General features: G+C 37.9%; 59 protein-coding genes and 1 pseudogene (2 of these 60 cut by a window edge). 37 read left to right on the top strand and 23 right to left on the bottom strand.

The genetic code is table 11. The features are described from left to right. From queE to H2677_RS04945, 7 genes and pseudogenes are all read left to right on the top strand, one after another. Positions 1–638, top strand: partial view of a 7-carboxy-7-deazaguanine synthase QueE gene (queE, locus tag H2677_RS04975; protein ID WP_212639271.1) — the 3' portion only. 73 nt of this gene lie to the left of the window's left edge; only the last 638 of its 711 coding nucleotides appear in the window; its start codon lies off the left edge, out of view; the stop codon is at positions 636–638. A 70-nt stretch (positions 639–708) separates the two neighbouring features. After that, on the top strand, positions 709–1,377 hold the full coding sequence (gene queC, locus H2677_RS04970) for a 7-cyano-7-deazaguanine synthase QueC (RefSeq protein ID WP_212639577.1): 669 nt from the start codon (positions 709–711) through the stop codon (positions 1,375–1,377). Positions 1,378–1,407: 30 nt separating this feature from the next. Beyond that, positions 1,408–1,824 (top strand): hypothetical protein, encoded by a 417-nt coding sequence (locus H2677_RS04965; protein ID WP_151790278.1) that lies wholly within the window; start codon positions 1,408–1,410, stop codon positions 1,822–1,824. A gap of 90 nt (positions 1,825–1,914) precedes the next feature. Then, on the top strand, positions 1,915–2,601 hold the full coding sequence (locus H2677_RS04960) for a Dph6-related ATP pyrophosphatase (protein ID WP_130575332.1): 687 nt from the start codon (positions 1,915–1,917) through the stop codon (positions 2,599–2,601). Between the two features lie 20 nt (positions 2,602–2,621). Next, positions 2,622–3,083 (top strand): peroxiredoxin, encoded by a 462-nt coding sequence (locus H2677_RS04955; RefSeq protein ID WP_004913517.1) that lies wholly within the window; start codon positions 2,622–2,624, stop codon positions 3,081–3,083. A 116-nt stretch (positions 3,084–3,199) separates the two neighbouring features. After that, complete coding sequence (locus H2677_RS04950) at positions 3,200–3,763, top strand: CAP domain-containing protein (protein ID WP_004953037.1); 564 nt, start codon at positions 3,200–3,202, stop codon at positions 3,761–3,763. Positions 3,764–3,775: 12 nt separating this feature from the next. Beyond that, a pseudogene (locus H2677_RS04945) lies at positions 3,776–4,138 on the top strand (glyoxalase superfamily protein). On the opposite strand, the gene H2677_RS04940 reads toward H2677_RS04945, so the two are convergent. Genes H2677_RS04940 through gstA form a run of 3 tightly spaced genes read right to left on the bottom strand, consistent with a single transcriptional unit; the run spans position 4,139 to position 5,374 of the window. Continuing rightward, positions 4,139–4,519 carry a nuclear transport factor 2 family protein gene (locus H2677_RS04940; protein WP_212639270.1) on the bottom strand — a complete coding sequence of 127 codons (381 nt, stop codon included), beginning with the start codon at positions 4,517–4,519 and terminating at the stop codon, positions 4,139–4,141. It abuts the pseudogene before it with no gap. Between the two features lies 1 nt (position 4,520). Beyond that, positions 4,521–4,733 (bottom strand): tautomerase family protein, encoded by a 213-nt coding sequence (locus H2677_RS04935; protein WP_004913529.1) that lies wholly within the window; start codon positions 4,731–4,733, stop codon positions 4,521–4,523. A gap of 38 nt (positions 4,734–4,771) precedes the next feature. After that, entirely contained in the window at positions 4,772–5,374 is a 603-nt protein-coding gene (gene gstA, locus H2677_RS04930; protein ID WP_212639269.1) for a glutathione transferase GstA, read from the bottom strand. Between the two features lie 98 nt (positions 5,375–5,472). On the opposite strand from gstA, the gene H2677_RS04925 reads away from it, so the two are divergent. After that, a complete protein-coding gene (locus tag H2677_RS04925; RefSeq protein ID WP_212639268.1) occupies positions 5,473–6,384 on the top strand; it encodes a LysR family transcriptional regulator in 912 nt (303 codons plus the stop codon). Here the strand turns inward: H2677_RS04925 and H2677_RS04920 are convergent. After that, positions 6,381–6,956: a nicotinate-nicotinamide nucleotide adenylyltransferase gene (locus tag H2677_RS04920; RefSeq protein ID WP_212639267.1), complete on the bottom strand. Its 576-nt coding sequence runs from the start codon at positions 6,954–6,956 to the stop codon at positions 6,381–6,383. The two genes, H2677_RS04925 and H2677_RS04920, sit on opposite strands and share 4 nt — an antisense overlap. Positions 6,957–7,065: 109 nt before the next feature. On the opposite strand from H2677_RS04920, the gene H2677_RS04915 reads away from it, so the two are divergent. Both H2677_RS04915 and H2677_RS04910 read left to right on the top strand, forming a co-directional pair. Continuing rightward, a complete protein-coding gene (locus H2677_RS04915; protein ID WP_004757674.1) occupies positions 7,066–7,866 on the top strand; it encodes an enoyl-CoA hydratase-related protein in 801 nt (266 codons plus the stop codon). A gap of 101 nt (positions 7,867–7,967) precedes the next feature. Beyond that, complete coding sequence (locus H2677_RS04910) at positions 7,968–8,729, top strand: nitroreductase family protein (RefSeq protein ID WP_129262280.1); 762 nt, start codon at positions 7,968–7,970, stop codon at positions 8,727–8,729. Here the strand turns inward: H2677_RS04910 and H2677_RS04905 are convergent, their stop codons facing one another. Both H2677_RS04905 and H2677_RS16125 read right to left on the bottom strand, forming a co-directional pair. Beyond that, positions 8,730–9,044, bottom strand: a complete 315-nt coding sequence (locus H2677_RS04905) for an NGG1p interacting factor NIF3 (RefSeq protein ID WP_212639576.1) — start codon at positions 9,042–9,044, stop codon at positions 8,730–8,732. Between the two features lie 60 nt (positions 9,045–9,104). Further along, positions 9,105–9,236: a KGW motif small protein gene (locus H2677_RS16125; RefSeq protein ID WP_268812311.1), complete on the bottom strand. Its 132-nt coding sequence runs from the start codon at positions 9,234–9,236 to the stop codon at positions 9,105–9,107. A gap of 395 nt (positions 9,237–9,631) precedes the next feature. Between H2677_RS16125 and H2677_RS15995 the strand changes: the two genes are divergently transcribed. After that, complete coding sequence (locus H2677_RS15995; RefSeq protein ID WP_228301662.1) at positions 9,632–10,015, top strand: 2OG-Fe(II) oxygenase; 384 nt, start codon at positions 9,632–9,634, stop codon at positions 10,013–10,015. 99 nt (positions 10,016–10,114) lie between these two features. On the opposite strand, the gene H2677_RS04895 is transcribed toward H2677_RS15995, so the two are convergent. The 3 genes from H2677_RS04895 to H2677_RS04885 all read right to left on the bottom strand — a co-directional run bounded on the left by H2677_RS04895 (position 10,115) and on the right by H2677_RS04885 (position 16,142). After that, positions 10,115–11,332, bottom strand: coding sequence for a multidrug effflux MFS transporter (locus H2677_RS04895; protein WP_212639266.1), 1,218 nt, complete (start codon positions 11,330–11,332; stop codon positions 10,115–10,117). Between the two features lie 78 nt (positions 11,333–11,410). Continuing rightward, complete coding sequence (purL, locus tag H2677_RS04890) at positions 11,411–15,241, bottom strand: phosphoribosylformylglycinamidine synthase (RefSeq protein ID WP_125298399.1); 3,831 nt, start codon at positions 15,239–15,241, stop codon at positions 11,411–11,413. A gap of 184 nt (positions 15,242–15,425) precedes the next feature. After that, the gene (locus H2677_RS04885; RefSeq protein ID WP_004952993.1) at positions 15,426–16,142 is read right to left on the bottom strand and encodes a hypothetical protein; all 717 of its coding nucleotides are present in this window, start codon (positions 16,140–16,142) and stop codon (positions 15,426–15,428) included. A 155-nt stretch (positions 16,143–16,297) separates the two neighbouring features. Between H2677_RS04885 and H2677_RS04880 the strand changes: the two genes are divergently transcribed. The 11 genes from H2677_RS04880 (at position 16,298) to pal (ending at position 25,913) form a co-directional block, all read left to right on the top strand. After that, a complete protein-coding gene (locus H2677_RS04880; protein ID WP_212639265.1) occupies positions 16,298–17,638 on the top strand; it encodes a deoxyguanosinetriphosphate triphosphohydrolase in 1,341 nt (446 codons plus the stop codon). Next, positions 17,638–18,339 (top strand): hypothetical protein, encoded by a 702-nt coding sequence (locus H2677_RS04875; protein ID WP_212639264.1) that lies wholly within the window; start codon positions 17,638–17,640, stop codon positions 18,337–18,339. The genes H2677_RS04880 and H2677_RS04875 overlap by 1 nt, the downstream gene beginning before the upstream one ends. A gap of 8 nt (positions 18,340–18,347) precedes the next feature. Then, complete coding sequence (gene ruvA, locus H2677_RS04870; protein ID WP_212639263.1) at positions 18,348–18,953, top strand: Holliday junction branch migration protein RuvA; 606 nt, start codon at positions 18,348–18,350, stop codon at positions 18,951–18,953. 4 nt (positions 18,954–18,957) lie between these two features. Next, positions 18,958–19,953, top strand: a complete 996-nt coding sequence (ruvB, locus tag H2677_RS04865) for a Holliday junction branch migration DNA helicase RuvB (protein WP_004952988.1) — start codon at positions 18,958–18,960, stop codon at positions 19,951–19,953. 95 nt (positions 19,954–20,048) lie between these two features. Next, positions 20,049–20,945, top strand: coding sequence for a hypothetical protein (locus tag H2677_RS04860; protein ID WP_212639262.1), 897 nt, complete (start codon positions 20,049–20,051; stop codon positions 20,943–20,945). A 149-nt stretch (positions 20,946–21,094) separates the two neighbouring features. Beyond that, positions 21,095–21,502 carry a tol-pal system-associated acyl-CoA thioesterase gene (gene ybgC, locus H2677_RS04855; RefSeq protein WP_004913566.1) on the top strand — a complete coding sequence of 136 codons (408 nt, stop codon included), beginning with the start codon at positions 21,095–21,097 and terminating at the stop codon, positions 21,500–21,502. A 24-nt stretch (positions 21,503–21,526) separates the two neighbouring features. After that, on the top strand, positions 21,527–22,225 hold the full coding sequence (gene tolQ / locus H2677_RS04850; protein WP_004913568.1) for a protein TolQ: 699 nt from the start codon (positions 21,527–21,529) through the stop codon (positions 22,223–22,225). Continuing rightward, positions 22,225–22,677, top strand: a complete 453-nt coding sequence (gene tolR, locus H2677_RS04845) for a protein TolR (RefSeq protein WP_004913571.1) — start codon at positions 22,225–22,227, stop codon at positions 22,675–22,677. Before tolQ ends, tolR begins: the two co-directional genes overlap by 1 nt. Before the next feature lie 3 nt (positions 22,678–22,680). Next, complete coding sequence (gene tolA, locus H2677_RS04840) at positions 22,681–23,940, top strand: cell envelope integrity protein TolA (RefSeq protein WP_212639261.1); 1,260 nt, start codon at positions 22,681–22,683, stop codon at positions 23,938–23,940. A 100-nt stretch (positions 23,941–24,040) separates the two neighbouring features. Further along, on the top strand, positions 24,041–25,324 hold the full coding sequence (gene tolB, locus H2677_RS04835) for a Tol-Pal system beta propeller repeat protein TolB (protein ID WP_035338630.1): 1,284 nt from the start codon (positions 24,041–24,043) through the stop codon (positions 25,322–25,324). Between the two features lie 22 nt (positions 25,325–25,346). Then, positions 25,347–25,913: a peptidoglycan-associated lipoprotein Pal gene (gene pal, locus H2677_RS04830; protein ID WP_004952979.1), complete on the top strand. Its 567-nt coding sequence runs from the start codon at positions 25,347–25,349 to the stop codon at positions 25,911–25,913. Between the two features lie 44 nt (positions 25,914–25,957). Here pal and H2677_RS04825 read toward each other — a convergent pair whose 3' ends face one another. Then, positions 25,958–26,152, bottom strand: a complete 195-nt coding sequence (locus H2677_RS04825; protein WP_004913584.1) for an NF038105 family protein — start codon at positions 26,150–26,152, stop codon at positions 25,958–25,960. A gap of 176 nt (positions 26,153–26,328) precedes the next feature. Between H2677_RS04825 and H2677_RS04820 the strand changes: the two genes are divergently transcribed. The 5 genes from H2677_RS04820 to H2677_RS04800 all read left to right on the top strand — a co-directional run bounded on the left by H2677_RS04820 (position 26,329) and on the right by H2677_RS04800 (position 29,598). Further along, the gene (locus tag H2677_RS04820) at positions 26,329–27,300 is read left to right on the top strand and encodes a class 1 fructose-bisphosphatase (RefSeq protein WP_005403007.1); all 972 of its coding nucleotides are present in this window, start codon (positions 26,329–26,331) and stop codon (positions 27,298–27,300) included. Positions 27,301–27,357: 57 nt separating this feature from the next. After that, positions 27,358–28,134 carry a TrmH family RNA methyltransferase gene (locus H2677_RS04815; protein ID WP_212639260.1) on the top strand — a complete coding sequence of 259 codons (777 nt, stop codon included), beginning with the start codon at positions 27,358–27,360 and terminating at the stop codon, positions 28,132–28,134. A gap of 157 nt (positions 28,135–28,291) precedes the next feature. Further along, complete coding sequence (locus H2677_RS04810) at positions 28,292–28,903, top strand: RNA polymerase sigma factor (RefSeq protein ID WP_039047271.1); 612 nt, start codon at positions 28,292–28,294, stop codon at positions 28,901–28,903. Then, the gene (locus H2677_RS04805) at positions 28,896–29,219 is read left to right on the top strand and encodes a hypothetical protein (RefSeq protein ID WP_004913595.1); all 324 of its coding nucleotides are present in this window, start codon (positions 28,896–28,898) and stop codon (positions 29,217–29,219) included. Before H2677_RS04810 ends, H2677_RS04805 begins: the two co-directional genes overlap by 8 nt. Further along, positions 29,209–29,598, top strand: a complete 390-nt coding sequence (locus H2677_RS04800) for a DUF3106 domain-containing protein (protein ID WP_130575347.1) — start codon at positions 29,209–29,211, stop codon at positions 29,596–29,598. Before H2677_RS04805 ends, H2677_RS04800 begins: the two co-directional genes overlap by 11 nt. A 53-nt stretch (positions 29,599–29,651) precedes the next feature. Here H2677_RS04800 and H2677_RS04795 read toward each other — a convergent pair whose 3' ends face one another. The 4 genes from H2677_RS04795 to cxpE form a co-directional block, all read right to left on the bottom strand. After that, a complete protein-coding gene (locus tag H2677_RS04795) occupies positions 29,652–32,108 on the bottom strand; it encodes a CSLREA domain-containing protein (RefSeq protein WP_212639259.1) in 2,457 nt (818 codons plus the stop codon). 18 nt (positions 32,109–32,126) lie between these two features. Beyond that, positions 32,127–34,007, bottom strand: a complete 1,881-nt coding sequence (gene rbtA, locus H2677_RS04790) for a rhombotarget A (protein WP_212639258.1) — start codon at positions 34,005–34,007, stop codon at positions 32,127–32,129. Between the two features lie 112 nt (positions 34,008–34,119). Beyond that, positions 34,120–34,818: a DnaA ATPase domain-containing protein gene (locus H2677_RS04785; protein ID WP_004913609.1), complete on the bottom strand. Its 699-nt coding sequence runs from the start codon at positions 34,816–34,818 to the stop codon at positions 34,120–34,122. A 20-nt stretch (positions 34,819–34,838) separates the two neighbouring features. Further along, positions 34,839–36,032: a chloramphenicol efflux transporter CxpE gene (cxpE, locus tag H2677_RS04780; protein ID WP_125298411.1), complete on the bottom strand. Its 1,194-nt coding sequence runs from the start codon at positions 36,030–36,032 to the stop codon at positions 34,839–34,841. Positions 36,033–36,165: 133 nt separating this feature from the next. On the opposite strand from cxpE, the gene purM reads away from it, so the two are divergent. Beyond that, positions 36,166–37,236: a phosphoribosylformylglycinamidine cyclo-ligase gene (gene purM, locus H2677_RS04775; RefSeq protein WP_004959833.1), complete on the top strand. Its 1,071-nt coding sequence runs from the start codon at positions 36,166–36,168 to the stop codon at positions 37,234–37,236. Then, complete coding sequence (gene purN / locus H2677_RS04770) at positions 37,233–37,862, top strand: phosphoribosylglycinamide formyltransferase (RefSeq protein WP_171053811.1); 630 nt, start codon at positions 37,233–37,235, stop codon at positions 37,860–37,862. The genes purM and purN overlap by 4 nt, the downstream gene beginning before the upstream one ends. 50 nt (positions 37,863–37,912) lie before the next feature. Here the strand turns inward: purN and H2677_RS04765 are convergent, their stop codons facing one another. Both H2677_RS04765 and sppA read right to left on the bottom strand, forming a co-directional pair. Further along, on the bottom strand, positions 37,913–38,704 hold the full coding sequence (locus H2677_RS04765) for an alpha/beta fold hydrolase (protein WP_212639257.1): 792 nt from the start codon (positions 38,702–38,704) through the stop codon (positions 37,913–37,915). A gap of 174 nt (positions 38,705–38,878) precedes the next feature. Next, complete coding sequence (sppA, locus tag H2677_RS04760) at positions 38,879–39,901, bottom strand: signal peptide peptidase SppA (protein WP_004913625.1); 1,023 nt, start codon at positions 39,899–39,901, stop codon at positions 38,879–38,881. Positions 39,902–40,039: 138 nt separating this feature from the next. On the opposite strand from sppA, the gene H2677_RS04755 reads away from it, so the two are divergent. After that, entirely contained in the window at positions 40,040–40,984 is a 945-nt protein-coding gene (locus H2677_RS04755) for a lysophospholipid acyltransferase family protein (protein WP_004952941.1), read from the top strand. A 7-nt stretch (positions 40,985–40,991) separates the two neighbouring features. On the opposite strand, the gene H2677_RS04750 is transcribed toward H2677_RS04755, so the two are convergent. From H2677_RS04750 to H2677_RS04740, 3 genes are all read right to left on the bottom strand, one after another. Next, entirely contained in the window at positions 40,992–43,406 is a 2,415-nt protein-coding gene (locus H2677_RS04750) for a DNA internalization-related competence protein ComEC/Rec2 (RefSeq protein WP_212639256.1), read from the bottom strand. A gap of 85 nt (positions 43,407–43,491) precedes the next feature. Beyond that, positions 43,492–44,178, bottom strand: a complete 687-nt coding sequence (gene lolD, locus H2677_RS04745) for a lipoprotein-releasing ABC transporter ATP-binding protein LolD (RefSeq protein ID WP_004913635.1) — start codon at positions 44,176–44,178, stop codon at positions 43,492–43,494. Then, on the bottom strand, positions 44,171–45,406 hold the full coding sequence (locus tag H2677_RS04740; protein ID WP_004959849.1) for a lipoprotein-releasing ABC transporter permease subunit: 1,236 nt from the start codon (positions 45,404–45,406) through the stop codon (positions 44,171–44,173). The genes lolD and H2677_RS04740 overlap by 8 nt, the downstream gene beginning before the upstream one ends. Positions 45,407–45,431: 25 nt before the next feature. On the opposite strand from H2677_RS04740, the gene H2677_RS04735 reads away from it, so the two are divergent. Further along, the gene (locus H2677_RS04735; protein WP_004952935.1) at positions 45,432–46,004 is read left to right on the top strand and encodes a PilZ domain-containing protein; all 573 of its coding nucleotides are present in this window, start codon (positions 45,432–45,434) and stop codon (positions 46,002–46,004) included. 10 nt (positions 46,005–46,014) lie between these two features. Here H2677_RS04735 and H2677_RS04730 read toward each other — a convergent pair whose 3' ends face one another. Both H2677_RS04730 and H2677_RS04725 read right to left on the bottom strand, forming a co-directional pair. After that, positions 46,015–46,902, bottom strand: a complete 888-nt coding sequence (locus H2677_RS04730) for a DMT family transporter (RefSeq protein ID WP_212639255.1) — start codon at positions 46,900–46,902, stop codon at positions 46,015–46,017. Positions 46,903–46,909: 7 nt separating this feature from the next. Further along, the gene (locus H2677_RS04725) at positions 46,910–47,380 is read right to left on the bottom strand and encodes a YaiI/YqxD family protein (RefSeq protein ID WP_004913645.1); all 471 of its coding nucleotides are present in this window, start codon (positions 47,378–47,380) and stop codon (positions 46,910–46,912) included. Positions 47,381–47,607: 227 nt separating this feature from the next. On the opposite strand from H2677_RS04725, the gene H2677_RS04720 reads away from it, so the two are divergent. Both H2677_RS04720 and H2677_RS04715 read left to right on the top strand, forming a co-directional pair. Then, positions 47,608–48,546: a hypothetical protein gene (locus tag H2677_RS04720; RefSeq protein ID WP_212639254.1), complete on the top strand. Its 939-nt coding sequence runs from the start codon at positions 47,608–47,610 to the stop codon at positions 48,544–48,546. A gap of 37 nt (positions 48,547–48,583) precedes the next feature. Beyond that, on the top strand, positions 48,584–48,727 hold the full coding sequence (locus tag H2677_RS04715) for a hypothetical protein (RefSeq protein ID WP_004913649.1): 144 nt from the start codon (positions 48,584–48,586) through the stop codon (positions 48,725–48,727). A gap of 58 nt (positions 48,728–48,785) precedes the next feature. On the opposite strand, the gene serC is transcribed toward H2677_RS04715, so the two are convergent. Further along, entirely contained in the window at positions 48,786–49,865 is a 1,080-nt protein-coding gene (gene serC / locus H2677_RS04710) for a 3-phosphoserine/phosphohydroxythreonine transaminase (RefSeq protein WP_004959857.1), read from the bottom strand. Between the two features lie 345 nt (positions 49,866–50,210). Here serC and H2677_RS04705 point away from each other — a divergent pair, with 345 nt between their 5' ends. Genes H2677_RS04705 through H2677_RS04690 form a run of 4 tightly spaced genes read left to right on the top strand, consistent with a single transcriptional unit; the run spans position 50,211 to position 55,072 of the window. Beyond that, positions 50,211–51,707, top strand: a complete 1,497-nt coding sequence (locus H2677_RS04705) for a TolC family protein (protein ID WP_212639253.1) — start codon at positions 50,211–50,213, stop codon at positions 51,705–51,707. Positions 51,708–51,719: 12 nt separating this feature from the next. Next, on the top strand, positions 51,720–52,829 hold the full coding sequence (locus tag H2677_RS04700; RefSeq protein WP_212639252.1) for an HlyD family secretion protein: 1,110 nt from the start codon (positions 51,720–51,722) through the stop codon (positions 52,827–52,829). A 3-nt stretch (positions 52,830–52,832) separates the two neighbouring features. Next, on the top strand, positions 52,833–53,963 hold the full coding sequence (locus tag H2677_RS04695; RefSeq protein WP_212639251.1) for an ABC transporter permease: 1,131 nt from the start codon (positions 52,833–52,835) through the stop codon (positions 53,961–53,963). Further along, entirely contained in the window at positions 53,960–55,072 is a 1,113-nt protein-coding gene (locus tag H2677_RS04690; protein ID WP_212639250.1) for an ABC transporter permease, read from the top strand. The genes H2677_RS04695 and H2677_RS04690 overlap by 4 nt, the downstream gene beginning before the upstream one ends. Before the next feature lie 24 nt (positions 55,073–55,096). Here H2677_RS04690 and gyrA read toward each other — a convergent pair whose 3' ends face one another. Beyond that, on the bottom strand, positions 55,097–57,671 hold the 3' portion of the coding sequence (gene gyrA / locus H2677_RS04685) for a DNA gyrase subunit A (protein ID WP_004952913.1). Its footprint extends 158 nt past the window's final position; the window shows 2,575 of its 2,733 coding nt (coding positions 159–2,733); the start codon falls outside the window, past its right edge; its stop codon occupies positions 55,097–55,099.

The raw sequence follows: 57,671 nt of genomic DNA, 5'->3' as shown, positions 1-57,671 counted from the left end.
ATTCTTTGCAAGGCGAAGCGAATACATTTGGCTTACCCACTGTCTTCATTCGTTTAACTGGTTGCCCTCTTCGTTGCAGCTATTGTGATACCACGTACTCTTTTGAAGGTGGTGAGCGTCAATCACTTGAACATATCATTGAAACAGCAAGCCAGTTTAAAACACCTTATATATGTGTCACTGGTGGCGAACCACTTGCACAACCGAATTGTCTTGTATTACTTCAACGCTTGTGTGATCTAGGTTTTCACGTTTCGCTTGAAACAAGCGGAGCTTTAGATGTTTCTAAAGTTGATCCACGTGTTTCGAAAGTATTAGATCTAAAGACACCAACGTCTAATGAAGATCATCGTAATTTACTTACCAATCTCGACTATCTAACACAGCATGATCAGATTAAATTTGTGATCTGTAATCGTGCCGACTATGAATGGTCTAAACAACAACTGGAAAATTTCCAGTTGCAAGATAAAGTCAGTACAGTATGGTTCTCTCCTGCTTTCGCGGTAGAAAAAGGTGCTGTTGCTCTACCTGCTCTTGCACGTGATTTAGCTCAGTGGATTTTAGATGACCATCTCCCTGTTCGCTTCCAATTACAGTTACATAAGCTGTTATGGAATGATGAATCTGGTCGCTAATGATCTTGTGACTGTCTCAAATGAGGCAAATCATCTACGAATAATTTTAGGTTGAATAATGGAAAATAATATGCGTTCTCGTGCCATCGTATTATTGTCTGGCGGTTTAGACTCGACAACATGTCTCGCTTGGGCACAAGCAAACTATGACTGTATCGCTTTAAGTTTTATGTATGGTCAGCGCTCTACAACTGAGCTTGATGCAGCTAAGGCACTTGCACAACGAGCAGGCGTTGAACATCGTGTAATTAATATCGATTTGGGTAATTTAGGCGGTTCCGCGCTTACAGATCATAACATTGATGTACCTGAACAATTACAAGAAGGTATTCCTGTAACTTATGTTCCAGCACGTAACACAATTTTTCTATCCTATGCTCTTGCAGCAGCTGAAGTATTTGACGCTGCAGCCATTGTGATTGGTGTAAATGCTGTTGATTATTCAGGATATCCAGATTGTCGCCCAGAATTTATTGACGCTTTTGCCAATCTCGCAAGACTTGCAACAAAAGCTGGTGTTGAAGGAAAACCTCTTAAAATTGAAACACCTCTGTTACATTTATCCAAAGCGAATATTATACGCTTAGGCATCGAACATGGCGTAGACTATAGCCAAACGGTATCCTGCTATCAGGCAGACGCTCAAGGACGTGCATGTGGCAAATGCGACAGTTGTCGTTTACGTCAGCAAGGTTTTATCGAAGCAGGTGTCGCGGATCCTACGCGCTATGCGGAATAAACGATATAAGGTAAAAATTAGGTACATTATATGAAGTTTTCTAAATCAAATATTATTCTTTCAACAATGATGTCAGCTGCGGCTCTTTTTGCTACAGCAACTTATGCAGCTGATAATCCATTACAAGCAGCATATAAAAGTACCAATGTAAAATCTGCATTAGTCAACGTATGTAAAGATCAAACAGCTAAAGGTGGAAAACTAACTTCTGCTGAAGTAAGTAAATTCTGTAGTTGCCAAATTGATGCACAAGGTAAAGTAACTGAAGCACAAAAATGGGAAATTCAAAGCGCAATTAATGCCAAGAAAAGCCCTAGTTCTTTAGCGTTTGTCCAACAGCAAAATAAAGATTTACAAGCTTGCTTAGGTGCCCCTTTGGTATCTAAGTTAGAAAAATTAACTGAAGAAGCAATGAAAGCTGCTCAGCAACAAGCTCCTAAAAAGTAAGCTTGTATGGTTCAGATCAAAGCCTGCATTTATGCAGGCTTTTTTTAGTTCTGTTAATATTTGAATCACCTAAAGAAATTGACTAAATTCATGCACGATCAATGGAAAACCAATGCTGAAAATCGACGATCAATTGTTTCATTCAGTGGAGGCAAAGATAGCTCTCTCGCCTTGTACCATGCTATGCATAAAGGGACGGTGTTAGGCTTAATTGTGATGTTAGAGGAACAAGGACAACGATCACGTTCGCACGCAATGCCCCTAGATATCATTCGTGCTCAAGCTGATGCGATAGGTTTACCTGTTTATATGACTTCATCGAGTTGGTCTGATTATGAAAGTAAGTTTATTGATTTACTTCATCAGGCTAAAGCTCATGGAGCTGAAGTACTCGTTACTGGCGATCTCGACATGCCACAGCATGGTTGCTGGCACGATAAAGTCACTCAACAGGTTGGGCTCAAGTTAGGCATGCCACTTTGGTTAAGACCACACAAACAAGTCGTTGAGGAATTTATTTCACTTGGTTTTCACAGTGTTATTGTTACCGTCAATCTCAAATTGGGGATGCGCGTTGAAGACTTAGGTAAAACACTTACTTTGGAATATATCCAAGAACTGGAAGATCGCGGTATTGATCCATGTGGCGAAAGTGGTGAATTTCACACCACAGTGATCAATGGTCCCATTTTTAACAAAGCAATTCCTATACGCCATGGTGAAATTGTTTATCATGAAGAATATGCATTTTTACCACTTGAACTAGATCAACCATAACCTTTATTGAAGGATGAGACATGTCTGAGAATATTCAATTACCTGATCAAAGCTTCCCGACAACTGAAGGTGAACTTAACCTGACACAAATCGAAAGTGAATGGTTAGTTTTATATTTTTACCCTAAAGATTCCACACCTGGCTGTACAACTCAGGCGATCGGTTTTTCATGTTTAAAAGATCAGTTTGCAGCTTTAAACTGTCAAATTATCGGTGTCTCACGTGATTCTGTTAAATCTCACCAGAACTTCACTGAAAAGCAATCACTTAATTTCAATCTGATTAGTGATCGACAAGAAATCTTATGTAAACATTTTGATGTCATTAAAGAAAAAAATATGTATGGCAAACAAGTCATGGGCATCGAACGTTCAACCTTTATTTTTCACAATAAGCAATTGGTGAAAAGCTATCGTAAAGTTAAAGCTGCAGGACATGCTGAACAAGTATTGGAAGATTTAAAAGTTTTACAATCTGCTTAATTTGCTTGCCTTCAAAAAAGCGAGTTTATACTCGCTTTTTTTACAGTTAAATTGTAGCCCTAAACTAAAATAACGTATCATTAAACGATTAAAATAACGAACCTAAATCTTAAAAAATGAAATCGATCCAAGTTTTAATTTTATTTCCGTTGTTTATTTCTGGATGCAGTATCAGCACTCCAACACGTTCACAAGAATATTCTACTTCAACCTCTCAAGTTCAGAAATTATCAAACGAAATACGCTGTGAAGACTTACAAAACCCAGCTTATCAACAAACCATCTTGCAGTCGATTAACGAAATTCGGCAACAAGCGCGTCAATGTGGACAACGACATTTTTCAGCAACATCACCCTTAGTATGGAATGAACATTTGGCTAGAAGTGCTTATGCTCATGCCATAGATATGGCTCAATATAATTTTTTAGGGCATCGTAGTCAGGGCGGTTTAGACCTCAAAGCTCGCTTGAAACTTTATCAGTTTAAAGGACGCGGCGGCGGTGAGAATGTTGCACGTGGGCAGAAAAACTTGAATGAAGTATTAACTACTTGGCTAAACAGCCCCATGCATTGTGCCAATATAATGAATCCAAAATTTACAGACTATGCAGTCGCATGTACCTTTGACTCCACTGAAAAACAAAAGCCATACTGGGCACAACAATTTGGAATTCGTTAACAGGAAATACCTATGCAAAATGGCTCGATCATTCCTATTTTTCGTATCTTTGACATTAAATTAGCACAATCATTTTATCTTGATTATTTGGGCTTCCAAATCGATTGACAGCATACTTTCGGGGACAACTTCTCTATTTATCTACAAATTTCCAAAGACGATTGTATTCTCCATTTGTCCGAACACTTCGGTGATGCGAGTCCGCATAGTGCGATTCGTATTTACTGGGAGAATCTCAGCTTGTTAAAAAATGAACTTGAGGTTAAGGATTATAAGTTTGCTAAACCCCAAGTTGAAAAAACAGATTGGGAAACATTAGAACTGAGTATCACTGATCCCTTTTCCAATCGAATTATCTTTTGGGAAGATGCTTAATTAGTCCGCTAAAAGTTGATAATGAAAGACTTTAGAAATAATTTTCCACTCACCCTGCTTGTGTACTAATGTCAGTGCATCATAAAAATATTTAGGCTCAATCACACATTCAACATATACCATCGCTAACTGATCATGAATCAAATTGATTGAAACAATCTTATCTTGTCTTAATTGGTTTTGAGATGCGGGTGAAATACGCTTTTCCACAATAGTGAAATAACTATCCATATCTAACTTAAGCATAGGCTCGTCCGTTGCGTTGATGTAAGTTGCATCGGAATGAAATACGTCCTGTAATTTACCCACATCACAAAAGTACAAACCATCAAAGTATTTTTCGAGTTGCTGTTGAATCTTAATTATCGGATTATTTTGCATCTTATGTACCTATTCTTTGTCTATTGCGTATGGTCGAAACTGATTCGCCTGCCACACCCCAGTTATCTGTATCAACTTCATCAATGACCACAAATGTAGTAGCTGGGTCTTTATGAAGCACCCGAACCACTAAATCTGTAGCCTCTTGAATCAACTGTTGTTTCTGTGCAGTAGAGACATTTTCTTTAGTAATTTGAATTAAAATATAAGGCATGCGGATCTCCTTTTATAATTTTATAGATGGCAAGAATACTAAGATGCTTCGGCAGCTATTGCGTCTTGAACCGTTTGACGATGAGCAATTCGCTGCATAAAAGCTGTTAAATGAATAAAATGCTCAAGATCAAGTCCAATAAAGTCAGCCCAGCGTGTCACCACAAATAGATAAATATCAGCAATGGTAAAATTACTTCCCATTAAATAGTTTTGCCCATCTAACTGTTGATCAATCCACGCATAGTGTTTATTTAAAATCGTACTAAAGATAGTTTTAGAATCTTCGCCATAGGATTCATGGAAAAATGGTGAATATGCTTTATGAATTTCTGCAGCAATAAAATTCATCCAAGAAAGTGTTTGATAACGCTCTACGGTGTTTATTTCAGGTAATAAATCCTTACGTTCGAATTGATCAACAAGAAACTGACTAATCACAGCACCTTCCGTTAAAAAAGAACCATCTTCCAGCTGTAATACAGGTACTTGTCCCTTCTTATTGAGTCTATAAAAGTCCTCACCTAGTTCAGTTAAATGCTGTTGCAAATCGACTTTGATTAAATCAAATGGAAGCCCAAGCTCTCTTAAAACGATATGTGGGGCTAGCGAACATGCATTTGGTGAATAGAACAATTTCATAAAAATAACTCCATACAAGGTATGCGAATCATCTTATTGTTTACTTATATGTGCTTAAATAGCTTACAACTCAAATCATTTTTTACATGGTGTAATGAATGAATCACCCTCTAAAACGGATGATGTTTAGTAGCGTCGAATTGTTTTGCTTAGTAGCAGAATATGAAAGCTTTTCCAAAGCAGCCTTACATGCAGGTGTGAGTCCAGCAGCGGTCAGTCGCTCCATTGCTCGATTAGAGAAGCATTTAGCGACTCCATTGTTTGTAAGAACGACTCGACAAGTCCGTTTAACTGCGCAAGGAAAAATCTATTTTGATGAATGTAAACAAGCGCTGAATCAAATTTTAGAAGCAGAACAGCAACTCAAAAATCAAACACAGCAACCCTCTGGTTTAATTCGTATCAGTGTTCCAACACCATATGGACACTATCGCATCCTCCCGTTATTGGCAAAGTTTTCACTGCAATATCCAAGCATCAAAGTAGATGTTCAACTCACCAATAAAAATGTGGACTTTATAGCAGAAGGATATGATCTGGCGATTCGTGGACGACAATTTGCTGATTCAAATTTGATTGCACGGCAACTAGAACAGGCTGAACTGATTGTAGTGGCGTCGCCTGAGTATTTAAAACAATTCGGAACACCGCAAAGCCTTGAAGATTTACAGCATCATCAATGTATTCAGTTTGTTCTTCCCAGTACAGGGAAAAATGTTCCGTGGCTATTTACCTCTAATCAACAAATAATTGAATATCAAAGTGCAGGAAATATTCGTTGCTTAGATGATATTTTAGGTACGGTAACACTGGCAAAACATAGCGCTGGTTTATTACAAACCTATCGTTTCATTGTAGAAAAAGAGCTTAAGAATGGAGATTTGATTGAGGTGCTTAGCGAATTTTCAGGCACTTCACGCCCATTTTCTTTACTTTATCCATCAAAAAAATACGAATCTTTCCATATTCGTGTTTTCATCGATTTTCTGCTTAAAGAACTAAAATCTTAAAAACATTCATCCAAATTACTTTTATCACCCGCAAGATATTTACGCTGCAATTCCGCATAGACTTTTGTATTTTTAAATTCAGTCAGAAATTCAATCGTGCCTTCAGGGAAAAATTTAGTTTGAATCTCACCTCGATAATAGGCTTCTCGCATAGGCGTAGCTGAAATAGAATCCTTTAAACTATCCAACTCAACCATTTCCCATTCTGGAAATAAAGCTAAATAATAAGAAGATTCATCTTTGAAGTGACCAATCAAACCTACTTTTGCATTTGGCTGAACCACTATATTAACCAATGTTTTGACTTGTTTGACCCATTTTTCATCGTTATATACATCAACCACATGCACGAAATGAATCCGCTTCTGATCATCTTCTGAAAAGTTAGACAGAATCATTTGCTCACGTTCATGAGCTAAAAATGGATTTTTGATATTCCGTTCTGATTGTGCTGAACCTAATGCCAATATCACGTTCTGACTTTGCTGTAACGCAATTTCAATGGTTTGTAGATGTGCCAAATGAAAAGGCTGAAAGCGTCCAATAAAAACAAGATAGTCAAATGTGTACATAGGCGTAATTTCACTTTTTGTGAACTCATCAGTTGCACCATGTAACGCAAATATGCGACATAATGAGAGCACTTTAAAAATCAATCTGGATTAAAGCAAGGATAGTACGATGACACTTAGCTGTATTCAACAACCTCATCAACATTTGCAAGCAAATTTAGAAGATGGCGTACTCACCTTAGCCATTAACCGTTCAGAAGCCAAAAATGCACTTTACGGTGAACTTTATCTTTGGATTGCAAAAGCATTAGATGAAGCTGATACAAATAAAGATGTACGTGTTGTGATTTTCCGTGGTGCAGAACAAGATTTTACTGCGGGTAATGATATGAAAGACTTCATGGGCTTTATGCAAAAGCCATATGAAGGCAAAGCGGGTGATCAACCTCCATTTGTATTATTAAAAGCTGCGGCTCGCTTTTCTAAGCCACTTATTATCGCAGTGAAAGGTGTTGCAATTGGTATTGGTGTAACAATCTTATTACATGCTGACATCGTATTTGCAGACAATACTGCCCTATTCCAAATTCCATTCGTAAGTTTAGGTCTTTCTCCTGAAGGTGCTGCGAGCCGTTTATTAGTCAAACAAGCAGGCTATCAAAAAGCGGCTGAATTATTATTCACAGCAAAGAAATTTGATGCAGCAACAGCAGTAAAAGCAAATCTTGTAAATGACGTTGTTGAAGATGCCTATGCAACCGCTCAACAAACCGCTCAACATTTAGCAGCATTACCATTAGCATCTCTAAAACAAAGTAAAGCGCTAATGAAAAAAGACTTAGCTGAAATTATTGCTTGTGTCGATGAAGAAGCTGAAATCTTTATGCAGCGTGTACGCTCACCTGAAATGATGGAAGCTGTACAAGCATTTATGCAAAAACGTAAGCCTGACTTCTCACAGTTCAATTAATACATTTCACTGTTTTTATACAAACCACTTAGTCAAGACTGGGTGGTTTTTTTATTTAACGTCCCAATATTAACAACAAACTTATAGGAACATTTATTCTCATGTCTGAACAAAATCAAACCGAAAAAAAACGCTACTACGAACCTGCCCCTCAAGATATTGATGTTGCCAATTTCCGTAAAGTCATTGAAAGCCGTCGTTCAGTACGTAAGTTCACTGATAAACCGATTCCAAGTGAGATTTTAGATGAATGTTTAGACTTGGCACTGCTTGCACCCAACTCATCAAACTTACAGCCTTGGACATTCTATGTGGTGCAAAATCCAAGCAAGAAAAAGCAACTGGTTAAAGCGTGTTTAGGACAACTTGCTGCTAAAACTGCATCCGAATTAATCGTATGTGTCGCTAGAACAGATCGTGTTGATGAGATGGCAAAACTAAATATCAGCGAGTTTCCATTTCCCGAAGCACCACCAGCAGTTCAAAAGTATTACCGCTTTATTCCCTACAACTATAAAACAGGTTATTTCAATGCATTAGGTAACTTCAAAAAAGTTGCATTTAAAGTAGCCCGTACACTTGATAAACAACTTCCTGTGACTGCATTTAACCCTGCCGATGCCAAATTATGGGCAACTAAAACCACAGCTTTAGCCTGTGAAAACCTTGTATTAGCTTTACGCGCTTATGGTTTTGATAGTTGTATGATGGAAGGTTTTGATGAACCTTTGGTTCGTAAAATTTTAAAGCTAAATGATCAACAATATCCTGTGATGGTGATTGGTGCAGGTGAACGGGCTACAGATGGTGTGTTCTTCCCACAATATCGTTTTGATCGTGATTTATTTATTCAAAAAGTATAATTATTCAATATCTAATATTTGAATAAACTCAAAGGCAGGCTCTTCATAAGGATGGCTTGCCTTTAATGCTTTTGCCACGGCACTGGCTTTTTCTTCAGGCACAATGGTTTCTACACGCCATTCTTCAAGCTGCTCTAGTTCGTCTAATTGTCCTAAAAATGGATTTGCACCTTTAACAGGCTTAAACTGCCCTATTCCTTTCACTTGCCAAGCACAGTGCTCATAATTGCCAATACCGCCCGCACCAGCGTCAAAGATAGCCTGTTTGGTGGATTCAAGATGTGATTCAGGCACATAATAAATAAGTTTTAGCATATTCTTAATGATGTTGAACTCTTGCTGATCATCAATCATAAGCTTAAAAACAATGAAATATCAAAGCGAAATATTCATCACTAGGTAACTAACAACAATGAATACAACTTGGATAGCAACCGTTAAACCAAACCAAAACCAACCTTTATCTTTGCTATAGATTGTTCTCATGTGATTTGCATTTTTCATCATGTTGTTCTCCAATTCTTATGATCATTATTGAGAATGCAAAAATTGAACCATATTAAATAATAGTAATTAAACTGATTAAGATGATAAAATAACCAATTACAACTAAAAATGATATAGGTCATCAAAATGGGATAACTTCAACTCAAACTCTTTTTCTACAACAAGAAAAACGACAAACACATCAGAACTCACCTTTAATTTTTACTGTAGATGATGTCTTTTCAAATCAAGAATGTCTCTCATTCATCGAACTTAGTCATCAATATCATTATGAAACAGCAGATATATTCCTAAACTCAGCTCGTCAAGTTCTTACCAATGTCAGAAATAATAAACGAGTCATTTATGATGATATTCAGCTTGCCGAAACACTATTTTCCAAACTCAAACATCTCTTGCCTGAGCAATTGAATGGTTGGACATTAAGTGGCTTAAATGAACGTTTTCGTTTTTATCGTTATGAAAATGGCGAAACATTTAGACCACATTGGGATGGGATTTATGAGGTGAATGATTGGCATAGTAGTCAACTTACATTATTGATCTATCTGAGCGAAGATTTTACGGGTGGAGAAACAGTGTTTTACCGTGATAGTGGCATGCTGAAACCCTGTAAGGAAACTCAAATCGCGAGTATTCAACCCAAACTTGGGCAAATATTAGTATTTGAGCATCAGCAATTACATGAGGGAGCACCTGTGCTTTCAGGTCAGAAATACGTACTACGTACCGATGTAATGTATAAACATCCGATGCTCTTAAAACATCAGGATCCTTAAATCCAATAAGCTGATATAGATAAAAGCCATTTCATAATGGCTTTTATTTCAACGAATCAAAATACCTATATTTATTGTTTTCTACAAACCAGCTTATTTTTATTGCATGCCAACACCTTTTTTATTTGTTAAATATCGCTTCTCATATATTGTCATCGCAAAAGATAAACCACATAAAATCACAAAACCACTGGTCATTGGAACTAATGTCCCGTTATATAACTGTCCAATAATCGAAGCCAGAATTAAAGACAGTACAGAAGATGATGCACCAATAATCGCTGAAGCCATTCCTGCGACATGCCCCATCGGTTCCATAGCGATTGCATTTAAATTACCAAATAAAGTTCCAAACAATAAAAATAGAATGCATGCATACAGCATAAACATCCAAAAAGAAATCTGAACGCCAACAAGCTGAATAATCAGGAATATCAAAGAAATTAAACATAAACCCAAAAAACCATAAATACAGATTGGACGCATACCAAACTTCATTACGATTTTAGAGTTAGTAAATGAAGCAATCCCCATCACACCTGCTAACACAGCAAAATAAGCACTAAACTCTGCACCTGTTTTACCAAACTGCTGCATAAAAATTTGTTGTGAAGTTCCTAAATAACCAATAAACCCACCAAAACAAAAGCCAGCACACAACAGATAACTCATCGTGGTTTTATTACTCACCACTTCCTTAAAGCCATCTTTAAATGCTTCTACACGCATAGGTAAACGATTTTCTGGGGCTAAGGTTTCTTCTAAACGTAAAGCAACCCATAATCCAACGATGGTGGCGTAAACCATATATAAGACAAAAATATCTCGCCATCCAAAGAAATGAATAATCAATTGTCCTAAACTTGGTGCAACAGCTGGAGCAACCATAAATACCATCATGATCAAAGACATGATACGTGCCATTTGGGCACCGCTATATTTATCTCGCACAATGGAAATAGAAGCTACATAAGGGCCAGACACCCCTATTCCTTGAATAAATCGCCCAACTAAAAACCATTCAAAACTTTGTGTGGAATAAGACAACAAGCTTCCTAGAAAGTAAATGACAATCCCTGTAAATAAAATCCGTTTACGTCCAATCGCATCCGATAATGGCCCTGCAATCAACTGACCTAAGGTCATACCAGAGAAAATTGTAATGATGACCCATTGTGCTTGATTATCATTCTGTAAAATAAAAACTTTTCTGATCTCACCTAAAGCAGGTAATACTGCATCAATTGAGAAAGAAACGATCGACATTAGTAATGCCATAAGTAAAGCAAATTCGTGGAAATTGATTTTTGATTTCATTTGTTATTCTCCATCAATATTCATTTTTATACTTGAATGAAATAAGCCACCTTACGGTGGCTTATTTTTTATTTCATATTAACCAATGAACTTACGTGCGTTGCGGAACATACGCAACCAAGCACCATCTTCAGCCCAATCTTCAGGCTTCCAAGAATGTTGTAAAGCACGGAAGTTACGCTCTGGGTGTGGCATCATTACTGTTGCGCGACCATCTTTAGAAGTTTGTCCGGTAATCGCTTCAGGTGAACCATTCGGGTTCAATGGATAGTGCTGAGTTGGATTACCCAAGCTATCTACATAACGCAAGATGACTTGGTTCTCTGCATTTAAAGCGGCAAGTTGTTGTTCTGTCGCAACTAAACGACCTTCACCATGCGCAACTGCGATTGGTAAAATCGAACCTTGCATATCTTCAAGCAACACAGAAACAGATTTCTCTACACGAACATTCACTGCACGCGCTTCAAATACTTCTGACATGTTACGATGGAAACGTCCCCAATGCTCTGCACCAGGAATCAGCGGAGCAAGTTGTGACATCATTTGACAGCCGTTACATACGCCTAAGCTGAATGTATTTTCACGATGGAAGAATTGTTCGAACTGATCACGTAGTTTCGCATTGAACAATACTGATTTCGCCCAGCCACCACCAGCACCCATCACGTCACCGTATGAGAAGCCGCCACATGCCACTAAACCTTCAAAGTCGCTTAAGCTCACACGACCTGCAAGTAAATCACTCATGTGTACGTCGATAGTATTGAAGCCTACTTTGTCAAAGGCTGCCGCCATTTCCACATGACCATTTACACCTTGCTCACGCAAAATTGCCATATTTGGACGACGTGTATTGATAAACGGCGCTTCAACTGGCTCATTTAAGTCATATGTTGGTTGTGCAATTAAACCTTTGTGGTTCTTATCTGCAATTAAAGCAAATTCTTGATCAGCTGTTTCAACGTTGTCACGTAAACGTTGGATCTGATGTGACACTTCAGCCCAAGCTTGTTGTAATTCAGCACGCTCAAGCGTTAAACCATTTACAACCAATTGATCAGTTGTATTCACACGACCAACAACAGCAATTGTATCTTTCAAGCTAGATGCTGCAACTTCAACTTCTAACTGCGCCCAATCAGCAGCCGTAATTTGAAGTACTGCACCAATTTCTTCAGCAAATAAGCTTTCAGTTGATTGATTTTCTAGAGCAACACCTAAACGCGATGCGAACATCATTTCAGCAACAGTCGCCAATAGACCACCATCACCAATGTCATGGTAAGCTTTGATCACGCCACGATTGTTCCAGTCTTGAATCAAGGCAAAGAATGCTTTGAAGTCATCAAAACTATCAACATCAGGGGTAACAGAACCGATTGCTTTATATACTTGCGCAAGGATCGAACCACCTAAACGGAATTGACCTTTAGATAAATCGATACGTACAAGTACTGAGTCTGCTAAGTTCTTCAGTTCAGGTGTTAATGTTTTACGTACATCTAAAACAGGTGCAAACGCAGTGATTACGCCTGTCATTGGAGAGGTTACGGCTTTATCTTCACCATCATTCCAAGTGGTACGCATTGAAAGTGAGTCTTTACCGACAGGAATAGCGATACCCAATGCAGGACACATTTCCATACCAATCGCTTTCACACCTTCAAACAAGGCTTGATCTTCACCTTTTTGACCAGCCGCAGCCATCCAGTTCGCAGAAAGCTTGATATCACTGATTTGTTCGATGTTGGCACAGGCAATATTGGTAATTGCTTCCGCAACCGCTAAACGTGCAGATGCAGCAGGATTTAACAAAGCAACTGGTGGACGCTCACCCATCGCCATAGCTTCACCTGTAAAGCCTTGCAAGCTTGTCGTCGTTACTGCTGCATCTGCAACAGGAACCTGCCAACGGCCAACCATTTGATCACGTGCAACCATACCTGTAATCGAGCGGTCACCAATTGTGATCAGGAATGATTTAGACGCAACAGTTGGATTTTTCAATACGCGGAAAATCGCATCTTTCAAATCAACTTTTGATGCATCAAAGTCGTTACCTTTACGTTCAATCGTTTCATATGAACGTTGCATACGTGGCGTACCACCCAACATGACTTGCATTGGGATATCGACTGCATTGTTTTCAAATAACGGATCTTCAACAGTCAGATGACGTGCTTCTGTCGCTTCACCAAGTACTGCAAACGGACAACGCTCACGTGCACAAATTTCTTCAAACTGTTCTAAAGATTCTGGACGAATCGCTAACACATAACGTTCTTGCGCTTCATTTGACCAGATTTCCATCGGGCTCATGCCTGGCTCTAAAGATGGAATCTTACGAAGGTTCAATACAGCACCTAACTCGTGATCATTCACTAGTTCAGGCATCGCATTTGATAGACCACCAGCACCCACGTCATGTACAGACACAATTGGGTTAAAGTCTTCTAAGCGCCAGCATGTATCAATGACTTCTTGGCAACGACGTTCCATTTCTGGGTTTTCACGTTGTACTGAAGCAAAGTCTAAGCTCTCCCCCATGGTACCGCTGTCTACAGATGATGCAGCACCACCACCAAGACCGATTAACATGGCAGGACCACCCAATACAATGAGCAAGTCACCTGGTTGAATCGCATCTTTTTCAACGTGGTCAGGACGAATGTTACCGTAACCACCAGCGATCATAATTGGTTTATGGAAGCCTTTAACTTCACCATTCACATTCTGTTCGAAGGTACGGAAATAACCATTCAATGCAGGACGACCAAACTCGTTGTTAAACGCCGCACCACCCAATGGACCTTCAATCATGATTTGTAATGGCGATGCCATACGTGAAGGCTTACCGTAGTTTTCTTCCCAAGGCTGTTCGAAACCAGGGATATTCAAGTTAGAAACCGTAAAGCCTGTTAAACCTGCTTTTGGTTTACCACCACGACCTGTTGCACCTTCATCACGGATTTCACCGCCTGAACCAGTTGCAGCACCAGCAAATGGAGAAATTGCTGTTGGGTGGTTATGCGTCTCAACCTTCATTAAAATATGAGCGGCTTGGCTCTTATATTTATAAACAAAGTGACCATTTTCATCGGCTTTTGGATAAAAACGCATCGTGTCATAACCCACGATCACAGAGGCATTGTCTTTATACGCCGACAATACATCTGTTGGAGATTCTTTATAGGTATTCTTAATCATTTGGAACAATGATAATGGTTGTTTTTCACCATCAATTGTCCATTCAGAACCAAAGATTTTATGACGACAGTGTTCAGAGTTCGCCTGAGCAAACATCATTAACTCGATGTCATTTGGATTACGACCCAGCTTAGTAAATGCTTCGGTTAAGTAATCAATTTCTTGCTCAGATAAAGCAAAGCCAAACTCATTATTCGCTTTAACTAATGCTTCTTTACCTTGACCCAAGATATCAATTGAGTTGAGTGGCTTCGGCGCAGTTTCTGAGAATAAAGCTTTTGCATCTTCAATTTGAGCAAAAACTGTTTCCGTCATACGGTCATGAAGTACTTGTTTAACTTCATTCGTAATTTCAGTGACACCTTTTAACGTGAATAAAAGACCACGTTCTAGACGGTGTACTGGTGTATTACAGTTTTGGAAAATATCAGTTGCTTTAGACGACCACGGAGAGATTGTGCCAACACGTGGAGTTACTAAAATTTGGATTTCATCACTTGCAGCTTGGCGAAGTTCGAAAGATTGACCATCGTTTAAAAGTTGTAATGCCGATTGATGTTGCTGCTCGTTGAGCGCTTGATCAAACAAATAAACCCACTGGCTGTCAAAAGATTGAACAGAACTCATTGACGCTAAACGGTTTAAGAGTTGAGCTTTCTTAAAAGAAGAATGTGCTGATGCACCGGCCACGATAAACATGTTGACTTTGGCTCCACGGGTGGGTCTAACGAACCTACCGCAATGTGACTTATGAGAGAGCGCATATTCTACTGTGAAAGCCTTCTTTCAGCTAGCCATATCCATCTTAAAAATCAGAGTTTTCTATCCCAAATCACTTAAATTCTTATCGCTTTATGGGTTTAGTATATTCGTAACAATTCATTTACTTTGATATGTAGATCACATTTCCAGTTTGCTGGTCTTCTTTTCTTATTATACCAAGCTTAGAAAAGAATGAGTCATTACAAGCAAGAGTGTCGTCCACACCACCCTCAACACTATATGAAAGCTGCACATGTGCATGGATAAAGCTTTTATCCTGAATTGCATCTTTAAAGAACACATCCATACTTTCACTGTTCAAACAGACATAAATTTGCTCAGGTTTGCCATTGTGATTTAAATCAATTGAAACCGTTTCATCTGTGTTTTGGATTAGTTGATTTGATTGTATTGGAAGGCTATTCACCCAATCTCGATCATTATTAATAGCATAGGCAAACGCAGTTTGAGCAGTCTTATAAAACTCAGAACAATTTTTGATGGGTTTCACCAATACCACAGCAGATAAAGCAATATCGTCTTTGCTAAAACGAGAATGCCCATTCAACTCAATATTGGGTTGAATACTCCAATATTGTTTTGCCGCTGCATTTGCTTCATCTGTCCAAATACATTGTTGATCTAGGCGCTGATCTGCGGTTTCTTGATAAGCAAATACACTTAAGACAATATTTGTTTTATTCAGTTGATCTATCGTTTTTTGCTCAACCTGATCAGAGGATGTTTGCTTTTGTTTCACTTCTAATAGCTCAGGTGACTCTACTTGATTACAAGCCGATAGTAATGCACAAGCCATGAGTGCAATATTTTTCTTCATGTTTCCCTCTTAATATTCAAATGACTTAACTTAAATGATGAAATAAGAAACTATGTGCGACATTATACTTATCGAAGACAACTTATGTCGCACTACTCTAGTGCTTTAATCTTTTTTTTGGCATGATGAATTAAAGTCAGTTTGAATAATGATAAATGGAACAAATGCGTTGGTTGGAATTGCTCTCTGCAATTCGCTTAGGTAGTAAAAAAAGTAGCACAGAATTGGCTAGAAGCCCGTTTCATAAAGATTACGATAGAATTATATTTTCCCAAAGTTTTCGACAACTGAATAGAAAAACTCAAGTTCACCCGCTGACTCAGCACGATGGTATTCATACTCGATTGACTCATTCACTCGAAGTATCTTGTATTGGTCGCTCGCTTGGTATGCTCGCCGCAGAAAAGATCAAAGATGAATTACCTATGTGGATTTCACCTGCTGATGTCGGTGCGATTATTCAAGCGGCATGTTTAGCTCACGATATTGGCAATCCCCCTTTTGGTCATGCAGGTGAATATGCGATACGTGAATGGTTTGATGATGCCTCACATCGTGACTTTCTGACCAAACTCAGTCCCGAAGAAGAAGCAGACGTTCGTCAATTTGAAGGTAATGCGCAAGGTCTTCGTTTACTCAGTCGTATTGACTACCACCCTGATGATGGTGGTATGCGTCTGACCTGTGCAACATTGGGTGCATATTTAAAATACCCCTGGTTATCAAAAACCATCGACCAACAAGGCGATACCCCATCCCATCAAAGAGCAAAATTTGGTTGCTATCAATCAGAAAAAGAAATTTTAAAACAGCTTGCTGAACAGCTTGGCTTGATTAAACTGGGTGAGTATCACTATTGTCGTCACCCTCTAACTTATTTGTTAGAAGCTGCTGATGATATTTGTTATGCACTGATTGATTTAGAAGATGGCATCATTCTTAATATGTTGAATTATGAGGAAGTTGAACCTATTTTCCTCAACTTGATTGCTGATTTTGGTCTCCCTGAAGAGCTGCATTTACCGCATACCACTTGGCAACAAAAAATTGCAGCCTTACGTGGCCGTGTAATGAAACGATTAGTCGATGAAGTCACGACGGCTTTTGCAAAACACCACTATGAAATCATCACAGGTCAACTCAAAGGTAGCCTTTTACAATATTGCTCACCTGATATTGAAGCAGGGATTCAAACTGCGAAAAATCTTGCACGTGATCGTATTTTTGAACATCCTCAAAAATCCGGTTTAGAAATTATTGCGCATCAAAGCTTACAGACTATTTTAGATGCTTTTGTGCCTTTGACTATGCCGCATAAAACATTAAGCTTTAAAGAACAACGTTTGATGTCGATTTTGCAACATTCAGGCGCAAATTTTCAAAACAACCATTACAATAATATTATGCAAGTCTTAGATATTATTAGTAAGTTCTCAGACCATCAGGCTTATAGCTTGGCGCAAGAGTTACAGGGAAATAAGGTAGGTTTTTTCTGATGGGTAGATTTGTTGATCAAGGAGTTTATAGCCTATCTCTTCTCAAACCTGAAATCTGGGTACATTGCCCATCCTGTCAGAAGCTTGCAAAAATTATCGAAATAAAGGATAAAGAATCAGAAACCGTAAAAATCTTTTGTACCCAGTGTACCTATCGCAAAGCGTTACAGCATATTCGTATCCAAAGTTATGACTACATGAGTTATCACTTTAATTTGAATCAAAATATAGCTGAATGGAGCGGTGCATGTGAAGTCGAAATCAATACGAAATGTACAATATGCAAGCAAGGAAAATACAAATACTTCAAACAATATGCTCGTAAATCACTTGTTCCAAGACAAATAACTTTAAGTTGTAATTTCTGCCTACGAGAAAATAGGTTTGATGACTCAGTCTATACTTTAAGAAAACTCAGTTATTCCAAAGTTGGTTTTGATCCCTATTATTCATATTCATTATTCTTAAATATTGCTGTTCGGCAGGGTCAAATCTGTGTTTATAATCCGACGCATTTAGAAATATTGAAAAACTTTATTCAAGCCGATTTAAGAGAACGTAAATTTCCAAATTATAATCGCAGTTATTTTTCGCGCTTACCTGCTTGGATCAAATCCACACGGAATCGTAAAGAAATTCTAAAAGCCATTTTGCGTTTAGAACAAATGGCATCTACTATTCAACCATTAACAAATAAGTGAAAGACACAATGATCGGATGTTTAATTGGCGAAGTGTTTGCCTTAGAAGCCCCTACTGTATTACTTAATGTAAATGGGGTTGGTTATGAAATCGATACACCGCTTTCAACATTTTGCCAATTACAAAAAGGACAAAAAGTAACGTTATGGACGCATTTAGTCGTTCGTGAAGATGCTCAACAACTATATGGCTTCAGTGAAGCACAAGAAAAAATCATTTTTCGCACCCTACTCAAAGTAAATGGTGTAGGACCAAAAATGGCATTAGGGATTTTATCTACGTTAAGTGTTGAATTATTAATTCACACCATTGAACACGATGATATCAATACACTGATTAAAGTGCCTGGAGTTGGTAAAAAAACGGCTGAACGTTTAATGATTGAATTACGTGACCGTTTCAAAGCACTTTCACAGTCAACGAATAGTACTTCGCAAACAACCACCTCTCAAATTCAATTCATGTCAAACTCACCTGTTGCTGAGGCTGAGGCTGCTTTACAATCGCTTGGTTATAAACCTATTGAAGCACAAAAAGCTGTGGCAGCTGTCAAGGCTGACTATACAGAATCTGCCGATATTATCCGCGCAGCTCTTAAATCGATGATGAAGTAATATTATGCAAGATCGCCTCATTAGTGGAATTGAAAAACCTGAAGATCATTTTGATCGCGCAATTCGTCCGACATCACTTGCTGACTATATTGGTCAGCCCGTGGTTCGCGAGCAAATGGAAATTTTCATTGGTGCTGCTCGTGGGCGTGGTGAAGCACTGGATCATACGCTAATTTTTGGACCACCAGGTTTAGGTAAAACCACGCTCGCCAACATTATTGCTCGCGAAATGGGTGGAAATCTAAAGTCTACGTCTGGTCCTGTATTAGAGCGGGCTGGTGATTTAGCTGCAATGCTGACCAACTTAGAAGAAGGTGATGTTTTATTCATTGATGAAATCCATCGTCTTTCGCCAGTGATTGAAGAAATCCTATATCCAGCGATGGAAGATTATCAACTGGATATCATGATTGGTGAGGGTCCAGCAGCGCGCTCTATTAAACTAGATTTACCGCCATTTACATTAGTCGCAGCAACAACACGTGCTGGTCTACTCACTTCCCCACTACGTGATCGTTTTGGAATTGTGCAACGTCTGGAGTTTTACTCTGTTGAAGATCTTACGCATATTGTAACGCGTTCAGCAAACCTCATGGATGTTCCAATTACTAGAGAAGGTTCAACTGAAATTGCAAGACGTGCCCGAGGTACTCCACGTATCGCCAATCGACTATTACGCCGTGTACGCGATTACGCTCAAGTGAAAGGCACAGGAGAAGTAACTCAAGAAATGGCTCAACGTGCTCTAGACATGCTAAATGTCGATAAAGCAGGTTTAGATACTTTAGATCGCCGTTATATCAGTATGTTGCTTGAACGATTTGAAGGCAGACCTACTGGTGTTGAAGCATTAGCAGCCGCAATGGCTGAAGATAGCGGCACACTAGAGGATGTTATTGAACCTTACTTAATCCAACAAGGTTATGTTATGCGCACTGCTCGCGGGCGTATAGCAACGAATATGGCTTATTTGCAGTTTGGTATGACTCCACCTGAATAATATCAATTTCCTTTAATAAAATGCTTTCTATAGTGAAGTAATTAAAATAATATACAGATTATTCTACTTACTTCATTATTTTATTAAGGGTTAAAATGAAAAATAAACTTTTCACAACAATATTTTATAGCAGCATAATATTACTAACAGCTTGTGGGGGTGGAAGTGATGGTAGTAGTAATGGAACATCCACCCAAAGTAAAGAAAAAATAGACTACACCAAAGCAGAATCTATTGAGTCAATTTATGAACCAATCATTAGTTTATCTCAAGAGAATGACAATATTGCATTGATTGGCACTGAGTTTGCTGAAAATATTTATTATGGCATTTATGCTGGTAATAACTTTAGATGTTCAAAAGGCTCATTTACAAAAAATAGCGACAAGAGCATTACATTCAATGACTGTGAGTTTATGGATTATATAAATGATGACAGCAGCTCTATAACTCGCTTAGGTATTTTTACCATCTCTGGATCCGTAAATAGCAAAGTTATATCATCGACAGATTCAGCACGTTATGAAACTTCATTAAAGAACTTCAAAATCATTCCACCAAGTGATTCAACTATTACTTTCAATGGTGACTTTGTCAGTAAGTACACCCGATCATCTACTCAATATCAAATCAAAGAAATGGTACTAAGCGTATTTGATGACGAAACTAAAAAAACACAACAGCTAATGATCAATAATTATCAACTCAATGTGAATAATCTCATGCTCACTGCACTAGGGAATATTCAAGGTACTCCTGAAAGTAAATTTTTCTCAGTCAATTTCAAAAGTGATGTCAGATTTGAAAATGATACAGATAAAATAGCTTTCTATCCTAATTTTGCTGAAATTATGATTGAAGACACTAACAATATAAAAAATACAATTAAGATTTCAAACACGAGCAATTACAAGGCTTTAATCAGTGCATATGCAGATGGTATAACAGTAACAGGATTCCCTAAAACAGTTGAATGGGATGAACTCAATTAACTTTAAATAATTGTCTTTTCGATCAAGCCCTACATGTTAGGGCTTTTTTATGCACATCAAGAATATGTTATTTATTACTATTTCCTTAGTCTCATCGAGAACATATCATTCCTTCATCGCTCCCAGTACGAAACCAATAGGTAAAAGAAATGGCAAATCATTTTGAATTCAACATTCGCGTTTATATTGAAGATACAGATGCAGGTGGTATCGTCTATCATGCCAATCATATCCGCTATATGGAGCGTACTCGAACAGAATGGCTAAGAGCAGCTGGCGTTGATCATTATTGGCACCAAGAGGATTACAACTTTGTTGTTCACCAAATTCAGGTGAAATATGTACGTCCAATATTAATGGATGATTTAATTACCGTTACAGCACGTGTTATTTCGTGTAAAGCCGCATCTTTTGTGTTGCAACAAAATATTTATCGTGGTGAAATCTTGCTGGCTTCAGGTGAGGTTACGTTGGCATGTTTGAATAAAGACATGATGCCACGTCGACTTCCTGACGAAATTCGTGATCTGATTCAAAAAGAATTAGCACAGGACTAAAAATAAACTTTCGGCACTTAACTTATGGCAACAAATTTAGAATCTTCTCTGCATATCTCTGACCTGATTTTACAAGCAAGCCCTGTCGTACAATTGGTGATGCTGATCTTATTACTCGCTTCTATTTATAGCTGGTATTTGATTGCAAAATTGCATATGGGTTTCAAAAAAGCAGAACAAGATGACGAGCATTTTCAAAAAATGTTTTGGTCAGGTGCCGAATTAAATACGCTCTATAATAATGCCCAATTAAACTCAAAGCGTCGTGGTCTTGAAGATATTTTCTATCAGGGCTTAGGTGAGTTTTTAAAATTACAGAAACGCAAAGCTGATACTACACAAACTATTGAAGGTACAGAGCGTATTCTTCGTGTAGGTTTAAGTAGAGATCAAGGCGGCTTAGAAGTTGGTCTTGGCTCTTTAGCTAGTATCGGCTCAGTTGCTCCTTATATCGGTTTGTTCGGAACTGTTTGGGGGATTATGAACGCATTCATCGGTTTAGCAGCAGTTGATCAGGTTACATTAGCCACGGTTGCACCAGGTATTGCCGAAGCACTAATCGCAACTGCTATCGGTTTATTTGCAGCAATTCCTGCTGTACTTGCGTTTAACCATTTTACCGCTAAAGGCGAAAGCATCTATTCTGACCGCGCCCTATTTGCTGAGGAAATGATTGCACTTCTACAACGTCAATCAATTGGAACGACACAGGAAGATGCATAATGGCTATTCAGCGATCTGGACGTTTCGAGCGCATCAAAAAACCACTTAAAAGTGACATGAATGTCGTCCCTTATATTGATGTAATGTTAGTGTTATTGGTCATTTTCATGGTGACTGCACCAATGATTACCAGTGGCATAAAAGTTGATTTACCACAAGCCAATAATCATCCAATCGAATCTAAAGATATGCCAGCGATGGTGACGATTGGTAAAGATGGCAATATCTATTTACAGTATGAAGATTACAAAGACAGTGAACCACTAACGCTCGAACAACTTGAAACTGTTTTAGCGAAGGCACAACAACAAGCCGAGCAAGATAATAAACAACTCACTGTTCTCGTGAATGGTGAAAAATCACGCCCTTATGGTGAAGTTGTATCACTGATGGCAAGCCTACAAGAAGCAGGTTTAACACAAGTGGGTTTACTGACAGAGCCTTTAAAATAAGTTATGAAAAATATTCACGAGCCACCATTTAAGCAAAACGCTATCGCACTTGGCTTCACATTTGGAGTTCATGCGATTGCTATTGTAGGCTTACTCTTTTTAGGTTTAAGTAAACCGCCTGAACCTCCTAAGAAACTGACGACTGTCTTAGTAAAACCTGAAGACTTTCAACCACCCTTAGCTAAAGAGGTTGAACAGGAAACAACTTCGGAAAATCAGGCTAAAGAAATATTAAGTCCAATTGTTGATAATACTCAACCTGAAAATATTCCTGTTACAACTCCAACACCTACCCCTCAACAACTTGCTGCAGAGAAAGAGAAACAAGAGCAAGCACAGCAGGCGAAATTAGCTGAACAAAAACGTAAGAGTGAAGAAGCTGCTCAAGCGAAGCAAGTAGAACAGCAAAGAAAAGCTGCAGAAGCATTAGCAGCAAAACAACGATCTGAAGCAGAAGCAAAGGCAACTGCTGAAGCTAAGCGTAAGACTGATCTAAAAGCAGAAGCTGATGCAAAAGCACGCCAAAAAGCTGAACAGGATGCTAAATTAGCACAACAAAAAGCTGCCGAGAACGCAAAGCTAAAAGCTCAACAAGATTCAAAACGTAAAGCTGATGCTGAAGCTAAGGCAAAAGCGAATGCTGATGCTAAACGTAAAGCTGAAGTAGATGCCAAACGCAAAGCAGAGGCTGATGCGAAGGCAAAAGCTGATGCGGAAGCTAAACGCAAAGCTGATGCGGAAGCCAAGGCAAAAGCGAATGCTGATGCTAAACGTAAAGCCGATGCAGATGCAAAAGCTAAAGCCGACGCAGATGCTAAACGTAAAGCTGATGCAAAAGCGAAGACAGAAGCAGATGCAAAGGCTAAAGCGGAGACTGACGCTAAACGTAAAGCCGATGCAGAAGCTAAAGCTAAAGCAGATGCGGAGGAAGCAAAAGCTTCTGCTGCAAAAAAAGCCGAGCAAGAAGCTGCTCAGAAAAAAGCTGAAGCTAAAAAAATTGCCTCAACAGCTAAGCGTGATTTTGAGAACAAAATCAAACGTGCATGGAATATTCCATTAAGCTCATCTGGTCAAAAAGCTACAGCTCGAGTCACACTGAATGATAGTGGTGCAGTTATGTCTGTAATTGTCAATTCTTCTGATCCTGACATGAAAGCTAGTATCGAAGCAGCAGTTCGTGCAGCCGCTCCCTATCCAATGCCTGAAGATCCTGATGCGCGACGTGAAGCAAGAAGCTTTACTTCAAGTTTTACTGCAAAATAGTAATGAATAGTTAACGTTACATGCTTTTAATAGCACAAAGCATGTAACTATGCTAAATAATTCAACAGCCACAAAAATACGAACGCAAGTAATTGTAACTATGGATAAGACTCGTAAGCACCTCATCTCTCTAGCAGTATTTACTGCAATTAGCGCAGCAATCCCTGTTTCTGCATTTGCACAGCTTCATTTAGAAATTGCAAAAGCACCAGAACAAGCGCCTAAAATTGCTATCATCCCTTTTACAAATGACAATGCAATTTATCCAATTGTTGAAAATGATTTAAATCGCTCAGGTCGCTTTACAAGTGCATCAAAGAATCTACCTGCATCGGCTGCATTAAATCAAATTCAAGCGGCAGATTGGCAAAATGCTGGTGTTCCATATGTTGTTGTTGGGCAAATCAAACCTATTGATGCAAATTCATTTGAAGTTCACTATCAACTTTATGACGTACAAAAACAGCAATATCTCTTGAATGAGGTTTTAACTGTACCGAGTTCACGTATTCGTCAAGCTGGACATATGATCAGTGATGCAATTTACCAAGCATTAACTGGTATCGCAGGTGATTTTAGTGGTCGTATCGCATACGTACTTCGTAATCAAGCAACACCCGCTCAACGCTATACATTACAAATTGCAGATACTGATGGTGAACAGCCTAAAACAGTCTTGTCATCACGTGATCCAATTTTGTCACCAACATGGTCACCAGATGCAAAGAAAATTGCGTATGTTTCATTTGAAACGAAACGCCCTGCTATTTACTTACAAGATTTAGCAACAGGTCAACGGGAAGTTCTAGCAAGTTTTAGAGGGCTCAATGGAGCACCAAGCTTCTCTCCTGATGGGCAATCCATGTTATTTACTGCGTCTATGCATGGTAATCCCGAAATTTATCAAATGAATCTAAATACGCGCCAAGTTAAGCGTATGACAAATGATTCTGCAATTGATACCGAAGCACGCTATGCACCTGACGGCAAGTCATTTATCTTCACCTCAGATCGTGGTGGTTCTCCACAAATATATCGCTACAGTTTTGATGATGGTTCTGTAAAACGTTTGACATTTAGAGGTGCATTTAACGCACGTGGCACACTGAGTGCTGATGGTAAAAAGATTGCTTTAGTACACCGTCCTAGCGGAAGTAGTTATAAAGTTGCATTACAAGATATCAATACGGGTATTACCAATATTTTGACACCAACGAGCTTAGACGAATCACCAAGCTTTTCACCTAATGGGCAAATGGTTGTATACGCAACTCGTGAAGGTAGTCGAGGTCTTTTATCAATCATGTCTACTGATGGTCGTTTCCGTATGAATTTACCAAGTGAGCAAGGTGAAGTGCGCGAACCAGCTTGGGCACCGAAATAAATTTTATTAATTGGAGAACTTCATGAATATTAAATATCTTACACTTCCTTTAATCGCGGCAACACTTGTATTTACTGGATGTGCAAGCCGCAAACCTGCTGCTGAAATTACCACAGGCAATACACCAAATGGTTCCACAACAGTAAATACAACAGGATTGAGTGAAGATGCTGCATTGAATGCACAAAATCTTGCAGGTGCGTCTTCCAAAGGTGTTACCGCGGCAAATAAAGCATTCTTGGCTAAACGTGTTGTTCACTTCGACTATGACAGCAGTGACCTATCAAATGAAGACTATCAAACACTTCAAGCTCATGCACAGTTCCTAGTCGCAAATGCAAACTCTAAAGTTGCACTTACAGGCCATACTGATGAGCGTGGTACTCGTGAGTACAACATGGCTTTAGGTGAGCGTCGTGCAAAAGCAGTTGAGAGTTTCTTGATTACCAATGGTGTGAATCCACAACAACTCGAAGCAGTAAGCTATGGTAAAGAAGCACCAGTCAATACTGGACACGATGAAGCGGCTTGGAAAGAAAATCGTCGCGTTGAAATTAACTACGAAGCTGTCCCACCATTATTGAAATAAACTTACAAATAAAAAAGCTCACTAACAGTGAGCTTTTTTATTTTTTAATCATTTCGCGAAGTCTGCTGATTATCATGATCTGATTGCATCGACTCAATCAAATCATGTTTATTAAACTCTTTATACTCAGGTTTTGCTTCGTACTCTTTCCAAGCATCTTTGACATTTTCTTTAGAAATTTGTTCTAAACTAATCGGTTCGCTTGGCGTGGGAGTTGCATCAAAATTTTTGGTTGTCATCGTTTTTCTCCAAACCTCCTGTTTAGTATGCAATCAACATAGCATGTAATCTGATTCTTGTAATCATAAAAGCAACATAAATAAAGTAAGATAATTTTTATTTTGGGACGTTCTCATCTAGAATAGCGAAAATATTTTTATCAACTTGTGACTCGGCTAAATTGGAGCTATTTAATATGTCAAACCAGACCTTATCCCAATACTTAGAACAACAACATGGGAATTTGACACCTGAGTTGGCACAAGTCATCGAAACGATTGCAAACACTTGTAAGACAATTGATCAAGCACTTCAAAAAGGCGCTCTAGCAGGAATATTAGGTAGTGCTGAAAATGAAAATGTGCAGGGTGAAACACAAAAGAAATTAGATGTGATTTCAAATGATTATTTAATCGATGCTTTGAAGTCACACCCACAAGTCGGTGGCTTGGCTTCTGAAGAATTAGATGATTTCACGCCAGCACAAGAAAACGGTAAATATCTCGTACTTTTTGATCCTTTAGATGGTTCAAGCAATATTGATATCAATATGTGTGTGGGTACAATTTTCTCGATTTTACCTGCAAAAAATACGGTAACTCAATCTGCTGACTTTATGCAAGCAGGTACAGAACAAGTCGCTGCAGGCTATGTACTTTACGGACCATCAACCATGTTGGCATTAACAGTTGGAGCTGGTGTTGTGTTCTTTACTTTAGATCCAAATACACAAACATATTTATTAACGACAGAGAACGTACAGGTTTCTTCAGACACTCAAGAGTTTGCAATTAATGCATCAAATCAACGTCATTGGGAAAATCCTGTAAAACGTTATATTGATGAACTTTTAGCTGGAAAAACATCTGTACGAGAAAAAGATTTTAACATGCGTTGGGTTGCATGTATGGTTGGGGATATTCATCGCATTTTATGCCGCGGTGGTATCTTCTTATATCCTTACGATTTAAAAGATCCTAAAAAAGCAGGTCGTTTACGTTTAATGTATGAAGCAAATCCTATGAGCATGTTAATTGAACAAGCAGGCGGAGCTTCAACGACAGGTCGTGTTCGCATCATGGATATTCAACCAACTGAGTTACATCAACGTGTACCTGTTATCATTGGTTCGAAAAATGAAGTTGAACTTGTAACTAGCTATCATTAATCTCTCTTAAAACTCAGAGCATCATAGACTTATGATGCTCTTTTGGACAATTTATTTATGGCTGTTATCTTTCTAGAATCAAAAGACAATGCAAAAATCAAACATTTGCGTGGTTTAATCGAGTTAAATAGTGCTCGAAAAAAACATCAACAAACTGTTCTAGAAGGTACACATCTATGTTTATCTTGGTTACAACAACAAAGAAAAATTTTTTCTTTATTTACAACTGAGCAAGCTTTGGATCATCCTGAGCTGCAAGAAATTATTGAAATACATCAAGGTCATATTTTCATTATAAGTGAAGTACTTTACAAAGATTTGAGTACATTAGGGACTACCCTACCTTGCTTAGCGATTGTTGATCTTCCAAAAACCTCGCAAACCATCGATTTCAAAGCAGATACTTTAATATTAGAAAATGTTCAAGATCCTGGAAATGTCGGGACATTGCTTCGTTCAGCAGCCGCGGCGAATATAAAACAAATCATTTGCACCCAAGGTTCAGCTTCTCTTTGGTCTCCACGTGTGTTGCGTGCAGGTATGGGCGCTCACTTTAGTGTTAACTGTTTTGAAAATTTTCAGTTAACCGACATTCTTCCAAAATTTGAAATCCCTGTTTTTGTAACTAGCTCGCACCGATCAACAAGCCTTTATTCAAAAAATTTAACTCAGGCCTGTGTCTGGATCTTAGGAAATGAAGGTCAAGGTGTCTCTGATTATGCACTTGAGCATGCAGAAGCTGTCACCATCCCACAACCTGGTGGTCAAGAGTCTCTAAATGTCGCGATTGCTGGATCAATCTGCTTTTTTGAAATGGTCCGCCAACGTCAATAAAACGTTAATTTACTTTAAATGCGCTTTATTTGCGGAAAAAATCAATTACACTGCTAAAATAATTGCTTAAGTTGTCAACGCATTCACCATTTTCAACGTTATATAGATAATGAATTGATAATAATGGTGGGTATCCATGACAGGATTTTCCATCTCTATGGATTTAGCACCTAAACAGGCTCAAACCGATAGCGGTACACATACAGGTACTGTTGAACAACGTCTTCGCTTTTTTATGCAAGACGTTACAGGTCGTGCGCTTGTAATGATGGAAAGTGCAACACAAGGTCAACAAGGAATTGCTATGGATTTAGTGCAAGAAGCATTTATCTCATTGCACAAATCATATTCAGATAAAACAGTGGATGAATGGTATCCCCTGTTTTACACCATTCTAAACAATAAATTACAAGACTGGAGACGGAAAGAAGCACGCAGAGCAAGCCCTTTCTCTTTGTTTAAAAAAATTAGTATAGATGATGACGAAGAACTAATTGATGTAGTTGATGAATCAACACCCAATCCATTCGAATTTCTAAATCAAGAAGTAACAATGGAAGAAATTCAGGATGCAATTCATAAATTACCTGTTCGTCAACAACAAGCATTCATGTTAAGAGCATGGGAAGGATTTGACACGATCACTACAGCTCAAATCATGGATTGTAGCGAAGGTAGTGTAAAAACCCACTATCACCGTGCAATACAAGGACTCAGAATCGCTTTAGAGCATTTAAATCCACATTCGGGAGGTTCATCAGATGAATAAAGATGAGTTCACCAAACAAGTGACTTCCAAACTAGACCAACTAGCAAAAGAACAGCATCATAATAAAATGCTGGTAATGAATCATGTTTTAGATACGGTCCAAAAGAAACCGACATCTTACTACAGTATTTGGAAAATGACTGGTTTTGCTTTGGCCGCTGCAATTACAGGTATTGTAGTTTTACCAAACTCAATAGATTTAGCAGATAAGCCACAAAATCAAGTAATCGTAAATCCAAAACTTTCACCACAAATGGTCGAAGATATGGAAATGTTAATGGCGTTTGGCGAGGATCGAGTTCCACATGGCAGCTAAAAGGTTAGCACTTGTTGTGTGTACGTTAGGCTTATTGCAAACAAGTTTTGCAAGTTCAGAACGTTTTTGGGTTTTTTCAAAACCAAATAAACCGACGACAGAAGAAACGTGGGAAGATCTATCACCAGAAGAGCAGCAACTCTTAATTAAACGCTATCAAACATTGAAAGAAATACCAACCAACCAAAGCACTCAACTACAACAGCGTATGGAGTGGTTTACGCAGCTACCTGAAGATGAAAAGCAAAAAATGCGTGATGTGTGGCAAAAAATGAATACTCAAGAACGCAATACCTTGCGTAAAAGAATGCAGAATGCCAGTATTGAAGAGCGCGTATCAATCAGAGAAGAATATCTAAGTAAATATGCAGAACATTAAAAATTATTTTAACATATAAAAAAATAGCGCCTTAAGGCGCTATTTTTTTTCTTTTATTTTCTAAAACGACGGTAAGCTAATAAACCTATTAAGCCAAATATTGAAAACACTCCAATACTTCCGCCACCATTGTTACTTGCATTACGCGTATCATCAGTAGTTGTCGCTGTGCTAATAACACTTACTGTAGCAGTATTAGAAATAGCACCATCAGCATCATATACCTGATAATTGAATGAATAGTTAAATGGGTTGAATGTATTAGATTCCTTAATATAAATATTGCCACCGTAACATGTTTCTTTTTGATCAGGTTCTGGGCATGCACCTTGGCGATCAGCAGTCACAACTAAATTTTTAGTTGGAACATTAGACAATCGTATTGGTAATTCAATCCCATCAGCATTTCTCCAGAATTGAGGCTTATTCGGTTCATTATCAGGACCTTTACCACCCTCACCAGTATCACCAAAATCATTAGATAATTTTAATAAATCTAATGAAACAGTTTGATTCTGCTGATATTTTAGTGTCACAGATGTATTTTTAGCCTCAGGAGCCACATTGACGAATGCCGCTTTGATCAAACCTGAGGATTTAATACTAGAATCAGTTCTCGATTGAATCGTATATTTACAGAAAATCTTATCACCAGCTTGAGTGATGCTATCATCCTTTCTATAAAGAATAATTTGCTCAAGATTACTATTCCACTCACAGACTATGTTTGGTTTATCACCCTCATCGATATTCGTAATCGAGTCATTAATCTGGCCCGTTCCCAGAACTTCTGTTGTGACAATATAATTCTCGTTATTAAAAAATTGTATTCTGTGACTACCATCACTCAGCACAATCTCTTGAGGTATTGGTAGTTGATATCGGCTTAAATCGATATAAATTGCCCGATAATGTAAATTTTTATTTAGATTTTCATCTAATTTTTTAAATTTTTCTAAATTATACTTATCAGAAGTAAGCAATAGAGGATCATCTGGATTTTTGATTAGAAATTCATATCTCTCAATTTGCGCCTTGTAACCATCAATTATTTGTTTGATAGAGGTATTTGATAAATCCTCCAAATCACCAGCAGTTAATTTCATTAACTCTACTGAGCCAATATCACAACTATTACGTGCATTTGGATCATAAAATAGAATACCATCAACAAAACGAGCAATGCCTCTCTGATCTTTTGACCCACAATTATCACTTTCAGCTGCACTCACATCCACTAGATCTGTTGTCGTTTTATTATTATTTGGATAATACAGTGGCATAAATGCCGTACTTTCAGATGCAGGTTGCAAACTACTTAATAATGTTCGCAAATTATTGATACTACTTATATTTAAATTTGTATGTTTTCCATCTGGTATCACCTCTTTAGGCAAATCACATTTATTAGACCCCGTTAAAGTAAGCGCATTATAGTCTAATAATAGCTGCGTTAATTTTTCTTCCGATGCTGGTCCAAGAAGATAGCGACACGCATAACTACTGATATTGTGAGATAGAATATTAAAACTTAATAATTTCAGACCAAGTTTATCGTATAAAAAAATAGTATTGGCTTGGTTTTCAACAATTGTGTTACTCGTTAATTCAAGGCTACTAGCATTACTTAAAATACTAGATGTGTTATTAGTCGTATTGCCTGCTTTTGTATCTCCTGTAAACTTCAGCACAGTACCATTTGTAGAATTACTAATATTTTGTGCAATTGTATTTGTGCTTAGATTGACAGTAGGTTCACCACAGAAATCAAATATACTTACAGAACTTGTTGATCCATTTTGAATTATACTGCTTGACGATATATCAATTTTTCGTTGCGAGTAGACGTTATCATTAAAACAACTCATTCCCAATACACTACCAACTGGGGATTGATTATTCCGAATTACTGCGTTTGATATAGATAAACCTGTAGTAGGCCCAGCAAGGAAAATTGCACCACCTGAAATACCAGCTTGTGACGCTAAAATGCGAACATTTTGCAAAGCAATGTCAGCACCAGCATAAATCGCACCACCACGATCATTTGTTCGTGCATTTTTAAGAGTTATATTGTTCAGAGTAAGGGCTTTTGAACCAATTGTTGTATTAAAAATACGCGAAGAATTATTCCCATCAATAATGGTCTTATTCTCAGTCTGCGCAGGATACTGATTAGTAATTAGACTTCTCTTCTCCCAATCAACAGGTAATGCACCATAAATCACAACATTAACATTCGGTGCCAGTTCTTTCTTCAATACATAAGTACCAGCTTCTAACTGAATTTGTTTTCTAGTAGCAGATGAAATATCAGATACTGTACAGCCACCATAGTTTCTCCTAATCTCAGCGGCTTTCAGAGCTTCACGCAATGAACATGCGTTATTGTTCTCACCATCTTCGTCAACGAACGTATTAACTTTAATAACATCATTGCTTGTCGCAGCGAATAATGGCATCGTTGCAACGATCATGGTTGCTAAAATTCCTTTTTTATAATTTTTCATCTCAATCAAATCCCTTTATCAAGCTTTAAATCTTCGGAAACCAATTAATCCTAATAACATTAAAATTGATGTTAATCCCAAACTACCACCTGAAACATTTACTGTTTTACTTTCAAAATTATTTGGTGGATCTTGAACGATCGTTGTAGGAATGGTGATGTAATAATTTGAAACATCGTTGAAACGTGTTGTTGTTGTAATAATACGTAAATTAAATTTGTCAGCACCATGCCAATTGCTATTTGGTGTATAAACAACATTACCAAATTGATCAATTGTAAGTTTACCTTTGGATGGTGTTAATGTCTGCTGCACTTCAAGGCATCCTGGCTGCCAAGTTTGACCATCAGAACGTTTTCCTAATATACGCTCACAAGATGCAGAATCTAATAGTTCTCCATCTAATAGGCTTTCACTTATATTAAATTTAGCAATCTGACCATAAAGAATGTCTTGACCAGCAATTGGAACTTCTGATCTGTTAATTACAAGCTCTATTGCACCTAGATCACAAAGCTCGTCATATCCGCTTCTATTTTTACCGCGCTGATCTATTAACTCACAACTTGCCAAACCAATAGAACTACCATCACTGTAAATCCGCCCCTTATTCACAATTAATGAATCAGATAGAGTTGTATATGATGACAATAACCTTGGTTTAAAGAAACCAACCAATTGATCTTTTGGTGTAGTAAATGGACATAGCAGACCATCTGCAGGAGGTGCATCACATATATCTTTTTCAGCACTGTCACCTGCAATTAATTTATGCTTTAGATTATTTTTATCCCACATAAAATTTGGTCGTTCAGCAGGAGCATCTAAATTACAGTCTGATGTTGTCAGCGTACTTTGAACGACTGACTCATCATCAGATGATGTAACACAATTTGTAGTACCGTTATCGACAATTATACTATTTGATACAAATGCACTTGGAAATTTTTCTTCTTTAGTTGTCTCCCCAGTGGTTGTCTTGGAGGTCCATTTTGGGGCTTGTAAATATAATCCAGCAGCGTTTTTAATCATTGTTATATTATTAACAATCATTCCTTCACGGATATTTGCAACATACCCACCTTTATTATGGAATATTGTCGTATTGTTTATGCCAGCAAATCGACTTTGTAATGCTACACCTGTAGTTTCATCTCTAAAACCAGTTTGAACGAATAATATAGCTCCATCTATAGCTGAAGTACCTTGATTATCTCGAATGACTGATTGAAAGACAAGATAACGCGGCATTTCACTGTAAATAACAGCACCTTTATCAGCTTTATTCCCTTCTAAAATACTGTTACCAATTCGTACGATACCTGCCGTTTTTTCAGTATCAGATAAAATACCAGCATTATATATCCCGCCACCCCGTGTTGCGTTACCAGAAGTTAAGCGAGAGTACTGAATATTTAATGCTTCTCGATTATAGATCAGACCACCATCATTTAACTTAGTCGCTGATCCTTTTAAATTTAATTCATTTAAATTAACTAAAATTAATTCTTTTTCTACACTTCCATCATTAATAAAGAAGATTCGATCGCTTCCCACCATTTTTAGTGTCGCGTTATTCGCACCCTTTTTATTATCATTAAAATCACCACTAGTTGCTGTAGTAATCGTCATTCCTACTTTCAACTCAAGCGACTTATTTAATGAATATTCTTTATCCCGCTGTAATACAATAATAGAACTCGCATCTTTATTACCACAACCATGGTAACCATTTTCATATTCTTTTTTGGCGCGATTATTTAGGAAAAAAACTGCTTCACGTAATGAACAAACGGTATCATCCTTATCTTCATCAACTAGTGTAGTGACTTGAATATCTGCTGCATATACATGTCCAGTAATTGCAAATAAAGCACAGGCAAGCGTCCGTTTGAACATACCGTTCTCCTTCTATTTTTCATTTTTCTTCGTATTGCAAAAGACAATTTGCAACCACATTCCTTTGTGCGTACTTTGTCATAGCTCTCAAAATTACTCAAGAAATTTTATGCTATTGGCGATATTCATCAATAAGTGCGTAAATTTGCTTGAGTGTTGTATTCGAGAGCTTGGTTTTTTCACCTTTCAGCATTTTTTCAAGTTGCGCCAATGTTTGTAATAACACTGAGGCCTGATGAGGTCCATTATTCAGTAAATAATCTACGATCTGCTGGTCAAAGTGAATCCCTCGTCGATTCATCACAGATTGCAATAAGGCTTGTCTATCAATAAAAGAGCTGCCATTAGGGACTTTAACACTGACAGCTTGAGTTAATCGGGATTGTAGGTCTGGTAATTCTAATTTTAATTCGATTGGTGCAACTCGTGATGAAAAAACTAACTGCCCCTCATGGTTATTCATCAAATGAAAGACTGCTTTTTGCCAATGAGGAACTCCACAAATCGCATCAACATCATCTAAAGCTACTAAATCATAAAATTCTAATGACGTGATCGCTTCAATAGGTGCATCTAATAGCTCTAATAACGATACTTTAATGGCTGGACGATTTAGTTCAAGATAGGAATCGCATATCGCAGATAAGAGATGGCTTTTACCTGTCCCTGCACCGCCATAAACATAAAATCTACTGACCAACCCTGTATGTAATTGTCTAATTGCGTCAACGATAGGTCCCCATCCTGGACCCGAAAAATCACTAATTCGGGCATCAAGCTGAGGTTCAATATCCAGTTGTAGTTGACGCATATCGTTAATTTTTTCCTCGATTAATCAGGGTGAGTCTTATTAGATGTATCTGTATCTTGAGTTTTTTCTCCCTCAAGATCAATATCTAATTGCTGCGTTTCAAAATGTACTGGTTGATCATTGTTCACTTCGAGAACAAATTCTGAAGGTAATCCATATAAACGACTTCGCTCATAATTATTACGGGCATGCTTAAGTAAAACGACAATAACCGCTGCAACAGGTAATGCAATCAACATTCCGAGAAAACCACCTAATTGCGCTCCTGCTAAGACAGCAAAAACAACTGCAACAGGCGATAGACCAATTTTATCCCCCAACAAGAAAGGTTGCAGAATATAACCCTCTACCATTTGACCAATCATAAAGACAATACCAACTAATAATAGTTGCATCCAATCAATACCAAACTGGAATAATGTTGCAATCACTGCTGCGATAATTCCAACACCAAAGCCTAAATACGGAATAATACTTGCAAGACCGGCGACCATACCGATAATCAAACCAACTTCTAATCCAATCAGTTGTAATCCAACCGCATAAACAATTCCTAATAAAAGCATTACCAGAAATTGCCCTTTAACAAATGCTCCAAGAACGCTATGACATTCACGAACAATCGTTAAAGTAGAAGCTTCATAAGGTCGTGGAATAAGGCGACGTAAACTATCTAACATTCTTTCCCAATCAAGCAAAAAGTAAAATGCAATAATTGGAATAAGAATTACAATACCACCGAGTTGAATAAAATTAAGACCTGACTGCGCTACGCGTAATGCCATAGTTTGAATGCTATCTGCACTATAGTTAGTCTGAATATAATCCATAACGGCTTTAGACAATTGCTCAGTATCTATTTCCATAGGTACCACATTAAATGTATGAGATACCCATGGTAAGAATGTTGCATTTATCCAATGAATTCCAGCTGGTATGCTATCTCTTGCATAAATCAGCTGTTCCCAAACTAAAGGCGCTAAAAACCATAAAACAACTGTTAACAGAACACCAATTCCAACGAACACTAAACTGATCGCTAACCAGCGAGGCAATCTAAATTTGACAAGTGTATCAACGAGTGGGCTGAACAAATATGCAATAAAGAATGCACCTACAAAGGGTAAAACAACAGGTTTCAACAGATATAAGACCCAGAGGAGCAATGCGAGTCCAGCGAGGATAAAGATACGGCGCAATACCTGATCTTGCATAAAATCCAGCCTTTTTTTGTGTAATCGTTATATATAGAAAAAAATTTTAATAAAGATAGCATTTTCGAGCATAAATAACATAAGAGTTTCGTATATTCAGGTTATAATCTGCCGCCAATGCGGAGACTTCACTATGAGCAACTCAACTTCTACCTCAAATACTGGTTTAAGCTATAAAGATGCGGGCGTCGACATTGAAGCGGGCGACGCACTGGTCGATCGTATCAAATCAGTCGCTAAACGTACCACACGTCCTGAAGTTATGGGCGGACTTGGCGGTTTTGGTGCGTTATGTAAAATTCCAAAAGGTTATGAAGAACCTGTATTGGTGTCTGGCACCGATGGCGTAGGCACTAAATTACGTTTAGCGCTTAACTTAAATCGTCATGACACAATTGGTCAAGACCTAGTCGCAATGTGCGTAAACGATCTACTCGTGTGTGGTGCAGAGCCATTATTCTTCCTAGATTATTACGCTACAGGTCACTTAAATGTTGATGTTGCAGCAAATGTAGTAACAGGTATTGGTAAAGGTTGTGAATTAGCTGGTTGTGCATTGGTTGGTGGCGAAACTGCTGAAATGCCTGGTATGTACGAAGGCGAAGATTATGATCTTGCTGGCTTTGCAGTAGGTGTTGTTGAGCAAAGTAAAATCATTGACGGTACTAAAGTAAAGTCTGGTGATGTACTGATCGGTGTTGCATCAAGTGGTGCTCACTCAAATGGTTATTCATTACTTCGCAAAATTTTAGATGTTAAAAATGTTGATTTGACACAAATCGTTGATGGTCGTCCACTTGCAGATGTAGCAATGGAACCAACTCGTATTTATGTAAAACCTGTTCTTGAACTTTGCAAGCAAGTTGATGTCCATGCAATGGCTCATATTACTGGTGGTGGCTTACCTGGTAACTTACCTCGCGTACTTCCTAATGGTGCTCAAGCAGTAATCAACGAGTCAAGTTGGAATTGGCCAGAACTTTTCCAACTATTACAACGCGAAGGCAATGTTGAACGCTTCGAAATGTATCGTACATTCAACTGTGGTGTTGGTATGGTCATCGCTGTTGATGCAGATGATGCTGATAAAACAATCGAAGTACTTAACTCGCAAGGTGAAACAGCATGGAAAATTGGTCATATCCAAGAAAATGCTGAATCAGTTGAAGGCGCAGACGAAAAAATTCGCGTGATCTTTGCATAATGAGAATTGCGGTACTTGTCTCTGGCAATGGTAGCAACTTACAAGCCCTGATTGATGCAAATCTTTCAGGGCAAATCATTGGTGTACTTTCAAATAAAGCTGATGCATATGCTTTGGAACGTGCTAAACAAGCCAATATTGCTACTGCTGTCGTCTCACACAAAGACTTTCCAAATAGAGAAAGTTTTGATGAAGCCATGCATCAACAACTATTAGCATGGCAAATTGATTTAGTTATTCTTGCTGGTTTTATGCGAATTTTAACACCAAGTTTTGTCAGCCAATGGCAAGGTAAAATGTTAAATATTCACCCCTCCCTTCTCCCTTACTATAAGGGTGTCAATACACACCAACGTGTTTTGAATACGGGTGATCGCTTTCATGGTTGTACGGTTCATTTTGTTACAGCAGAACTTGATGCAGGTCAAAGCATTGCTCAATCTGCGATAGAAGTTCATCTTAACGACACGGTTGAAACACTTGCTCAGCGTGTGCACAAACTTGAGCATTTTATTTACCCTCAAGTTGCAGAATGGCTATGTAATGGTCAACTGACTTGGAGAGATGGTCAGGCATTTTTCAATCAGAAACCTTTGGAACGACCAATTCAGTTCGCGCAATTCTAGAATCAAAAAACACATCCTCGGATGTGTTTTTTATGTCGTATTACAGAGTCTTAACGAATTAGATTTTTAATTTTCATCACTGTTTCTGTCGGATGTTCCAGTGGGAACATGTGCCCACCCTCTACGATTGAAAAAGGAATGCCTAATTTCTTCTTAGCAACCTGAGGAAACTTCTCTTTTAAAAATACACTGTCACTTCCAACCACTAAATGAACAGGCACTTTAGGCTTCGGCATAGGTAACCACCACATTGAAGGTGTTGTCCTAAACAATTCAACTTCATCATCTTTAGGTATCGTAAGTGTTACCCCACCTTTTCGTGGATCATCTGCTAATGCATAGTCAATATATGCCTGAAAACAATCAAGATCAAAATGTTGATAGAATCCTTTATTTCGCAATAGCTCTGCGGCTTGCTCACGAGATTCCCAGTGATCTCTACGACGTACTGATAAACCTGCAGGCGTAATTTTGTCGACTAATTGGGGTTTAAAGAGCTTTGCAAGATGAAATACAAAAGATGCTTTACCTATAATTAAAGGTGGGTCTAGCATAATCACTTGGGAAAATAATTCAGGACGACGATACGCAGCCATCAAAGTCAATACAGAACCTAAAGAGTGTCCTAAACCGATCACCTTACGACCTTTTGATTGCTGAACAATACTATCTATAACTTGATCAACGAGATATGTCCAACCATGGGTAATCGGATAACGTTTGTCTGTTCCAATTTCAGGTACATAGATAATGTCATAATCACTTTTCAAATCATCAAACAGCTTTTGGTAAACTTTTGAAGGCACACCGTTCGCATGAGCGAAATGAATTAAAGGTTTCATAGATTCGTCTTCAAATTTATCGATTGATCAATTATCTCCCGTTCAAAGATCATTACAATTTAAAAGGGAGAACTACAGAGTAATTTATAGAAAGTAAGATGGTGAGAAAATTAAGATCAAGAATCACTAAGTTTCCTTTATGACAAAGAAAACTTAGTGATAAGTCAGATAATATTATTGTAGTTTTGCGTTTTGTTGAGTGTCTAATTGAGTTGCCAATGATGAGCTAATCCCCTCACCAATTTTTGTACCCATTCGACCTAAAATTGACTCAAGCGGATTATGCTGAACAGTGTAATCAACTTTTTGCTCAACCTTCAAATCTCTCATCAAAGTCGTCAAACTACCACTACGATCCGCCACACCTAAGGCAATCGCTTGCTCACCACTCCAGAATAAACCAGAGAAGATCGCAGGGTCGTTAGATTTCAAACGCTTACCACGACCTTCTTTAACAGCGTTAATAAAGTGACTATGAACATTATCCAAAACTGACTGAACATGTGCTTGTTGAGTTGGATTAATCGGCTTTGTCATGCTCAAAATATCTTTATTATTACCAGATGTAAGCGTGCGATCCTCAATACCTAATTTTTGAGTTAAACCGCTTAAGCCATAATTTGGCATAATTACACCAATTGAACCGACTAGACTCGATGGATTAACAATAATTTCATCAGCTGCAGATGCAATATAATAAGCACCTGAGGCGCCCATATCTCCAATCACTGCATAAACTTTTTTAGCTGGATATTGCTTTTTCAAATAGCGAATTTCTTGCCAAATTTCGTCTGACTGAACTGGTGAACCACCAGGAGAGTTGATATTCAAAGCAATTGCCTTACTGCCACTTGCCTCAAATGCGCGCTTTAATGCTTTATTTGTATCCTCACTATTCACAGCAGATTGACTGCTTGATGAATCAATCGTTCCGATAATATCGACCACTGCTAAGTGATCACTACTGATACTCGTGGTTGCTTTTTCAGTTGTAGTAGAGCAGCTTTTACTCATTGCAATTAAAACAATCAACAAATAAGCAAAACCTAAACATTTAAAAAAGATACTCCAACGACGACTACGGCGCTGTTCTTCTACAGATGCTAAAACAGCTTTTTCCAAGATTTGCCATTCTTTGCCTGTCACATTATTACTATGTGTTGGTTCGTTTTGTGGTTTCGGTGGCCAATCGGACATAAGATTCCAATCCAATAGATTTTAAAGTGGTTTTATTATATACGCTGATTTACAGAAAACTGTTTAAATAACTTGTTTTAACTTATAATTATTTTGTGCGTTATACTCTTTTCATGTAATTCTAAATACCACAAATCAATGACCCAGCCTCAAGCAACTAGTTCAAACTACAAACTGATCAAACTATTCAGTAAACAACCAATCCAACTAGGACGGTTTATTGCACGCATATTGGCTGGGTTATTTAACAGATTTCAATTATCTAAAATTTCCAAAATTATTCGTTTAAACATAAAAATAGCATTTCCTGAACTGAATGATCATGAGTTACAGATACTCTCTAAAGAAGCAATTCGCAATGAGCTCACGTCTTATTTCGAATTTTTAAGTATTTGGGGTTCAAGTAATCAGAAAAACATTCAGCGTATACATAGCATCACTGGTGAACAGTACTTTCACGACGCTTTAGCAGAAAAAAAAGGACTTGTGCTCGTCATACCCCACTTCGGAACGTGGGAAGTGATGAATTCTTGGTTATCTCATTATACTCAAATGACGATATTGTATAAGCCAGTTAAAAACCCAGATGCAGATCAGTTTGTCCGTGATGCCAGAAGTCGTGAACAAGCCAACCTCGTGCCAACAGATGAAAGTGGTGTACGACAAATTTTTAAGGCATTAAAACAAGGCGGAACAACAGCCATTTTACCTGACCATACACCTGATCAAGGCGGTGATATGATTGATTACTTTGGGATTCCATTAGCATCCAGTAGTCTAAGCGCAAAATTAATCCAAAAAACAAAAGCCAAAGCATTACTGATCTATACGATGAGAAATGATCAAGATGGATTTGATATGTTTGTTGAACCAATCAATCCCCAAATTTATGAAGGCAATGCTGAGCAAGGAACACTAATTATTCATCAGGCTTTAGAGCAACTTATTCGCCGCTATCCAAGTCATTACCATTGGAGTTACAAACGATTTAGTGCCAACAAAAGTTTAAAGAAAATTTATGATATTGATGAGCAAGAGGCCTTAGCTAGGGTCGCTGAAGTTAGATTGCAAAATCAAAAATAAATCACTTTTATTGCAACCGAGTTAACCATTTACGTTGTTGTCTGTACATGGAAATTACGGTATTTGCATGATTGATTTCAAAGGAGATCGATCCGTTTTGGCTGGTCGTCAACAATGGAATATTTAATGCTCGCAATCTTTGCTGTAATTCAATACTCGGATGACCATAACGATTTTCAAAACCTGCGGAAGCGATTGCCAATTTAGGTTTAATTGTTGCTAAAAAATCATAAGCTGAACTATGTTTGCTTCCATGATGCCCCAAAACAATGACATCTACCTCTAAGTCTGGATATTGCTTTAATAGCTTATATTCTGTTTCCCAACCTGCATCCCCCATAATTAAGAATTTGCGATACGGTTTGGCATGTTCAAACTCAATATACACAACACATGAATATTCATTTTGTTGATTTTGAACATAACTCAGCTCCTCTATTTTTGGAGATAGAATCTCAACCTGAGCTTGAGCTAAATTCCATTTTTGACTTTGATGACAAAAAGAAAAATTATCTTTAAATGGCAATTTGTCATTTTTCTCATTGGCATAAACTTTTGTGATCTCGAAGGCTTGCTCAATATATGGGAAAGCACCACTATGGTCTTGATCGAGATGTGACAAAATCATTTGATCTAATTTTTCGATGCCCTGCTGTCGAAGAAATGGAACAATGACTCGCTCACCTAAACTGAACATCTCTTCATTATATGAACCACCAGTATCTATCATTAGGTTATGCTGAGCTTGTTGTAAAAATACAGATTGTCCCTGCCCCACATCTAAAATGGTTAGCATAGTCTTTTGTTGTTTTGCACCGAATAAAATAGGTAAGAAACAAACTAAACCCCAAGATTTAGGTATCGTTCCTTTCGGCATAAATAAAATAAAAATCCCGACACTCAAAGCGAATAATGACAATGGGATATAACTTATACCTTGTAAATCAGGTGTCAGTGACATCAAAATATCTAATAATCCGATTAGTATGCTTAACAACATATTATTGAGGGTGAATAAAACTAGACCTAATGAAGGAAAAATTAGCCAAATACATGCAGCAAAAATATCTAGAGGTACAACCAACATGCTTAATATCGGGATAGCAATCAGATTACTGAGTGGTGCAATCCAAGCAATTTGTTGGAAAAAAATGATGACTAAGGGCATTAAGGCAATAAAAATTTTCCATTGTGATTCGATCAAAATCTTGATTGCAAACTTTGCATCCTCAGTTCTATTTTTTATTTTGTCTTTTGGTAGAGTTCTGATCGTTTGATAAATTCTCAATAGGATGAAACATGCACCGTAAGATAACCAAAAGGCAGCCGACAAGATACTAAATGGATCATAGATGAGAAATAAACACGCGCTATAAATTAGTAACTGAAAAGGCTGAATCTCTTGCCTTGTGATAACGAAAAAACTTGCCAAGGCGACCGTCAACAACGTCCTTAAAGCTGGAATTTCAAATCCAACGAAAGCCACGTAAACCATGACACTAAATAAAAATGGAAAAACCAAAATAATCTGACGAGGTTGCCATAGATATAAGTTTGGAAAATAATGCTGTAAAACTCTTTGCAATCCCCATGTCAGCATGATTGCAAAAATCAGCACATGAGGACCTGAGATCGCCAATAAATGTGAAATCCCAAGTTGCTGAAATTTTTTCTTTAAATCTTTAGCTAATAAACTTTCATCACCAGTAAGCAACGTAAGCAACAATCCTTTGTGTTGTAAATTTGAATGAGCAAGCATTTGCCTAAATTCAAATCGCATTATTTCAATCTTAAGACCGATTTTCTCCAAAAAATGGTCTTGCTCCTTCAAATATTGCAAATGACCAAGCCTATAAACCTCATCTTGGCTTAAAGGTACGATTTGTTCGACTAAAAATGCTGACATTAAATTTTGTTGTAAGAACCATTTTTCTTGATCAAAAACACCTTGAACGGCATAACTGTGTGCGGGTTTGATTGTTCCGTAAACTCGATAATAGCTCCCCAATACAAAAGCTTCTGGCTGATGATCCTTCTCCTTTATGTACATCAACCAATTCACTACTTGATCATGTCGATTTAAAACTACGGCTTGCTGTATAACACCATCTTCAGAGAGTTCACTTATTTTTCGAATATAAACAACAGCCTCAAATGGTTGCGATTTTAACTCGCGTAATTCGAGCCTTTTTTCTAGAGCTTGATCTGCATAGTGATACCCCGCGCAAAACATTGCCCAGATCGCAGTGATCAATAACAGTGACTTGTAAAATGGGGAATGCCCTTTATTTTTTATTTTATAAAAAATAAATAGAAGAGTCGCAATACAGCACCAAATCCACCAAGTAGAATTAATGATTTCAAAATCACGTCCCATAGCTGAAATACCCACAATCCAGCCAATCAATATAATTTTCAACATGTATTTATAATTTAAGTTTTTGATTTTTCTGAGGGCAAAATTAAAGCCCTTTTTCAGGGCTTTAACAAGTGATCATAGAAAATATTTAAGCCTGATCAATCCATAAACCATCTTGCATATGCAAAATTGAATCTGCCGATTTTGCTAATTGCTCATCATGGGTCACTATAAGCATTGCCATATTGAGTTCTTTTTTTAGATCAGTCAGTAATTCAAAAATACTCAATGCAGTTTTCCGATCCAAATTACCTGTTGGCTCATCGGCTAAAACTACCGCAGGCTTAGTGACCAATGCTCTGGCTAAAGCAACACGTTGGCGTTCACCACCGGATAACTCACCAGGTTTATGTTCCATTCGATGAGACAATCCAACACGATCAAGAAGATATTCAGCTTGTTTTTTCACGTCTTTATAATTGCTTTCACCACGCAACATTAAAGGCATAGCGACATTTTCTAAAGCAGAAAATTCAGGCAATAGATGATGGAACTGATAAACGAAACCTAAATACTGATTTCTCTTATAACCACGCTCAGCCTCACCTAAATTGTCAAAGCGTTGTCCTTGTAAAAAAACTTGCCCTTGTGTAGGTTGATCTAACCCACCCAAGACATGCAACAAAGTACTTTTACCTGAACCACTTGAACCAACAATAGAAACAAACTCACCTGCATTGACCTGCAATGACAAGCCCTTAATCACTTCAACTTTGGTTTTACCATCATCAAAATGTTTAAAAACATCTTTAGCTTCTAAGACAATTTTACTCATAACGCAATGCCTCAGCAGGTTGGACTTTGGCAGCACGTAATGCAGGATAGATCGTTGCCAAGAAACTTAATAATAAAGATACAGTCACAATCACGACAACATCTTGCCATCTCAAATAAGAAGGTAAGTAATGTACGAAATAGGCATCAAATAAGTTCAATCCAAGTGCTGTATTGAACCATGAAATAATGTCACTGATCGTAAGTGCAAGTGTTACGCCTAGAATCGTACCTGCAATCGTACCAATCACACCAATAACAGTCCCCTGCACCATGAAAATTTTAGTGATCATAGACGGCGAAGCGCCTAATGTACGCAAAATTGCAATATCAGATTTTTTATCCGTTACAACCATGACCAAAGAAGAAACAATATTAAATGCAGCTACAACGATAATCAGTACTAGAAGCAAACCGACTAAAGTTTTTTCCATTTGAATGGCATTAAATAAGTTTCCATGCGTATACGTCCAATTCGATGCATAGAAATTACTTGGTAACTGACTGACAATTTCATCTGCAACCTTAGGAGCAGCAAAAATATCATCTAGTTTTAAGCGAACACCTTGAGCACCGTCAGGTAAACGCAATAATGTCGAAGCATCATTCAAGGCGATATAACCCACCATTGAGTCTACTTCTGCGCCAACACTAAAAATACCAACGATTTTAAAACGTTTAAAACGTGGTACTACACCTGCTGGTGATGGCGTTGCTTCTGGTAGAACAAGAGTGACACTATCATTTAAGCCTAAACCTAATGCATCAGTCATATCCTTACCGAGAACGATACCAAACTCACCCTTTTTTAATGCACCTAAGTTGCCTGCAACCATATGATTCTGAATGATTGAAACCTTTTTTTCATACTCAGGTTCAATCCCTGTCACCATAATACCTGCAACTTGCCCTTGAGCAGTCAACATCCCCTGTAATTGGGTAAATGGAGCCACACCTGTTACATGCGGATGATCCTCAACTTTTTTTACAAGCTCAGGCCAATCTGTTAGAATTTGAGTAGAAGAAACAGTAGCTTGGGGAACCATTCCAAGGACACGGTTTTTAAGCTCACGGTCAAAGCCATTCATTACAGAAAGTACTGTAATCAACACTGCGACACCAAGCGTTAAACCAATCATGGAAACCAAGGCAATAAAAGAAATAAAGTGATTACTCCGCCGAGCACGAGTATATCTCAACCCTATATACAGCGAGATTGGCTTAAACATACCATCTAGTCCGAGGTGATTTATTATGGAAAATTCACAACATCATCTTGTTGACGACAACACTGAACGTCGAGTGATGTCTCGTATTGATGCCGTGTTGAGAATCAACTATCAAATCATTCCTGATGACGTTGCACTGAATGATCCCTATGATTCTCACTTTGTTTTGCCACGCTATTTTCTACTACTTGCAGAATTAGATCAATTTGATCATGCGTTTCGCTACGAATTAGAACAATTAAATGAAAAAGATCAACAAATTGCTCGTATCTTATCCCTATTTAATCAAAAACTAAATTTGATTACAGGATCTTTCTACGACAATATCGTGCAATCCCTACTACCTGTACCAGAACAAGTAAATTTTTCTGAAAATGGACTAAGTTTTTTTAGCGCTCAAGATATTAACGAAGGTACATACATTCACATCACGCTTAGCCACCCAGAGAACTTCTTTCACATCGCAGCTACAGCGCAAGTTGCATATAGCAATCCAGATGAACAAGGAAAATTCCGTATAGGTGCATACTTTATTACTTTGAATCCACAAGACAGAGCTAAATTGGCCGAAACCATTCAACAGTCTGAAAACCCTTAAAAGCTCATCTTTACATTCGACGGTAAGCTCTCAAATCCTTGATAAAATAGAGTAGCAAACCAAACAACACGATACTTGCACCAACAAAAACTTGTACTGATAGCTGCTCATTATTCAGAAAGGCACCGATCAATATTGCTAATAAGGGCGTCATCACAGTCGTTAAAGACAAAGTGGTCGGTTTGAGATTTTGTACTAGTTTAAAGTAGCAAAACATTGCAATCAGTGATGCCATGATCACCGTGTAGAATAAAGCCAGTAAAGATTTTGCTGAAGGCATCTGTGTTGGAGCATATTGCCAAATCCAAGGCACAACAAGAATCGCAATCAAAGTCGAAACCAAAATTGATCCCGTCGCTTGTGCCATAGCTTGAATATTTGCATTTATCTTTTTGACTAAGAAAATCGAGAGTGAATATGCAAATACACTTACAATCATGAGTCCAATACCCAATGGTTGGACATGGTTCTGATTATCACTCAAACAAATCAAACCTAAGCCAATGATTGAGACAGCCATACCTAACCATTGCAATAATGCTAGTTTCTGCTGAAATCCAAAACGACCAATCAAACCAGCCATAATAGGTGCTAACCCAAACATCAATGCAATTAAACCTGAACTCAAGTAAGCCGTAGCCGCATACGTAAAAATCTGAGATCCGATTAAGCTCAATGAGCCTGCGATGTAACTCAGTATTGAAACTTTATCTACAGGAAATCTTACTTTTAAAATCAACAGGACGACGATGGCTAGTGGCAAAGCAATAAAGAAACGCAGTACTAAAGCCCACATGGGATGTAAATCAGATACACTCCAAACAATCGCCAATGGGGTCGTCGCCCATATAAAAACGAGTAATCCATAAGTTAGAATCAGATTTGTACGTGAGGGCATATCATACTCAAGAAGCGGTTTTACGTTTTTGCTTTAAAATGGTTTGGTCTAAAGAACTTGAAAACTCACGCTTATCTCTTTCAGAAATTGGAGGAGGTCCTCCTGTTTGAACACCAGCACCACGCAAGGTATCCATAAAATCTCGAAGATGTAATCGGGCTTTTACATTTGCAGTAGTATAGATTTCGCCACGAGGATGGATTGCAATTCCGCCTTTCTCAATAACCTGTGCAGCCAAAGGAATATCTTGCGTGATGACAATGTCATTTGGCTGCATACGTTCCACGATTTCCTGATCAGCACGATCTGCCCCACTCATAACCTGAATAGATTTGATTCGTACCGAAGGTGTAATACCGACATTTTGATTGGCAACGAAAGTTACTTCCAATTGATAACGATCTGAAGCACGAAGAATCACTTCTCTTAAAATCTTAGGCAAAGCATCTGCATCTACCCATAATTTGAATGGCAGCACGTAAGCGAAAGCTCATATAAATAAAATGCTAGTGTAGCAGATTGCTAGAAAAGTAGAGGGAAATTGAGCAAAGCAATCATTAAGACTCAATTGATTTGCTGTCTAAGTTTAAAACCCATTTTTTCACATAAATGAATTAATTTTATAGATTTACATATCGAGACTTGAAAAATCGATGTTACCCTCGATTTAATAGTATAAGTTCAATCTTTCCAGCATTACGATTTATGAAAATTCAAAACAGTCCAGAAATCATTACAATTCAAGATGAAAATTTCGGTAATCACGCTGAGCATTGGAACTTATTAACAGATAATCCTGCATCTGACGTACCTAAATGGTTAGGTCTGGCGTTAGATACTCCTGTTATGCCTATGGGATTGTGCACAGAAGAACATGAAATGGATCAATCATTTTGGTTGATTCAAGGTCCAAGTGATCAATCGATTGCAATTAATCAAATTATCGCTGTTGAAGATCAAAAACCACGTGCTTTAAAAACTGCATTTCCAAGTTTCCAAAGCCCGTATAAATACGATGCACAGATTGAACGAATTATTACCTGTAAATCTGCAACCCAAGCGGTATTAAGACTAAATTTAAATAAAAGTACGACTATTTATGCATTTGATAATTTATTTAGTGTTAATCGCTGTAAATATGGCAAAGATGAAACCTATCAAGTCCAATTTAATGCTTGGGCATATGAATTAGAAGCGGTGTCAGAAGATGAAAAAATCATTGTTGATGACCCTGCTTCAATTAAACACCACCGTGCATTAAATGCTATTCTGGCTGAGCATAATGGAATTGCACCTGAAAACTTACAAGAATTGATTAATGCTTGGGAACCAAAAACTCCTGAAGATCAAGAACCTGTAACTGTCGACTTTTCTAAAATGGTCGCTTATTTATTTGGTGAAACATTAGGGCAAGAAGATGAAGCTTGGTTCCAAGGTAATATCGTTGGTAAAACTTCAATGCAGTTTATGCAAGACGAATATACCCTTTACGATGTCACTTTAGTTTTAGAGGATACATTACCTGCAATATTAATCCGTATTGCAACCAAAAATGATTTGTATAAAAACTTTAACATTGGTCAATATATTCGCGGCAACCTATGGATTCAGGCGAATATTTATGCTAAAACTGCTATAAAGTGAAATAAAATCACATAAATAGCAATTTTTAGGCGTTCTAATGAAAATTATACCAGAACAAACGACCACCAGTCTTATTCATTCAAGTGACCAAGGCCTTAAACTTGACGTTGGTGCTTTTTGCTTTTTTCTACTTGGTATGTTTTTAGCAGCACTTATTTTTCATCAAATTGGCATTTTCTAAAAATTTCATTCTTGTAAAAAAGCCCTCTTTTTCGAGGGCTTTTTTTATTTTTCAGCGATTAACCATGGCGTTTTGCAAAATCATCCATAAAGTTAACTAATGCCTGTACACCTTCAAGTGGCACAGCATTGTAAATACTTGCACGCATACCGCCTACTGAACGATGTCCTGCAAGGTTAAGCAAATGTTGCTGCTCCGCTTCTTTTAAGAATGTCTTTTCCAAAGCTTCATCAGCAAGCGTAAATGGAACATTCATCATTGAACGATTTGGAAGTGCAATCGGGTTGTTATAGAAATCACTCGAATCAATATAACCATAAAGAAGTTTTGCTTTCTCTTGGTTGACTTTGTAGATCGCATCCACGCCACCTTGTTCAAGTAACCATTCAAAAACTAAACCAGATAAATACCAAGCATAAGTGGCTGGAGTGTTAACCATTGAGCCATTTTTAGCTTGATCGTTATATTTCAAAATACTTGGAATTTCAGGTTTTACTTGATCCAACAAATCATCACGAATAATGACAATCGTCAATCCTGCAGGGCCAATATTCTTCTGAGCACCCGCATAAATTAAACCAAATTTACTTACATCTAGCGGAGCAGACAAAATACTTGATGAGAAGTCACATACCAGTGGCTTTTCAACATTTGGAACACCTGCAAACTGTAAACCACCAATCGTTTCATTATCTGCATAATGTACATATGCGGCATCAGCAGATAAGTTCCAAGTTGCTTGGTCTGTAATTGCATGCTTACCATCAATCAAAGTACCCGCTTCGATCACATTAATGTCACCGTAACGTTTTGCTTCTTTCAACGCTTTTTCAGACCAAATCCCTGTATGGATATAATCAGCTTTATTATTTTTACCCAACAAATTTAATGGAATCGCTGAGAATTGAAGGGATGCCCCACCTTGAAGAAAAAGTACTTTATAATTTTCAGGAATGTTCATGAGCTTACGTAAGTCAGCTTCTGCCTTTTCTGCAACAGCAACATAGTCGTTACTACGATGACTCATTTCCATGATCGACAAGCCTTTCCCCTGCCAATCCAACATTTCCTGTTGAGCTTTTTCTAAAACGGCAGTAGGTAGTGCAGCAGGACCAGCGCAGAAATTATAAGCACGCATGAGTTTTCCCTTGTGAAAGTGAAACAAATTGAGATGGGAATTTAATCATAGATTGGCGAAGCTTGCAGCAGCTTATCGCTTAAATATTTAATTTTATCTGCAAAATTTTTCGTTCATTCAACTATTTCTTTTTTTAAATACATTCAATTTCAGCGATTCATTATTATGTTTTATTCAAGTGAATATGATTATTTCATTGAATCTAGACTAGATTAAAAACTCTAATTTTTACAATTTAACTACACCAATTCAGGTTATATAACTATTTAATTAAAAACATAATATTTTAATTTTACAAAAAGAACTTAGACTAACGCGAGTATTATTAAATTGCGACAAGCTCAAATGTTGAAACAAAATAATCGACCAAATTTAAGGGTCAAACGGTTTCAAAAAAAAATAAGCATGTGTATCCATATAATCACATGTAGTTTTTTTACAAGTTCAATATTTGCTCAAACTATTAGCTATAGTGAAGCTGAGCAATATATTGTTGAGAATGCATATAGCACACAAGCACAAAGAGCCTTGCAGCAATCAGCTCAACTAGAAATGGATGCAATAAAAAATCTTGGGCTCCCCCGTATTGATCTCAATGCAACTGCCTATTCCTTTCATAGTGAAACTAGCGTCCCATTAGAGTCAGGCAAACGTCGTTTGGAAAACTCACTTACACGCGGATTTGATGAAAAGCTTTCTCAATGGGAAAACGTATTATCACCAGAAGTCATTGATCAAATAAGCCAAGGTTTTGATCAAGTTGTTAGTGATGGTCTAAATAAAGTACCCAATAATGTTGATGTAACCGTCAAAGATCAGGATGTAAGAACTTCAGTTTCTATGGTCATGCCATTATATACAGGGGGGAAAATCTCAAGTGCCAAGCAAATAGCGACTTTGCAGGCTCAACGCTCAACAATTAGCGAGAAACAACAGCAAGATGCTCAGCGTTTTGAAATGATCCAAGCTTATTTTAATGCCCAACTACAACAGCAGTTATCCAATGTCAGCCTATTTAATTTTAATGCGATGCAACAGCATTATAACAATGCCTTAAAACTTGAAAAACAAGGGTTTATTAATAAAGGACAACGTATGCAGTTTGAGGTTGCCTTAAATAATGCTGATCGGGCTTATCAAAACGCACAATCTAACCTACAAGCAAGCTTGTTTAGTTTAAAAAATTTACTCAAAACCAGTGATCGTCTTAGCTTAAGTACACCATTATTTGTAAATACCACTCAAAAAAATGATTTAGAAACTTTTCTTAGCAATTATGATCAAAACTCAAGTTTAGTAAAAAAATTACAGATGGATACCCAATTGGCAAATGAAAATATCCGTATCCAGCAAGCAGCCAAAAAACCAAGTGTATTTGCCTTTGGTGAATACGGGTTAGATGATAAAGAAAATTGGATTATCGGCGTGATGGCGAAATACAATTTATTCTCTGGTATTGATAAAAATAAAAATATTCATGCTGCTGAATTGAAACGATATGCAGCAGAAATGATGACTGAACGCACCAAACAAGAAATCGAAAATATTTTATATAAATCATATAGTGAGTTGAATGCATCTCAAACAAGTCATCAACTCTTAATCAAAAATACTCGTGCAGCCGAAGAAAACTTACGTATTCAACAATTATCTTTTAAAGAAGGTATGGGAACAGCAACACAAGTTATCGATGCACAAAATGCGCTGAATGCTTTAAAAGGTGAAATGGCGATAAATGCTTATAAATACATATTATCTTTAGCAACATTATTACAAAGCTACGGTTCAATCGAAGAATTCAAGCTTTATGTGAACCAACCTCGTACGGATTATATTCGTTAATTGGAGTACATCATGAATCAAAATATTTCATCACCCAATGTAGAAGATAATTCAAATAACGAGATCGTTGAAAACTCAACAGACAGTCAAATTGATCATTCTAAAACTGATTCAGGTACACCATCACCACCTTCAAATAATACAAAAATAAAAATCCTGATCGTCATTATTATCTTATTACTCTTGAGTTTGATTGCTTTTGGCTTATGGAAAGCTTATCAACCAAAATCAATCGAGTTACAAGGACGAGTAGAAGCTGAAACTGTTCATATCAGTACCAAAGTTCCTAGTCGTATTGAAGAATTCTATGTCACTGATGGACAACCAGTAAAAAAAGGACAAGCTCTTGTTCGTTTCATAAGCCCTGAACTTGATGCAAAAAAAGAACAAGCTCAAGCAGCATTACAAAGCGCACTCGCTTTTCAATCAACAATTTATAGAGGTTCTCAACAAGAAAACATTGATACGCTATACGCTAACTGGCAAGCAATGAAGACCCAAGCTGACCTAGCTGCAACGACTTACAAACGAGGGGAAATCCTTTATCAACAAGGTGTTATTTCTCGTCAACGACGAGATGAAATGCTTGCAGCTCAAACCTCTGCAAAAGAAGCCTCTGAAGCAGCTTACCAACAATATGCACGCGCCAAACGCGGCAGTACAGAACAACAAAAATCAACCGCTGATGCTCAAGTTGCTATTGCTCAAGCCGCGGTGAATGAAGCAAATGCTTTAACTGCCGAAACAAAACTTTATGCGCCAATTGATGGCACTGTTTCCAAAACATATGGTAAACCAACTGAATTTGTTGCTACTGGTGTACCTGTAGTCAGCATCCTTGAAGATCAGGAATTATGGGTCAGCCTCAATGTAAGAGAAGATCTCTACAACTCAATCTATAAATCAAAAATCTTAGAAGGCTTCATTCCTGCATTGAATCAAAGTGTGACATTTAAAGTAAAGAAAATCGATGCTGAGGGTGAGTTTGCAACGATAAAAACTACGCGACAAACAGGTGGATATGATATTCGAAGCTTTAAATTCCATCTAAGCCCTACAGAAAAAATTCCCGATCTCAAAGTTGGGATGAGCGTTTTATTTAATATCGAAGAGGCAAAGTAACACATGCTTGCCATAATGCTTCGTGAAATACGCTATTTAAAGCGCTATAAAGCTGATTTATTTATGGCAATCATCGCGCCATTATTGGTTATTATACTTTTTGGCAGCATGTTTTCAGCTGGTAAACCTGATCACTTACCCATCGTTGTAATTGATCAAGATCAAAGCGAGATGAGCCGAAAAGTTATTCATGCTTTGAGCGTGAATCACACTATAAAAATTAAAACGATTACAACCAGTCAAGATGAAGCAGAACAATTAATCAATAAAACAGATGCTTGGGGTTTTGTATTTATTCCTGAAGGTGCTGAGCAGCGCTTAGTTAGTGCACAAGATGCACAAATTAGTATTGCTTATAATCAATCTTTCTTTAGCGTTGGGAATACAATCTCATCAGCGATGTTGATCAGCACCTTAAATGGAATTGCTGAATATATGGGAGATGATTATTTGTCAAATACCATCCCCTATATAGAAATGCCTACACCTCACATAAAAATATCCACTTTATATAATCCTAATATGAGTTATGAACTGTTCTTGGAGCCATTTATGGTGCCAGCAGTTTTACATTTATTATTATGCTGTTGTGTTGCTTTTGCAGTTGGTCAGGAATTTAAACGTAATACATTTAATCAATGGGTTACTGGTGGAAATGCAATCCACACTTTACTCGGTAAATTGTTAGTTTATGTACTCATTTTTTGCTTTTGGACTTGGTGTTGGATGTTTTGGCTATCGAATATCCGAGGTTATTTCATAGCAGGTTCCATCTGTTTAATCCTTACCGCTCAATTTTTCTTGTACTTCGCCTATGCCATCATTAGTAGTTCTGTAGTATTGGCGACGCAAGATCTGGCAAAAACCTTTGGCTTTTTAGCTTTGTATGGTGGTTCTTCTCCTAGTTTTTCAGGAATCACCCTCCCCCTAAATAATGCACCTGTATTTACTCAAATTTGGTCAATGCTGATTCCCTATACACCTTATGCAAAGTTACAAACTGAACAATGGGTGATTGGTAGCGATCCAATAATTTCACTTATTCCACTTTCTATCTTAATTGCTTTCTCAGCATTGTTCTTCTTTGTGAGTATTCGCTTACTTCGAAAATTGACTCAGGAGCAATGCGTATGAAAACATTTTTAAATTATTATCTGCAAACCTTTAAAAATATTGCAGCAAATACCTCAATCTTCACCACGCTCATTGCTGCTGTCATTTTATATAGTTTTTTTTATCCAACTGCTTATAAAGCACAAACAGCGGAAGATATTCCGATTGTTGTCGTAGATGAAGAGCAAAGTGTTTTAAGTTCAAAAATCATTAGCCAAGTTTCAAATAGTCCTCATGTGAAAATCATGACGGTAACTGATAATTTCTTAGAGGCAAAAAAATTAGTTCAAAACCAGAAAGCTGAAGGTATTTTACTTTTACCCAACAATCTGACCAATAGCATCACACGTGGTGAAATGGGAGGTATAGGTCTATATTTAAGTACAGCTTATTTCATTCAAACGAAAGAAGTTGGCATAGGTTTAGCAGGTTCTATTGAAGCAACCTTACAAGAATTTTTGGAAAAATTCGGTGATGCAACTCCTTTTAAACCAGAACTTTCTATTCATCAAATTCCGCTCTTTAATACATTATCTGGATATGGAAGTTATATTTTTCCCGCTGTTGCGAGTTTAATCATTCATCAGACGCTGTTATTAGGTCTCGCTATGTTGATTGCGAGCTATCGTGAATCAGGTTGGATCGCAAAACCAATCGAGTTTTGGGCAACTTTTACAGCAATTCTCACAATAGGTTGTCTTGGTTGTTTATACCTCTTCGGTTTTACATTTTGGCTTTATGACTATCCTCATGGTGGAAATTTCTGGGGAATGCTGCTTGCAACGCCAGTTTATGTAAGTTGTATTATCGGTTTAGCGATGCTGGTTGGATCTTTAGTAGATATGCCTGAACGCGTAGGACATTTAATTGTTGTTACCTCAGTCCCTCTGTTCTTATTAACAGGTACTGCTTGGCCACATGCAGCTATGCCTGAATGGATGCAATACTTAGCTTGGACTCTTCCATCTACATATGGTGTTCAAATGTTTGTGCAATTAAATCAAATGGGTGTACCTACAGCAATCGTGATACCTAAACTGATTTATTTAGCAACTCTTGGTGGAATCTTGTTGGCTTGCTCTTATTATCGTTTAGTCATGCTAAAGCCAATAAAAAAGGAAGCTAATTAGCTTCCTTTTTTAACAACTTATAACTTAAGCTTCTGGAGTATCATCTTTAGGTTCTACTAAAGCTTCCTCAGAATTTACTGCATCAAGCTCAGTATTTTCTACCGATTGCTCTATAGTCTCTAACTCTTCGTCTTCTTCTACAGCTTCAATAGATACAACACCAACTAATGTTTCAGCGTCACTCAATCGAATCAGACGAACACCTTGTGCGTTACGACCTGTGGTTGCCACTTCTGCTGCACGTGTACGAACCAAAGTACCACCATCAGAAATCAACATCAGCTCTTTGGTTTCATCAATCGATACAGCACTGATTAACTCACCATTACGCTCACTCGTTTTAATCGCAATAACACCCTTACCACCACGTTTCTTGGTCGGGAAGTCATCAACTGGAGTACGCTTACCATATCCATTTGCACAAGCACATAACACTTCACCCGTTTCTGGAACAACAACAAGTGAAACAATACGGCTTACAACATTTGAATCGGAAGAATCGTCATTATCATCGCTGTCATCGTTTTCAACTTCAGCATCTTCTACATCGATCGTGTTACTTGCAAAACTAACACGCATACCACGTACACCTTTCGCAGTACGTCCCATTGCTCGAACATCTGTCTCAGCAAAGCGAATCGCTTTACCTTCATTTGAGAACAACATGATCTGCTGATTACCATCCGTAATCGCAACACCGATCAAGGTATCTTCTTCGTTTAACTCAATAGCACGTAAGCCATTAGAGCGAACATTACTAAACTGTTCTAACTCAACACGTTTAACCGTACCTGATGCCGTAGCCATAAACACATAGTGATTTTCAGGGAACTCAGTCAACGGTAAGATCGCGGTAATTGTTTCATTCGCTTCCAAAGGTAACAAGTTCACCATCGGGCGTCCTTTAGCACCACGAGAGGCTTGAGGTACCTCAAACACTCTCAAGCGATAAACTTTACCAACATTTGTAAAGCACAATACTGTCGCGTGGTTCGATGCAACAATCAAATGCTGAATAATGTCATCATCTTTCATTGAGGTTGCAGATTTACCACGACCACCACGACGTTGAGCTTGATAATCCGAAAGTGGTTGAGTTTTTGCATAACCTGTTTGAGAAACAGTGAGTACCACTTGTTCTTCAGGGATTAAGTCTTCACGACAGAAATCAACACCAGATTCAACGATTTCTGTTCGACGTGTATCACCATACTGTTGCAGGATTAAAGCAAGTTCTTCACGAATTACGTTCATCAATAAATTAAAGTCATTTAAAATCGCTGTTAATTCAGCAATTTGCCCTAAAATCTCAGTATATTCAGCGTGTAACTTATCTTGTTCAAGACCCGTCAAACGATGTAAACGTAATTCAAGAATCGCATTCACCTGTGTTGGTGATAAACGATAAATATCTCCTGACAGACCAAATGGACGTGCAGGATCTTCCCCTTCAATTTCATCTGGACGAACTGAAATAGCACCAGCTTTTTCTAGAAGTGCGACAACACCACCACCAGCCCATTCACCAGCCTGTAAACGCTCACGTGCTTCACTAGGATTGGCAGAAGTCTTAATGGTTTCAATAATGGCATCAATATTCGCTAATGCAACAGTCAAACCTTCTAAGATATGCCCACGTTCACGTGCTTTGCGAAGCTCATACATGGTGCGGCGTGTCACAACTTCTTGGCGGTGACGGATAAATGCCGCAATAATATCTTTAAGATTCATCAATTTTGGCTGACCATTATCTAGGCAGACCATATTGATGCTGAAAGAGTTTTGCAGTTGGGTGTGTAAGAATAAATTATTTACAATGACTTCCGCGTTTTCGCCACGCTTCAAATCAATTGCAATACGCATCCCTTCCTTATCTGACTCATCTCGAAGTTCAGAAATTCCTTCAAGTTTCTTTTCTTTAACCAGTTCAGCTATACGCTCAATCGTTTTTGCTTTATTGACCTGATATGGAATTTCAGTAAAGACGATAGTCGTACGACCCGTTTTCTGATCTTCTTCGAAATGATACTTACCACGGATATGAAGACGACCTTTACCCGTACGATAAGCATCTACAATACCTGATTTACCGTAAATAATACCGCCAGTTGGGAAGTCAGGACCAGTAATATGCTCCATCAATCCTTCAATAGAAATATTCGGATTATTGGCATAGGCTAAACAAGCATTGACGACCTCGGTCATATTATGCGGCGCCATATTGGTCGCCATACCCACTGCAATACCTGTTGTACCATTAATCAAAAGATTAGGAATACGAGTTGGCATCACTTGCGGAATACGCTCAGAACCGTCGTAGTTATCTTCCCAATCAACCGTGTCTTTTTCTAAGTCGGCCAAAATTTCATGGGTAAGCTTTTGCATGCGGACTTCGGTATAACGCATTGCCGCCGCACTATCGCCATCGACAGAACCAAAGTTACCTTGACCATCGACCAACATATAACGCAAGCTAAAATCTTGCGCCATACGAACAATCGTTTCATAGACTGCACTATCACCATGAGGGTGATATTTACCGATTACATCACCCACTACACGAGCAGATTTTTTATACGCTTTGTTATAATCATTGCCC

Origin of the sequence: Acinetobacter junii (genome assembly GCF_018336855.1) — a bacterium.
GTDB lineage: Bacteria > Pseudomonadota > Gammaproteobacteria > Pseudomonadales > Moraxellaceae > Acinetobacter > Acinetobacter junii.
This window is presented reverse-complemented; position numbering and strand designations above follow the sequence as displayed.

Bases quoted from the DNA above. Each gene is read 5' to 3' on its own strand.
- queC (WP_212639577.1), top strand. From the start codon at position 709: ATGCGTTCTCGTGCCATCGTATTATTGTCTGGCGGTTTAGACTCGACA.
- H2677_RS04965 (WP_151790278.1), top strand. From the start codon at position 1,408: ATGAAGTTTTCTAAATCAAATATTATTCTTTCAACAATGATGTCAGCT.
- H2677_RS04960 (WP_130575332.1), top strand. From the start codon at position 1,915: ATGCACGATCAATGGAAAACCAATGCTGAAAATCGACGATCAATTGTT.
- H2677_RS04955 (WP_004913517.1), top strand. From the start codon at position 2,622: ATGTCTGAGAATATTCAATTACCTGATCAAAGCTTCCCGACAACTGAA.
- H2677_RS04950 (WP_004953037.1), top strand. From the start codon at position 3,200: ATGAAATCGATCCAAGTTTTAATTTTATTTCCGTTGTTTATTTCTGGA.
- H2677_RS04940 (WP_212639270.1), bottom strand. From the start codon at position 4,519: ATGCAAAATAATCCGATAATTAAGATTCAACAGCAACTCGAAAAATAC.
- H2677_RS04935 (WP_004913529.1), bottom strand. From the start codon at position 4,733: ATGCCTTATATTTTAATTCAAATTACTAAAGAAAATGTCTCTACTGCA.
- gstA (WP_212639269.1), bottom strand. From the start codon at position 5,374: ATGAAATTGTTCTATTCACCAAATGCATGTTCGCTAGCCCCACATATC.
- H2677_RS04925 (WP_212639268.1), top strand. From the start codon at position 5,473: ATGAATCACCCTCTAAAACGGATGATGTTTAGTAGCGTCGAATTGTTT.
- H2677_RS04920 (WP_212639267.1), bottom strand. From the start codon at position 6,956: ATGTACACATTTGACTATCTTGTTTTTATTGGACGCTTTCAGCCTTTT.
- H2677_RS04915 (WP_004757674.1), top strand. From the start codon at position 7,066: ATGACACTTAGCTGTATTCAACAACCTCATCAACATTTGCAAGCAAAT.
- H2677_RS04910 (WP_129262280.1), top strand. From the start codon at position 7,968: ATGTCTGAACAAAATCAAACCGAAAAAAAACGCTACTACGAACCTGCC.
- H2677_RS04905 (WP_212639576.1), bottom strand. From the start codon at position 9,044: ATGCTAAAACTTATTTATTATGTGCCTGAATCACATCTTGAATCCACC.
- H2677_RS16125 (WP_268812311.1), bottom strand. From the start codon at position 9,236: ATGATGAAAAATGCAAATCACATGAGAACAATCTATAGCAAAGATAAA.
- H2677_RS04895 (WP_212639266.1), bottom strand. From the start codon at position 11,332: ATGAAATCAAAAATCAATTTCCACGAATTTGCTTTACTTATGGCATTA.
- purL (WP_125298399.1), bottom strand. From the start codon at position 15,241: ATGTTTATCGTGGCCGGTGCATCAGCACATTCTTCTTTTAAGAAAGCT.
- H2677_RS04885 (WP_004952993.1), bottom strand. From the start codon at position 16,142: ATGAAGAAAAATATTGCACTCATGGCTTGTGCATTACTATCGGCTTGT.
- H2677_RS04880 (WP_212639265.1), top strand. From the start codon at position 16,298: ATGGAACAAATGCGTTGGTTGGAATTGCTCTCTGCAATTCGCTTAGGT.
- H2677_RS04875 (WP_212639264.1), top strand. From the start codon at position 17,638: ATGGGTAGATTTGTTGATCAAGGAGTTTATAGCCTATCTCTTCTCAAA.
- ruvA (WP_212639263.1), top strand. From the start codon at position 18,348: ATGATCGGATGTTTAATTGGCGAAGTGTTTGCCTTAGAAGCCCCTACT.
- ruvB (WP_004952988.1), top strand. From the start codon at position 18,958: ATGCAAGATCGCCTCATTAGTGGAATTGAAAAACCTGAAGATCATTTT.
- H2677_RS04860 (WP_212639262.1), top strand. From the start codon at position 20,049: ATGAAAAATAAACTTTTCACAACAATATTTTATAGCAGCATAATATTA.
- ybgC (WP_004913566.1), top strand. From the start codon at position 21,095: ATGGCAAATCATTTTGAATTCAACATTCGCGTTTATATTGAAGATACA.
- tolQ (WP_004913568.1), top strand. From the start codon at position 21,527: ATGGCAACAAATTTAGAATCTTCTCTGCATATCTCTGACCTGATTTTA.
- tolR (WP_004913571.1), top strand. From the start codon at position 22,225: ATGGCTATTCAGCGATCTGGACGTTTCGAGCGCATCAAAAAACCACTT.
- tolA (WP_212639261.1), top strand. From the start codon at position 22,681: ATGAAAAATATTCACGAGCCACCATTTAAGCAAAACGCTATCGCACTT.
- tolB (WP_035338630.1), top strand. From the start codon at position 24,041: ATGGATAAGACTCGTAAGCACCTCATCTCTCTAGCAGTATTTACTGCA.
- pal (WP_004952979.1), top strand. From the start codon at position 25,347: ATGAATATTAAATATCTTACACTTCCTTTAATCGCGGCAACACTTGTA.
- H2677_RS04825 (WP_004913584.1), bottom strand. From the start codon at position 26,152: ATGACAACCAAAAATTTTGATGCAACTCCCACGCCAAGCGAACCGATT.
- H2677_RS04820 (WP_005403007.1), top strand. From the start codon at position 26,329: ATGTCAAACCAGACCTTATCCCAATACTTAGAACAACAACATGGGAAT.
- H2677_RS04815 (WP_212639260.1), top strand. From the start codon at position 27,358: ATGGCTGTTATCTTTCTAGAATCAAAAGACAATGCAAAAATCAAACAT.
- H2677_RS04810 (WP_039047271.1), top strand. From the start codon at position 28,292: ATGGATTTAGCACCTAAACAGGCTCAAACCGATAGCGGTACACATACA.
- H2677_RS04805 (WP_004913595.1), top strand. From the start codon at position 28,896: ATGAATAAAGATGAGTTCACCAAACAAGTGACTTCCAAACTAGACCAA.
- H2677_RS04800 (WP_130575347.1), top strand. From the start codon at position 29,209: ATGGCAGCTAAAAGGTTAGCACTTGTTGTGTGTACGTTAGGCTTATTG.
- H2677_RS04795 (WP_212639259.1), bottom strand. From the start codon at position 32,108: ATGAAAAATTATAAAAAAGGAATTTTAGCAACCATGATCGTTGCAACG.
- rbtA (WP_212639258.1), bottom strand. From the start codon at position 34,007: ATGTTCAAACGGACGCTTGCCTGTGCTTTATTTGCAATTACTGGACAT.
- H2677_RS04785 (WP_004913609.1), bottom strand. From the start codon at position 34,818: ATGCGTCAACTACAACTGGATATTGAACCTCAGCTTGATGCCCGAATT.
- cxpE (WP_125298411.1), bottom strand. From the start codon at position 36,032: ATGCAAGATCAGGTATTGCGCCGTATCTTTATCCTCGCTGGACTCGCA.
- purM (WP_004959833.1), top strand. From the start codon at position 36,166: ATGAGCAACTCAACTTCTACCTCAAATACTGGTTTAAGCTATAAAGAT.
- H2677_RS04765 (WP_212639257.1), bottom strand. From the start codon at position 38,704: ATGAAACCTTTAATTCATTTCGCTCATGCGAACGGTGTGCCTTCAAAA.
- sppA (WP_004913625.1), bottom strand. From the start codon at position 39,901: ATGTCCGATTGGCCACCGAAACCACAAAACGAACCAACACATAGTAAT.
- H2677_RS04755 (WP_004952941.1), top strand. From the start codon at position 40,040: ATGACCCAGCCTCAAGCAACTAGTTCAAACTACAAACTGATCAAACTA.
- H2677_RS04750 (WP_212639256.1), bottom strand. From the start codon at position 43,406: ATGTTGAAAATTATATTGATTGGCTGGATTGTGGGTATTTCAGCTATG.
- lolD (WP_004913635.1), bottom strand. From the start codon at position 44,178: ATGAGTAAAATTGTCTTAGAAGCTAAAGATGTTTTTAAACATTTTGAT.
- H2677_RS04740 (WP_004959849.1), bottom strand. From the start codon at position 45,406: ATGTTTAAGCCAATCTCGCTGTATATAGGGTTGAGATATACTCGTGCT.
- H2677_RS04735 (WP_004952935.1), top strand. From the start codon at position 45,432: ATGGAAAATTCACAACATCATCTTGTTGACGACAACACTGAACGTCGA.
- H2677_RS04730 (WP_212639255.1), bottom strand. From the start codon at position 46,902: ATGCCCTCACGTACAAATCTGATTCTAACTTATGGATTACTCGTTTTT.
- H2677_RS04720 (WP_212639254.1), top strand. From the start codon at position 47,608: ATGAAAATTCAAAACAGTCCAGAAATCATTACAATTCAAGATGAAAAT.
- H2677_RS04715 (WP_004913649.1), top strand. From the start codon at position 48,584: ATGAAAATTATACCAGAACAAACGACCACCAGTCTTATTCATTCAAGT.
- serC (WP_004959857.1), bottom strand. From the start codon at position 49,865: ATGCGTGCTTATAATTTCTGCGCTGGTCCTGCTGCACTACCTACTGCC.
- H2677_RS04705 (WP_212639253.1), top strand. From the start codon at position 50,211: ATGTTGAAACAAAATAATCGACCAAATTTAAGGGTCAAACGGTTTCAA.
- H2677_RS04700 (WP_212639252.1), top strand. From the start codon at position 51,720: ATGAATCAAAATATTTCATCACCCAATGTAGAAGATAATTCAAATAAC.
- H2677_RS04695 (WP_212639251.1), top strand. From the start codon at position 52,833: ATGCTTGCCATAATGCTTCGTGAAATACGCTATTTAAAGCGCTATAAA.
- H2677_RS04690 (WP_212639250.1), top strand. From the start codon at position 53,960: ATGAAAACATTTTTAAATTATTATCTGCAAACCTTTAAAAATATTGCA.